The sequence below is a fragment of the Comamonas sp. HJ-2 genome, assembly GCF_053615495.1.
Window position 1 is genome coordinate 1 of record NZ_JBSIFD010000013.1, and the last position, 57,671, is coordinate 57,671.

Genomic DNA, 57,671 nt, shown 5'->3' on the forward strand with positions numbered 1-57,671 from the left:
GCTTTACCATTCAGTTCGGAGACCGCATCTCCGTCAATTGAAGTCCGAACCGTTTACACAAAAATTCGGACACGCCCTTTTCTAATAAACCTATAAATGCACGTTTGTGCAAATTTCTGGTGAATTTTTATAGTCTGTATAAGCTTAAATAGATGTTTGTCAATTAAGTTAAGTTACAGTTTAAATGCTAAAGTTTGATATATGCGATTTCTGGCTATATCAAATATCCATGTGCGTCAATAAATAACATTGACATCCTGAAAAAGATTGCTTAGTCTCCCGCGGTCGTAATAAGGGAGTATTTGATGCGTGTGGTCTTTATAAAAATAGTCTTGCTGAAAAAGTACACGTTCTGAAAAGCCGGGGGGGCCGTGAATCAGTTCAGTAAGTTTTTGCGAGATCTACGTATCAAGCGTGGGCTAATGCAAAAGGACGCCGCACACCTGCTTGGCTATGAGTCGAGCTATCTTTCGGCCTTGGAGCGTGGTTCCAGAGGCCTCCCCAAACAAGAATTCTTCACACGCCTGGTGCGTACATTAGAGCTGGATGAGGCAGAGCAGGTTGCACTCAATGAGGTGCTGCTGCAATCCCGACGGCAAATGCCCATACCGGAGACCACTAGCCGGGATGAGCAGGTCCTGTTGACCAAGCTACAGGCTAAGTTGGGTTGCTTGCAACCGCTTCAGATCCAAATCATCACCCTGGTTCTCTCAATGCCAGCTGCGTGCGCGCACACCACGGAGGAACTTTCATGACATAAACGAAAAGCGAGCCCGAAGGCCCGCCTCTCGAGGGTACCTATTGATACCACGTCCGCAAGCAAAGTATCGATTCCCTTCTGCCAGGCGTCAAGCCTTCCCCCCCACACCTTTACCGTTTTTCGCTAGTTTTTTAACTCGCGATGTTTTCCTGCGCCCAGATTTTTTGTGGTAAGGGAATAAAAGAATATATACGCGTGCTGGCGTAGGAGTAAGGCTATCCGGCCCGCGGAGGAAAGTAATGTATGCAAGATGCACTTAAAAATAATAATGAGTCTCCGGATGATTGGCACTTATCGAGTGCATGTCGCACGCGAAGTGGCGTAATTTTTGACGCAACTGCTGATCTTTGGGATTACCGTGATGGGTTAACTAACGTAAAAATAAACTTTGAGAAAATTAATGCTGCTGATGATTTCTTTAAAAGAGCCTTAAAAAGAGTAATGGCATCGGTTGCGATGGTCAACGGACCGGAAACTGTTGTGCTCTATTTTGACGCTGCTGTTGGATTTTTGTGCTCTATATATCAGTTCAGAGAGAGAATTAATGAAGTCAGTGGTGAAGATTTCTTGAGGTATAAGCTCTCACAGACGAATAACAGGGTTTCTTTGACTGTAAGGTCTGTTCTAAAAAAATGGGGGGAATTGAGTATAGGTGGTTTCTCAAAAAATTTGCTGCCGACATTGAATAACATAAGAATAAATTCCCCAAATTCTGGGGTGGCTGTTGCTACAAAGGATCCTTTAACTGGTCCATTTACAGACTTCGAGTTTGAGTCGATAAATAATGCAATGGCTAGAGAGTACGCAGATGGGGGAGTTTCGGTCACAACATACACAATGGCGCTGATTTTTATCGCGACAGGAGCTAGGCCTGTCCAGATAGCTGCAATGAAAGTTAAAGACGTGAAGGTTGTAGATTTGGGGACTGGGATAGATTACAGCATTGATGTACCACGAGCAAAGCAGAGGCGTGAACCGCGTTCGGAGTTTAGAAATAGGCCGTTAATAAAATCTGTCGGGAAACTAGTAAGTTTATACGCGGAAGCGGTTCGGTCTAAGTTCTCAAAGATTATGGATGATCCTCTTGAAGCACCACTGTTTCCTGGATATCAATGCAAAACTTCGGCTAAAGCTGGGTTTGCTCATCATCGTTTGTCGTCGTCAATTAGCCAAACTTTCAACAGAATAATGAGAAGATTAAAGGTCATATCAGAACGAACTGGAGGGCCGATTAATATAACCGCCATTCGATTCCGAAGAACCTTCGCGACGCGTGCTGCTCAGGAAGGGCACGGTTTGCTAGTAATTGCAGAGCTGCTAGATCACTCGAGTACAAGACATGCAGGCATCTATATTGACACACGCCCGGACATCGCGGAACGTATTGATAAGGCGGTCGCTTTAGAGTTGGCTCCCATTGCGCAAGCATTCGAAGGAAAAATTATTGTTGGCGATATGTATGCAGCAAGGAAAGAAGATAAATCCAGTCATATCCGCGACCTTCGGATTAGCAACTCACCTTTAGCGTCATGTGGGCAGTACGAATATTGCAATATGTGTGCCCCGGTTGCATGCTACACCTGTAATAGCTTTGAGCCTTGGTTGGATGGTGACCATGAGGCTGTATTAGATTACTTGCTGAAGAAACGTGGCACACAACTTAAAGAAATAGATGCTCGTATTGCAACCGTTAATGATAGAACAATTATTGCTGTGGCTCAAGTAGTTAATTTGTGCAGGCACCAACGCAGTATTTGAATCGTTTCTCAAAGGTCAGAGTAAAAATGAATAGTAATGTCATCCCATTCGTTCCAAAATCGGAGAAGGCAACGCTTGAAAATCTGGAGCAATTTGTGGCTTACTGCAAAGAGCAACTGTCCTCTCTGGGAGGAGATGTCGATTTTTATAGCAATATTTGGGATATATCAACATGGTTGAAAAAGAAAGGTGACAGCCATCGCGTAAGTATCCATTTCTGGAACTGGGAAAATAGGAATTTGAGAAATGATGGTTTGGTTTCTATGGCGGAGCCACTTTTATCTTTCGTTAAATCTTACTTTATATATAAATTTTTCTTAGGCGCCACGAGGAAATCGAATGCGATGTTGGCGGCTTTTCGGGTTCTGGAATTATCTTTGCTCGACGTTACCGGAAGTGCGAATCCAAATGATATTAATCAAACTGTGTTGAATCACGCTGCACAAATACTGAAGTCTAACTATTCCGAGGGCTCTGCATACGATTGCGGGAGGATCCTTTGCGCAATTAATAAGCTTGCATCCGATTACAGATTGCTCAAGGCGCCTAGCTTGTGGCGTAATCCGTTATCGCCTGATAAGGGATACTTGATTAGAGTGGGGAAGGAATATGAGAGAAGACGAAAGAGGAAAATACCTTCTCCTGCCGCTTTCAACGCACTAGGGGAAATTTTTCAAATCGGAAAGGCTCCAGATGACATCCTAGTCTCCTCAGTGTGTGCTCTTCTTTGCAGTGCTCCAAGTCGGATTGTCGAGATAACATTATTGCCATCCATATGTGAAGTTTATGATGTAGATCCTAAGACGGGAGATAAGGTATATGGAATACGTTTCTTGCCGGCTAAAGGTGGATCACCAATGGTTAAGTACATTGCCCGACCTATGTATAACGTGGTGAGAGAAGCAATAAAAAGGATACGTAATTTGAGTGAGCCTGCTATTGAAATTGCAAGATGGTATGAAAAAAATCCGTCGAAGCTTTTCTTGCCTCCTGAGCTTGAGCATCTCAGAGGTAAAAGAGACTTGAGCATGAGTGAAGTTGATAAAATAGTTTTTTTTGAAGCAACAAGGAATGTTAATAGAGGTAATCAATGGGTGAAACTAAATTTCGTACCTAGGTTTAAGAAGGATTCCGACAATAAGTTTTATGCGGATTTCTCCGATGTGGAGAAGGCTATTATAAAGATGTTGCCAAAAAACTTTCCATTTTTGAACAAATTAAGTAAGTTGAAATATAGTGAAGTTCTTATGTTGGTTAGAAAGAATGAGCTCAGTTCTAGGAAGTCTACCTACCGCTGCATGATTCATCAAATTATTGCGCAGGATATAGGGAATAGAATTTCTCGAGAATCCGAAAACAATCTGTTTAAGAAATATAGTTTCACCGAGGATGATGGGAGTGAAATTCTGGTGACTACACATGAATTTCGTCACTATCTAAATACAATTGCTCAGATTAATTTTATGGATCAGCTAGATATTGCACGCTGGTCAGGTCGAAAAAATGTTTACCAAAATGGCTACTATGACCATGTTTCAAGTAGAGAAATAACTGAAAAAATCCGTTTGGCTTATCTTGGGGAGGCTGCTGCGATTGGACCTATCACTAGTCTACATAAGGTTTCCTTAATTCGACGTGATGAATTCGCTTTGCAGAGAATTCCAACAGCTCATACCACAGCTTATGGATATTGCGTACATGATTACTCAATGTTGCCATGTCAGCTACACCAAGACTGCATGAACTGTGATGAGCAGGTATGTATAAAAGGGGAGGGGGATTGTAAGGAGGAAAATATTCGGGCCTTGAGAAGCGAGACTGAATTATTGCTAGCAAATGCTAAAGAGTCCCTCGGTAACGATGTATATGGTGCGGACAAGTGGGTAAGACATCAGCAATTGACACTTGACCGATTGAACAGCCTCTGCTCAATTCTAGATGACCCTAATGTCCCTGATCAGGCCGTTATTCGCCTCGACGATTCTCTGACTCAAGGTGTGATTGAACAAGCCATGGAGCGTCGTGCAATTGATCTGATGCATGATGAAGATTATGAGAGATAAGTCGTGGTCGCGTGCGCGGAATCTGAGTGATCTGGATATTAAAGAAATTGTTGATATTCTTGACGGTTGGGAGGGGAAGTTGAGTTGGGATTTGCTAGTTGAATCAATCAACAAGCGCTTAAATCAAAGGTACACTCGTCAAGCATTAAATAATCATAGCCGAATTGCTGATGCCTTTAAGCTAAGGAAGAGGAGCTTGTCTGCTCAGCCAATCAGGCAACGCTTGCCCATTGCCGCGGCTAAAATCGTCGATCAAGAAATCGATGTTATTCTTCAGCATAATCACTATCTTGAAGCCAAAGTACAAAGACTTGAAGCGGAAAACAATAGGATTCAGCAGCGACACGTACGTTGGGCCTACAACGCTGCTCTTAGGGGCCTGAATATGCATTTTCTGGACAGACCACTGCCGGTCATTGATCGTCAACAGACAGAGGTGACAATGGAGTCCCTTTCGAAGAAAACCCGATGAGTTTCTTCCGTGCTCGTTGTCTTTCGGGCGCATGATCCGTGCTAGCTATCACAGTTAGCTAGCTCAGTTCGTGGTGACAGTTACTCCAGATTGTCCCTCGGACTTGTTCACGTTTTGCTGGAGCGGCTATGTGGCAGATCGCAAAGCCCGAAACCGATCACCATGCCTTATGTTGCCAGCAGAGCAACGGCATGGCGTAAAGCATCGTCAACACCTTCAAGCGCGACTACATATGTCGCATCGATCTAGGTGATGCGCCGATGGCGCTGGCTCAATCGCCGCGTTCGTTCGAGTACTTTAACGAGATCTAGCCGCATTCGATTTTGAAGATGATGTCGCCCAGGGAGTTCTGATGAGTGCAGAGTCGCCCCGCACATGAGGGCCAACTTAGTGATTGAACTGTGTCCGAAACTACGGGAGCAAGATCAGCTACTTGCAAAGGCCGTGAAGTTCAAAGCTGTCACTTGACCTTTCTTGTCTTTCTGCAACAGGTTCTTGTCATCGAATCTGGTTCAGCGCAACGACTGGTGGCAGTTTGCTCGGAAATGCCAAAGGGTTCGGGGTAATGACTTTGCTGGTCAATCAGGGCCACCGACGATGGCGAGGCTCGTAATTCCTTGTCTATGGGGGAGTGCTTGGCTGGAGCGATAGCAGCTCCCCTACGTTAAAGCGAAAAGGAGCCAAGCCTGCTTCTAGGACCGCTCAGCATCATAGATATTTGTCACGGGGCCCGTTCGGAGCCGATAACTGTCACATCGCCTCCAACCGCGAGCGACATTTTCTTTTTGTAAACAAGTCCGCTGTAGTCGTCCAGTTGTTGACATAGGTGTTGGCGTGGGGCGTGCTATCGATAGTTCTCTCTAGACAAGTCGGCCTTGTTTACATAAATTTATGAACATAAGAACTTCTCGGCATCTTCCGGACTCAGCTCGAGGGTGACGGCGCTCACCACCTTGGGTTTGGTTTCGTCACGATCGGCTTCCTGGGCCACGGCCAGAACCAGCACGTTCTCCAACACGGTTTTGCTGATCTGGCGCGACTCTTCTGTCTTGCCGTTCTGCTCCTGCTGGGCATTGACCACCACATCCACGTAGTTGCCGGGCAGGGCGAAGCCCGCAACACCGACCACATCGTTGACGCGTACTGTCATGGCCCGCTTGCCCGGAGCGATGACGGCAGCCAGTCCGCCTTTGGTGCCTACGGGGGCCAGCTTGCCTTCGAGCACGGCTTCGCCGCGCAGCACTCCGACCTTGACGACGCGATCTTGCAGCTGTTGCATGTCATGGAAAGCGCCATCGGGTATCGAGCCCCGAGGCCAGTCCACCGTGTTCAGCATGTTCGGCAGAATCTTGCCGCCCAGTGGAATGTCGGTGGCAGCGACAACCACCTTGTCGGCGTCCAGGCTGCCGCGTTGGGCCACCCAGTTGGCGGCGTAGACAGCCGCTGCCAGACTGGCCAGTGCTGCGAGGATAAACAGACCCAAAGCTTTGAGGTTTTTCATGGGAGGCTCCCGCTATGCCGTTGTGTAAATGGCTAGACCCAGGTGAACTGCCGAGCGACCAGGAACGCCAGGGTTCCCAGGGCGATGCTGACGCCGTAAGGCAAGGTGCCTACCGAATGCGCCGAGTTGGAGCGGGCATCGGGACGGATCCCCGCAGCGACATTGACGTAGAGCAACTGCACTGCCTCGGCCGAGTTGCGCACCAGCTTGCCGGCCATGCGATGCCAGAGTGCGTAGCTGATGGCTGCCAAGCCGCCGGTGATAAAGACAAAGATCACGACCTGACAGGTGGCGGCGGGGCCGAGAAAGCTGCCGACCATGGCCATCAGCTTGACGTCGCCAGCTCCCATGGCATGCAGCACATAGAGAGGCAGCATCAAGGCCAGACCTACCGCCAGGCCGCCCAGCGCCCAGAAAAAGCCGCCGGTATGGGGATGAGGGGCTAGCAGGCCGTAGAGCAGGGCCAGAGTGGCGCCGCCGAAGGTCAGGCGATTGGGAATGCGACGTGTGCGCAGGTCACAGATGCTGGCTGCCAGCAAAAGCAGCAACAGGATCAGCGAACGCGGCTCGGTGAAAACGGCGGCCACGAGTTCGGATGCTGCGCTGAGTTCGGAAGATGTCATGGTCAACCTCCAGGCCGGTGTTCAGCGAATCCTGTTCGGGCCTCGGAGTTGACGCTGGCTGTCTGCTGCGTTCAGCTCGTCTGACTGGTGTTCACAGGATTCGGGCTATATGTGACTAAATACAATTTTTCTATCAACTTCATTCTTTTGTTTAATTTTGTGGAGATGCTATCCCTATAGAAATCGCTTATCAATATGGGAGTTCGTAAGGATTTTTCTAATCTGCATGAGATGCAAATGTGACGCCGTTGTAGGTTGCGTAAGCAGTGGTCTCATGCGCTGGCTGACGCAGATCGGTTCACGCCGCATGGTGGGTCTGGGTCGTGAGCGAGAGACCTGTAAGGCGTGGGCTTGGGGCTCGGAGCCTGAGTGTCTGGGCTCTTTGATAGCTTCTGAGCAAGTCGCGCAGGCCTCCGAAGGCCAGCTTCCTGCCTGGCGGTTGCCATCGGCGCAGGCTTGGGAGCACGCTGAAGTGCGTTTCAAGCGTTACCTATTTTTAGAGGCTTGCAGTGTCTGCCGGTGTATGGCCTGGCTGCCTCGGTATGGTGGCTCCGTGACTCTGGACAAGGCCGGAGCCGGGGTTGAGTAGCCGCTTTGAGGGATGGGGCCGAGGTAATCTTTGACAGCCCGCAGTCATGTGCCGAGGCAGTTTGTTCGCCAGGCGCCAAGGCGGCAGTCTGGTTGCCTGTCTGCTGTGGGTGCAGGCTCAGTCTATCCGATGCCGGATGAGCGCATTCGCATCGGATACGGGTTTATCGAAAAATAGCGCCTGGCGATTGATATGCAATGACTTCGATGCAGAAAGACCCGGATGCGCTCATCCAGCAATCGCCAGCAGCTCTGATGTTGATAGCAATCGTCTTGCAGGCTTCAGGCCTTTGCCCTGCGCTGGCTGTGCAGGCCGAGCAGCACCAGCACGACAGCCACCAGCGGCAGCATGCCGATATTGATGCCGTTCCAGCCGGCGCTGTGCAGCAGCTGCCCCGACCCGAACGAGGCCACGGCCACCGTGCCGAAGACCAGGAAATCGTTGAGTGCCTGCACCTTGGCGCGTTCCGAGGGGCGGTAGCACTCGGTCAGCAGCGCCGTGGCACCGATGAAGCCGAAGTTCCAGCCCACGCCCAGCAAAATCAGCGAGCCCCAGAAGTGGAAGATATCCAGCCCCATCAAGGCCAGCACGCCGGCCGCGCCTATCATTAGCAGGCCCAGAGCGGTCACGGGCCGCTTGCCATAACGTGCAATCAGCTTGCCGGTAAAGAAGCTGGGCACGAACATGGCCAGCACATGCCATTGAATGCCCATGGCGGCTTCGCCCACGCTATGGCCACAGCCCACCATGGCCATGGGGGCGGCGGTCATCAGGAACGCCATCAGTCCGTAGCTGACCACACCGGCAGCGCAGGCCACGACGAACTGGGGCGTGCGGGCAATTTCGCCCAGAGGCCTGGCGTCGTCGACGACAGCCTTCTTGCTCTGAGGCGGCGGCAGACGCAGGCCCATGAGCAGAGGCAGGGCCAGCAGGGCCAGCACCGCCTGGCTGTAGAAGCTGCCGGCAAACGGTGTGGCGGGCAGGGCGTCGCGCGTCCAGATCACCACCTGCGGCCCGATGATGGCGGCAATCAGCCCCCCGATCATCACGCGCGAAATGGCCTTGGCCTGTTGCGCTGGCTCGCTCACCATATCGGTGGCGGCGAAGCGGTAGCTCTGCACGCAGGCCGCATAAAAGCCGGCCAGCGCCGTGCCGATGCAGAAGGTGACGAAGTCGCTGTGGGCAATGCCTTGCGCGGCGACCACGCCGGAGATCACGCCCAGAACGGCGCCCAGCACATAGGCTGCGCGGCGGCCCATGCGGTTCATGATCCAGGCGGCCGGCAGTGTGGACAGCGCTAGCCCGAGCTGGTAGATGCTGACCGGCAAGGTGGACGCAGCGGGGTTGGACGACAGTTGCTGCCCGACCAGACCGCCCAGTGAGATGATGATGGGCGGAGAGGCACCTCCCAGGGACTGGGCTGCGACCAGCAGGCCCGTATTGCGGCTTTGTTGTGTGTTGTTGTCTGATTGCATAAATCGCTTCGGCTGTCCATGCTTGTACGCAGATTTGTCACATCTTGCAGCATTCATATTGGCCGCACATTAAAAGGTTTGCTGTGGGCATGGTGCAGTCGCGAGCCTGGTGATCAAAGTGAATGGGAGTGATATGACGCTGAAATGCCTTATTGGCCGGGCTGCAGGCCTGAGCATTGCTCTGGCGCTCATGAGCTGGGCGCCGATGGCGCATGCCGAGACGGTAGACGCCCTGCATGAAGCGGTGGTCTGGTCGGCGAGCTATCGCGGCGAGATCGCCGGCAAGGCGGTCAAGCTGGAGCTGTGGCGGCTCGACGGCGCCGTCGGAGGCAGCTATTGCTACGAGCCCTGCAATCGGCCCGGCGCAACACTTGATCTGGAAGGCTCGGCAAGCGGACAGCTGACCGAGACACCGATGGCGGGTGCAAGCGATCCCAAGCCTTCGGGCCGCTGGTCGCTAGCGGCCTTGCCGGGCATGGCGCCACCGCGTCTGCAGGGCCAGTGGCAGTCCACGGATGGCAAAAAGCGCTGGCCGGTCAATCTGCTGCGCCAGCCCCCGGATTTCTCCCATGCAGTGCATTACGAGTTGCGTCTGCTGATGGATCAGAAGCTGCGCTCTCTGGCTGACTGCGGCGAACATACGGATCTCCTGGTTTCCGCCATTCAGGTTTATGAGCAGGGGCGTCTTAAGCAAAGCCTGCCGACCGCCGCCGTGGGCAGTTGCTGGCTGGTGCAGCCACGCTGGGTGGATGCGAATTTTGATGGCTGGCCTGACCTGACCCAGGCGCTGGATCTGCCTGCGGGGCCGAATATTCAGCACCGCACCTGGCTTTACGACCCGGGCACGCAGAAGCTGGTGCTGGGGCCGCAGTCCCTGCAGGACATCAGCTCGCCCGCCTTCGATGGCAAGGCCAGGCGCATCTACAGCGAATGGCGTGCCAGCTGTTGCAGCCATGGTGTAAACATCTATGCCTGGAAGCCCGCAGGGCTGGAACTGGTCGAGCAGGCTGAAAGCTATATGCTGCCAGTGCGCAAGGGCGGCAAGCTCATGGCCTGCTATCAGGTGCCGGACTATGCGCAAGGCCATGTGCGCTGGCCTGCCGGCCTCTACCAGCGGGGCGGCGAGCTGAGTCTGGGACAGGAGCCCGCTGCCGACTGGTGCGATGCCGATCCTGCTGCGAGCATGGGCCAGAACCAGGTGACGGTGCTGGCCGAGCCCAGACCCGGACAGCCACCCCAGATCCTCAAGGCCTATGGCGCAAGCTACCGCAAGGTCGATACGCCCAAAGGTGCCCGTTACTGCCCCGATATCGCAGTCTTCGATGCCGATGCCCACAAGGTGGTGCGTGTGCTGATGAGTGAGAACGCCGAGCAGAACTGCGAAACGGAAAATCCCGCGGGGGGGCAGCCCTGAAAGCGGTTTATCGCCATGCATGGAAATCGCTTGCTGCTATCGTTTTGAGAAGGTTTGCTTGTTATACAATTTAAATAATTGAGATTCATTCTCAACAAGCCTTAGCCACGCACTTCGTTTTAGCCATAGGAGATCGATCAAAAACGAGGTCTACATGGCAACCCCAGTTCGTGGCGGCGCAGGCAAGGCGCCGTCGGCTTCAGCGCTCGCATCCACGCAGTTCGCTCCATTCGCGCATTGGCTGTCTTCTGCTGTGTGCTGCAGCCCCCGCTCAGCCGTAGGGCTGGCTGTGTTGGTGGTTTTGAGTGCCGGCGCCCAGGCACAGACCCAGATACCGGACCAGCAGGAAAAACGCCTGAGCGAAGTCACGGTTTCCGGCAAGCTGGACGGCAACGCTCTGCCTGCGCTGGCCTCTGGTGCTCAGGTCGCCAAGGGCGCAGGCCTGGGGCTGCTGGGCAATGTGGATGTGATGGATGCCGCCTTCAACATCACGGCCTATTCCGAAGAGCTGATCCGCGACCAGAATGCGGCCACGGTGGCTGCCGTGCTGGAAAACGACTCTTCAGTGCGCTTCACCACCAATACCGGCCATGTCAACGAGAACTATGTGATTCGGGGCTTCGACGTCAACGCCAGCGAAGTGGCGTTCAACGGCCTGTATGGCCTGGCGCCCGACAGCCATATACCGACCGAGATGATAGAGCGCGTGGAGCTGCTCAAGGGCCCGGGTGCGCTGCTCGGCGGCATGGCTCCCAGTGGGGCGGTTGGCGGCGTGGTGAATGTGGTCAGCAAGAAGCCACTGGCCGATGATCTGACGCGGCTGACCACCACTTTCACCTCGGGTTCGCAGCTGCAGGAGCATGTGGATGTGTCGCGGCGCTTCGGCCCCGAGCGCCGCCTGGGCATACGCTTTAACGGCGCGCTGTCCAGCGGGGAGACCGAGGTTGACGACCAGAAGCGCCGCCGCCGTCTGGGCGCAGTGGCGCTCGACTATCAGGGCGATCGCTTCACGCTGGGGCTGGATGCCTATCACTACATGGTGAACCTGGACAACGGCAGCCCGGTGATGGTGAGCTTTGGCAAGATGAAGAATCTGATCGGCGCACCGGATGCCAGCAACAATCTGTTCCGCGGCGTCAACACCGAAGTGGAGAACAAGTCGGTGGCGCTGCGCGGCAGTTTCGAGCTCAGCGACAGCTGGCAGCTCTACGGCAGCCTGGGCAAGGCCTGGCATGACTATGTTGGCCAGCCCGTGGGCACACGCGTGGTGCTCAATGCCGTGGGCGACGGCTCCGCCGTGGGGCAGACCTATAACCTGCAGGGCTATACCAACAGCACGGCGCTGGACGCGGGTTTGCGCGGCCGCTTCAAGACCGGCGATGTGGGCCATCAACTGGTGTTCTCGTTCAACGAGCTGCAGCAGCAAGGCGGGCGCGCGCTGCCCATCGTGGTCAGCAGCAACTACACCACCAATATCTACGACCCGGTGCTGCCGGTTCTGGCAGGCCCGCGCAATGCCGTGCGCCAGGAAAACGACAATGTGATTCGCAGTTTCGCCGTGGCCGATACCCTGAGCCTGCTGCAGGACAGGCTGCTGCTGACGCTGGGCGCACGCCACCAGCGCGTGAATCAGAAAATGAAGGGCTACGACGAGAGCGCCGTCACTCCCATGCTGGGCCTGGTGGCCAAGCCCTGGGGCGAGGATCTGTCCTTCTACGCCAACTACATCGAGGGGCTGAGCCCCGGTCTCGAGGTGGGTCCCACCTATGCCAATGCAGGCGAGACATTCGCACCCTACAAATCCAAGCAGATGGAGGCGGGCGTGAAGTGGCGCCGCGCAGGCTGGACGAATACGCTGTCGCTGTTCCAGATCGAGAAGCCTTCGACCACCATCGATACGGCGGCCAATACCCTCAAGCTCAATGGCGAGCAGCGCAATCGCGGTGTGGAGTGGAATACCTTTGGTGCCGTGAGCTCCAGCTTGCGTGTATTGGGCGGCGTCACCTATCTGCAGCCCAAGCTGACCAGCACCCAGGGCGGCAACAACGACGGCCATGATGCTTTCGGCGCGGCGCGCTGGGCGGCCAATCTGGCGGCAGACTGGGATGTGCCGGGCGTGGCCGGTCTGGCGCTGAACGCACGCCTGGTGCATACGGGCAAGCAGTGGGTCAACTCGGCCAACACCTTGCGTGCACCGAGCTGGACGCGCTTTGATGTCGGCGCCCGCTATACCACGCGCGTTGCCGACAAGAAGGTGGTGCTGCGCGGTACGGTGGACAACGTCTTTGGTCGCAGTTACTGGGCCGGCGCCTTTACCGACAACTTCCTGACCGTGGGCGCACCGCGCACCGTGCGCATCAGCGCTGCCGTGGACTTCTGAGGCGAGGGAAGCATCAATGCATGAAGATCTTCAAGGTTTGTGCCTGCCGATGATGGGCCACAGGCCATCGGGCAAAGGGCTGCGCTCCTTGCTTGTTCCTGGTCTGCTTGCGGCCAGCGTCGGCATCGGCGGCTCGGCCGGTGCGGCCCGGCCCTTGCCTGGCGGCACTGTTCAGAGCGCGGGCAAGGCGGCCTCCTTGCTTTCGGTGCGGGAGCCGTTCTCCGGCAGGCTGGCGTCGGGACAGAAGCTGAGCCTGCAGCTGGAGGCTCCGGCCGGCGCAGTGGTTCGCGGCAATCTGCAGGCACTGGGCGTTGTGCTGGATGTGGAAACGCCTGACGGGCGCCATCTGCGGCGGCTGAGCCAGGGCGCAGGCGTCGATCACGCATTTACCTGGCAAAGCCGGGGCATGGCGAAGGAGCGTCTGGTGCTGCGCGCCGAGAAGGTCCAGCCCTATGCGTCGGCGGCAAACGGCGTGTTGGCGGCGCAGGACGGACACATCGGTGCTCCGACCTATGCTGCGCCCATTCCTGGCGCCTACGAGCTGACGATCACCCAGGTGCTGGCGCCGTTGGCGGCCGGCCATGCGCCTGCGGCAGAGATCGAACCCGAGCCGCTGCGCAGCCCCAGGCTCAAGGCCTTGCAGGCGCGGCTGGCGCAGGGCGGCGACAGCCGCAGCTTCTGGCAGGAAATGGAACGCCAGGGCACGCCGCTGATCGAGCCCTGGGATGCGGAGCACCAGTTGGTGAGCTTTGTCTGGCGCGGCGCCGGACAGTCCGTGCGGCTGTTCGGAAGTCCATCGGGCAACCATGAGCCTCTGCAGCGCCTCGGAAGCAGCGATGTCTGGTGGGCCAGCTTCGTCATGCCCAGGGATGCGCGGCTCAGCTATGGTTTTGCGCCCGATGTGCCTGCGGTTTCGGCCGATGCCATGATTCAGCGCCGATCCATTCTGTCCACCTTGCAGCGCGATCCGCTCAATCGCCAGAGCTGGGGGCGGTCTGCGGATCTGCAGGCGGTGCAGGATCGCTACGACGGACGCTCCGTGCTGACGCTGGCCAAGGCGCCGCCCCAACCCTGGAGCCAGTCCCGCGCCAGCGTGGCAGCTGGCCAGTTGCAGCGTCACTGGCTGGGCAGCCAGGCACTGGGCAATGGGCGCGATATCTGGATCTACAAGCCGCAGGGCTGGCAGCAGGCGGATGCGGCTCAGCGTTCCATGCTGGTGCTGTTCGACGCCCAGGCCTATTTGCGCCAGGTTCCCACGCCCGCCATCATCGACAACCTCATGGCCGACGGCCTGCTGCCTGCAACAGCCGTCGTGCTGGTGGCCAATGGCGCAGGCGACGCGCGCAGCCGCGAGCTGCCGCCCAACCCGGTGTTTGCCGACTTCATGGGCAAGCAGCTCATGCCCTGGCTCAAGGTTCAGGGCATAGCGGCCGGACCTGAGCGCACGGTGATCGCAGGATCGAGCTATGGCGGCCTGGCTTCAAGCTATGTGGCGCTGCGCTATCCGCAGTGGTTTGGCAATGTGCTCAGTCTCTCGGGCTCCTATTGGTGGGCACCCAAGGGCGAGTCGCCCAATTGGCTGGCTCGCCAGTATGAGCAAGCACCGCAACTGCCCATTCGCTTTTACTTTGATGCCGGCCTATACGAAGGGGCTCGCGGTGGTCAGGCAGGCATACGCGAAACCAGCCAGGAGCTGGGTGATGTGCTGCGTAGCAAGGGCAACAAGGTCGTGCAGCGTGTGCACAGCACCGGTCATGACTATGTGCACTGGCAGGGTTCGCTGGCCTGCGGGCTGCTGGCGCTGACGGGGCGCGAGCCATCGACCGAGGGGCTCAAGGAGCAGGTCGCACAGGCTTGCGGGCTCTGAGTCCGGGGAGCACAAAAAAAGGGGCTGAAAGCCCCTTTTTTGCTTTTGGCCTGCAGCGCTCGTTCGCAAGCGCTGCAGGCTTTTCCATGCAAGCTTCTACTTGAGCTTGTTGCCGCATTCGCCGCAGAACAGGTCATTGGCGGCTACCGGGGCGCTGCAGGCTGGGCAGCTCGGCGCAGCCTGAGCCTGGCGGGCTTTCTCGGCGGCCTCTGCTTCGGCGCGGGCGCGGGATGCTTCACGCTCAGCAGCCTGCTGCCTGGCCAGTTGCTCGGCCTGGGCTTTCAAGCGCTCTGCTTCTGCTTGCTGACGTGCTTCTTCGGCAGCCTGGGCTGCGGCGTGCTCCTCAGCGGCCTTTTGTTGTGCAGCGCGCTCTGCAGCCTGGGCTTCGGCCCGCTGACGTGCGGCCAGTTCCTCAGCTTCGGCAGCCGCACGTTCGCGTGTCGCACGTTCCCGTGCAGCTTGCTCGGCGGCCTCGGCTTCAGCCTTCAGGCGGGCTGCTTCGGCCTCGGCGCGCAGGCGTGCCGCCTCGGCTTCGCTACGCTGGCGGGCGGCTGCCTCTTCAGCGCTTTGACGTGCTTTTTCCGCCGCATCGGCGGCAGCGCGCTCGCGCGCCTGCTGCTCGGCAAATGCCTGTTCGGTGGATGCCGCTGTGGCGGCAGTCAGGCCTGCGGCAGCCGCTGCTGCGCCAGTCGCTGCTGCGCCAGCCGTGGCTGCGCCAGCGCTGGCATTGCTGTCGTTGCCGGGCGGGGTGTCGGTGGCGGCGGGCTTGGCTGTGGCTTCCTGCAGGCGCTCGCTGGCAGCCTGCTTGGCGCGCTCGGCCGCAGCCATGGTGCGTTCTGCGGCAGCCATGGTCTGGGCCTTGGCTTCCTCGGCTTTTTTGCGCACATCGCCAATCAGGCTGTCCAGTGCACCCTCGGCCTCGGCCGGGTCCACGCTTTCACGAGCCTGCAGATAGATCAGATTCATGCCCATGATGGCCACCTGGGCCAGCAGTGCGCCCACCACGCAGTAGAGAACGCCCAGGCCGGCGATGAGGCCGGTGCTGCCGCCCCCCATCATGCCCATGGGGTTGAAGCCACCACCGTAGCCACGGCCGTAGCCGCCGCCCATGAACATGCCGGCCATGGAGCCGGCATCTCCGGTAATGCTCATGGCCATCCCGGTCAGGGAGACGGTGGCAGGCACCAGTCCGGCAAACAGCATGAAGCAGACCAGGCCCAAAATGACATAGAGCACGACTTCCATCAGCACCACTTCGACCAGACGCTTGCGAGCGATGCTCAGCACATTGGCCAGCGCAGCCTTGACGGACAGGCCACTCCACAGCGCAGGGCCCATCAAGGGGCCGACGACCCAGATCATGGCGATCAGCAAGGCTGCAGCGACCAGCACCAGAATCGGGTGGGCCACAAAGGCCAGAATGCCGCCGAGCACGGGAATCTTGCAGATGAAGTAAATGACAGCAGCCAGCAGGTAGTAGGCCAGTGTGGCAACAAATATCGCGAGTCCGACCAGCAGGAATTTGGGCAGGCACAGCAGACCGGCCGATGCCGCTGCCGAGAAGGAGCGTACGGGTTCGTTCCTGGCCTTGTCCATGAGCATGATGCCAACGCCCGAAGAGCCGGCCAGCAGTGCGACGACAGCCGCCAGCATGAAGATCAGGTACATGAAGAAGCCGGCCTTGACCAGCATCCAGGCCGCGCCTGCTATCAGTGCACCGGTCAGCAGCAGTGTCAGAAAGCACAGCAGCAGCGGTCGCCATTGCGTCAGTCCTTCGGCGGCTCTGGCGAGGGTGGCAAAACGTATTTCTCCCAGGGGTTGCTCTCTCATTTTTCGTCCTGTCTGGTTGTTGAGGCTGGCTGGTGTGGCGCGATGAGCCGCTGGCTGGCCGGGGGTCAAAGCTTGCCGCGGATCTCGCCGGCTTCGATGGTGTAACGCTCCACGCCGGCGGGCAGACCAGTATCGATCTTCTTGATGACAGTCACGGGTTTGCCGCCCTTGGACTGGGTGGTGCCAGTGGCGGTATTCACACGCCCGGCCCTGACATCCTCGTCGGACTGATCGACCACGATGCTCGACGAGCCGCGGTTGTCGGCCAGTTCATTGGCCAGTTCCTTGAGCACATTCATGGCCTGGGTATATTCCTTGCGACCCTTGGCGGCCAGCGGCATCTCCACGGTCAGTGCTGAGAAACTGCGCATCTGGTGTGTCTGTCCCGACTGCCCGTCGGCAATGCTGACGGTCCTGGTCTGTAACGGCCCTGCCACGGCGCGTTGTTTGGCCGGCAGCTTCTGCATGGCTTGCACGGCCTGGGCCTGCATGCTCTGCGCATGCTGCGTCTCCTGATCCAGAGCGGCCTGCAAGCGGGCAAAGCGCTCGTTCTGCCCGCCCGAAACAGCGGTTGCGGGCGCGCCGCCGCCAGGGCCGCAGCTAGGGTCTGCGGAGTTGGTGACGCGCGAGAGCATGCAGCTCAGCGATGTGGAGGCATCTTGCAAGCTGGCGCAGCCGCCGAGCAGGGTTGCGGCGCAGGCGAGCACAGTGAGTTTGAGTTTTTTCATGGCTTTCAATCCAGCAGGTCATCCAGGGATGGCGCGGCATTCTTCTTGACTGCAGGTGTTCTTGCAGGGGGCGGCACGGGCGGTTTGCCAGATGCCGGGGCTGAGGACGGCTCCGGGCTGGCCGCAGGCGCGGGTGCGTCGCTGGCAGTGTTTGCTGTCGTTGCTGCGGGGGTGACTGCCGTGGCGGGCGCGTTGTCTACGGCGCCGGCAATCGGGGCATTTTCGGCAGGTGTCGTTTGCGCTGCGGTACTGCCGCCCAGCGGGCCGACCAGGGCGTCGGCCTTGGCCTTGTCTTCGGGCGAAATCCCATCCTTGCCGGCTTGGGACGAGCTGGATGCGCTATTGCCCGAGCTGGTCAGGCCCTTCATATTGCTTGCCATCATCACACCGCCTGCAATGGCTGCGACCAGCAGTGCCAGCGCCACCCATTTGATCCAGGCATTGCTGCCGCGCACCGGTTCCTGGGGAAAGGCCGGCGTGCGGTCATTGCGCTGCGCAAAGCTTGCGGCAGGCTCCGACTGTGGCGGCCTTGGCGCGGGTGTATCCATGGGCTCGATCAGGGGAGGGGCCAGGCTTGCGCTGTCAATAGTCTGCGAGGCACCTGAAGGCATGGGCGGCGCAGCTGCCACTGCGGCATGGCTATCGCCGGGGCGCTCGAACACCAGGCCGCATCGTGTGCAGAAGCGGGCCTCGGGCTTGCAGACAGCCTGGCATTGGCTGCAGGTTTTTTCAACAGCAGTGATTGCCGCTTCCGGTGCTTGTCTGGCGCCGCAGTTCTTGCAGAACTTGGCATTCGGAGAGAGCGGATTGCCGCATTGGGAACAATTCATGGTCTGCAATCGAGAAAAGAGTCCGCTGGAATGGCCGCTCGGCGGCATTGCTGCCTGGGCAATGCGTGGAATATGGGCCGGTTTTTGCGCATTGGCATGAACCGGTACGGACCCTGAAAAATGATTTGTATCTTAGCGGCGCATTTGCCGCAGCCTGTCGGATCGCTTTACGGGAATGTAAGCACGTTCGGTTTTGACAGCTTTTTGTCAGGCATGGCAATCCATGAATGGGGTTTGGATTAATGGAGCTGCGCGGAGTTTCAAGGGATTTATGGCGTAAGTGACTGATTTGAAAAGAAGGCAATAAATCAGGTGCTTTATGGAAGCCGGGATTGCCGGGAAAAGCTCGGATCTCGAAATCTGTTTGATTTTTGCAAATGCTTCAAATGGTTGAGAGTGTTTTGCGCTGTAAAGATTTCAACGAAATACAAGCCTTGCTGAACCCCGGGAGTCAGCAAGGCCGGTAATCACTGCTGCGCAACCAGCGTCAGCAGCTCGATTCGCGGCGCCACACCAAGGCGTATGGCAAAACCGGCCCACAGGCCTGCTCCGCTGCTGACCAGCAGCTTCATATTGCCGACGTCATATTCGCCGCGCACAAAACCGTTGTTGACGGGAGCCACCAGCCAGCGGTCCATGCCCAGGATCAGTCCGCCGTGGGTATGGCCCGATATCTGCAGATTCACGCCCTTGTCCGCGTTGTCGCGCGCGAATTTGGGCTGGTGCGCCAGCAGGATATGAAACGCTGCCCCGGCCTTGCGGGCCTGGGCGGCAACCGCATCCACATCGGGGGGAACGCCTTCGGCGACCTCGGGGTCGGCGTTGTTGGGCGAGGTCCGGCCGAACACCGGGTCGCCGATGCCGGACAGGGCCAGCTTGCTGCCCTTGATGTTCAGCAGCTGCATGCGGTTTTCCAGCAGATTCAGGCCCAGGCGGCGGAACTCGGCCATCCAGGCGTTGTAGCCGCTGTAGTACTCGTGGTTGCCCGGCGCCGCCCAGACGCCGTAGCGCGCGCTCAAGGCGGCCAGCGGCGCCACATGGGCGCGGCTGGTGGCGACATCGCCGTCCACCATGTCGCCGGGCAGCACGATCAGGTCGGGCGTGGTGGCCAGGGTGCGCTGCACGATGGTCTGCACATAGCTTGCATCATTGACCGGGCTGGCGTGGATATCGGCCAGCACGGCAATGCGCAGGCCCTGCAGGGCGGTGGGCAGGTTTCTGACCGCGATCTGTTGCTCATGCACCCTGGGCGGCTGAAGGGCGTTGAAGACGCCGATGGCGCTCAGGCAGCCGGTCGCCACCACGGCGGCTGCGGTAAGTGCGGGAAGGTGCAGCAGCTGCGCCAGGCTGGTTCGCCCCATGAGTCGGGCGATCAGCCACAGCAGATCGCGCAGCAGCACGAACAGCGCCAGCATCAGCAGCATGGCCAGAATCCAGCCGCCGGGAACCTGCAGGCGCGCCACCACGGCGTAGGGCAGGGCATTCGTCTGCACGGCCTTGAGCAGCAAGGCCGGCGCAATGCCCAGCAAGGCCGTGATCAGCGTGGCCAGCAGGCGGGCAAGACGAGAAGTACCGTTGAGGCTGGAGACAGGCCACCAGAGCCAGAGAGCCAGAAGAGGAATGACGAAAGCAGCAGTCGAAACCATGGGCAGGAGGGAAACCGAAAATTGCCGCGAGCATAGCAAGCGTTGGCGTCCCCGCGATGAACGCTGCTGCAGCCGTTGTCACCGGCGCAACGCAGTGCGTTGAAAATGGCGCGGCACGGCTGCTTTTGCCATTGCTGCGCAAGACTGGTCAAGGACGGGGATAATCCCAGCCCTTATGTCTTTGAAGATCAACTTCCCCGAGTCGCTCCCCGTATCCAGCCGTCGCCAGGAAATCATGGAGGCCATGGATCGCCATCAGGTCATCATCGTCTGTGGCGAGACCGGCTCGGGCAAGACCACGCAGCTGCCCAAGATCGCACTGGCGCTGGGCCGGGGCAGGCTCAATGCCGCCCCCGATGCCAACGGCCAGGTGCGCGGCCATCTGATCGGCCACACCCAGCCGCGCCGCATTGCCGCCAGCTCGGTGGCCAAGCGCATTGCCGAGGAGCTGAACACCCCGCTGGGCGAAGTGGTGGGCTACAAGGTGCGCTTTCAGGACATGCTGCAGAAGAACGCCTCCGTCAAGCTGATGACCGACGGCATCTTGCTGGCCGAGACCCAGACCGATCCGCTGCTCAAGGCCTACGACACGCTGATCATCGACGAGGCGCATGAGCGCAGCCTGAACATCGACTTTCTGCTCGGCTATCTCAAGCAGATCCTGCCCAAGCGCCCCGATCTGAAGGTGGTGGTCACGTCAGCCACCATCGATGCCGACCGCTTTGCCAAGCACTTCGAATCGAAGAACGGTCCTGCACCCGTGATCATGGTCTCGGGTCGTACCTATCCGGTGGAGATGCGCTATCGCCCGTTCGAGGGTGAAAAGGACAGGGATCTGAACGACGCCATTGCCGATGGCGTCGATGAGCTCTGGGCTGGCGGCAAGGGCGGCGATATCCTGATCTTCCTGCCCGGCGAGCGCGAGATCCGCGAAGCCGCCGACCATCTGCGCAAGCATTTGCAGCACTCGCCCACACTGCGCAGCGCCGAGGTGCTGCCGCTGTTCTCGCGCCTGTCGCAGGCCGAGCAGGACCGTATCTTTGACGGCCATACGGGCCGGCGCATCGTGCTGGCCACCAATGTGGCCGAAACCTCGCTCACGGTGCCGGGCATTCGTTATGTGATCGACGCCGGTACGGCACGTGTGAAGCGCTACTCCTTCCGCAGCAAGGTGGAGCAGTTGCTGGTCGAGCCGATCTCGCAGGCCGCGGCCAACCAGCGCGCGGGCCGTTGCGGTCGTGTGGCCAACGGCATCTGCATTCGCCTGTATGACGAAGAGAGCTTTGTCAGCCGCGACCGCTTCACCGACCCCGAAATCCTGCGCTCCTCGCTGGCCGGCGTGATCCTGCGCATGAAGTCGCTGGGTCTGGGCGATGTGGTGAATTTCCCCTTCCTCGAAGCCCCCTCGGGCCGTGCCATTGCCGACGGCTATCAACTGCTGGCCGAGCTGGGCGCGGTGGACGATCACGGCCATCTGCTGCCCATGGGCAAGGAGCTGTCGCGCCTGCCGCTGGACCCGCGCGTGGGCCGCATGATTCTGGAAGCGCGCGAGCGCCGCGCCCTGGCCGAGGTGCTGATCATTGCCTCGGCCCTCAGCGTGCAGGATGTGCGCGACCGCCCCATGGAAGCGCAGCAGCAGGCCGACCAGGCACATGCCAAGTTCGACGACGAGAAAAGCGAATTCAGCGGCTATCTGCGGCTGTGGAAGTGGCTGTCGGATGCGCGCGGCGGCAAGGTCGTGGCCAAGAGCCGCAAGGAAATGGCGGCTCAGCACGCGCCGGCCGCCAAGCCGAATGCGCGCAACCAGGCCTTCCTGCCCGTCAGTCAGCGTGCCAGCGGCGCGCAGCTCGAAGGCACGGTGCAAGAGCGGCTGGCGCTGTTCAACCCTGCCGATCAGGCCCAACATGCCGACGAGGCCACGCACAAGATCAGCAACCGCCAATGGGAGCAACTGCTGCGCCAGAACTTCATCAATATCCGCCGCGTGCGCGAGTGGCGCGACATTCACTCTCAGCTGCTGACCGTGGTCAAGGAGCAGAAATGGCTGCTCAACAACGAGGCGGCGGGCTATGAGGCCGTGCACCTGTCCATGCTGTCGGGGCTGCTCGGCAATATTGGCTATCGTGCAGAGGAAAGCGAGAGCTATCTGGGCGCGCACGGCATCAAGTTCCACCCGCACCCCGGCGCTCACCTGAGCAAGAAGCCCGGCCGCTGGATCGTGGCGGCCGAGCAGGTCGAGACCTCGCGCCTCTACGGCCGCGGCATTGCGGCCATAGAGCCGCAGTGGCTGGAGGAGGTGGGCGGCCATCTGCTCAAGAAGCAGCTGCTGGACCCGCACTGGAGCAAGAAGCAGGCCGATGTGGTGGCGCTGGAGCGCGCCACGCTCTACGGTCTGGTGGTCTACAACGGCCGCCGCGTGAGCTACGGCCGCGTCGATCCGCATGAGGCGCGCAATCTCTTCATCCGCCAGGCCCTGGTGGAGGGCGAGTGGGAAACGAAGTGGCATTTCCTGCCCGCCAACCTCAAGCTCATGCGCAAGGTCGAGGAGCTGGAGCACAAGAGCCGTCGCCAGGACGTGCTGGTCGACGACGAGCTGATCTTTGCCTTCTACGACCAGCATCTGCCCAAGGATGTGTACAGCGGCGCGAGCTTCGACAAGTGGTTCCGCGCCGAGAGCAGGAACCAGCCCGAGCTGCTGCGCCTGTCCAAGGACGAGCTGATGCGGCACGAGGCCGCCGGCATCACCACGGACAAATTTCCCAAGACCGTGAAGCTGGGCGGTGCCGATTGCAGCGCCAGCTATCTGCACAGCCCCGGCGACGCGCGCGACGGCATCACGGTCACCGTGCCGCTGTTCGTGCTCAACCAGGTGTCGGAGGAGCGCGCCGAGTGGCTGGTGCCGGGCATGCTCAAGGACAAGATCCAGGCACTGCTGAAGAGCCTGCCCCAGCGCCCGCGCAGCCGTTTCGTGCCGCTGCCCGAGAGCGCGGCGCGGCTGGCCGAGCTGTTCACCGAGAGCGAGCGCTGGGCCCAGGGCGGACTTATCGACGCCTTGCTCAAGCAGGTGCGCGACGAGACTTCGCTGGATGTGAAGCGCGCCGACTTCAAGCTGGACATGCTGAGCCCGCATCTGTTCATGAACTTCCGCATCACCGACGAGCATGGCCGCCAACTGGGCCAGGGCCGCAATCTGGGCGCGCTCAAGGCCGAGTGGGGCGCCAAGGCACGCGGTGCATTCCAGGCGCTTGCTTCATTAAAGGTAGCTGCTAGCGATGGTGAGCCGGTCAATTCCGAGCAAAAAGCATCTGAAAATGATAAGGGTAAGGCGCAAGCAGCTCCTAAAAATGATAAGTCTGCGGCGGGCATGCCAGCCCAGTCTCATGATGCGCGCTACAAGGACTGGAGCTTTGGCGAGCTGCCCGAGCTCATGGAAATCAAGAAGGGCGGCACCACGCTGATCGGCTTTCCGGCCCTGATCGACCATGGCGACGCCGTCGGCATCGAAGTCTTCGATGAACCCGAAGCCGCTGCCGCAAAGCATCGCGTGGGCCTGCGCCGGCTGTTCGCGCTGCAGATTCGCGATGCGCTCAAGTATCTGGAAAAGAACATTCCCGATCTGCAGAAGATGGCCGTGGCCTATATGCCGCTGGGCACGCAGGAAGAGCTGCGCGGCCAGATCATCGATGTGGCCATAGACCGCGCCTTTTTGCAGGAGCCGCTGCCGAGCAACGAGGCCGACTTCAAGCAGCGCGTGCAGGACGGCCGTGGGCGCCTGACGCTGATTGCCAACGAGGTGGCACGCATGTCGGCCACCATCCTTATCGAGTACGCAGCCGCCGCGCGCAAGATCAAGGACACCAAGAACGCGCCGGAGGCTACCAAGGACGCGAGCGAGCAGCTGCAAAAGCTGATGCCCAAGAACTTCATCGCCGTGGCCCCCTGGGCGCAGCTCGGTCATTACGCGCGCTACCTCAAGGCCATTAGCTCGCGTCTGGACAAGTACCGGGCCGACAGGGCGCGCGATGCCGCCAAGCTCAAGGAGCTGCTGCCGCTGGAGCAGCGCTACTGGCGGCTGGTGGCCGAGCGCAAAGGGCAGATCGATGCCCGAATGCAGGAGTACCGCTGGATGCTGGAGGAGCTGCGCGTGAGCTTTTTTGCCCAGGAGCTGCGCACGCCGTATCCGGTCAGCGCCAAGCGGTTGGACAAGGTCTGGGCGCAGCTGCAGCAGTGATGCCGGCCTGACGGCCTGACGAATGGGGCTCTGCCTGATTAGGCGGGCCGGCTTTCGCCCTGCAGCAGCGGATTGCGCGAAAACAGCTCCACCACCCAGTCCACAAAGGCGCGCACCTTGGCGCTGAGGTGGGAGTTGGGCGGATAGACCACATAGATCGGCAGCAAAGGGTGTTTCCAGTCCTCCAGCACCCGCTGCAGCTGGCCGCTTTCGAGGTACTTGTGAATCTGGAAGCGGCTGAGCTGTCCTATGCCCTGGCCGGCAAGGATGGCGCTGATATAGGCATTGCCTTCGTTGACACCAAGATGTGCAGGACTGGCGATCTCAATCACTTCGCCGCCCTTGTGAAACTCCAGCGGATAGCGCCGCGCCGAGACCGGAGAGAAATAGATCACGTTGCGATGGCCGGACTCCAGATCGCGCGGATGCTGGGGCACGCCGTGGCGCTGCAGATAGTCGGGAGCGGCAACCGTGATGAATTCCAGATTGCCGATGCGGCGCGCCACCAGGGACTGGTCGGCCAGCTCGCCGCCGCGGATCACGCAGTCCACGTTGTCGCTGATCAGGTCCACGGTGCGGTCGCTCACGCCCAGGTCGATCTGTATCTCGGGATAGCGAGACTGGAACTCGCTCAGATGGGGAATGATGAGCAGACGCGCCACGGTGGTTCCCACATCCACGCGCAGGCGCCCGCGCGGCGTGGTGCGGGCCTGGCTGACGCTGGCCTCGAGGTCGTCGAAGTCGGCGAGCAGGCGCACGGCGCGGTCGTAATAGGCCGCACCATCGGCGGTCACGGTGACGCGACGCGTGGTACGGTTGAGCAGCTTCACGCGCAGGCGCTCTTCCAGAGCCTGAACGTTCTTGGTCACACTGGCTTTTGGCATTTGCAGCGAATCGGCTGCACGCGTGAAAGTGCCGGCTTCCACAACCCGCGCGAAAATACGCATGGCCTGTATCTGATCCATGGGATCTCCTTGTCCTCGCGAAAACCCGGACTCGCCGAGGATGCGGGATTCTCACACACAGCTCACACCGTCATTGTTCGAGAATTGGAAACAGTGTGGCCGCGTTTGCGGGGTTTATGCCGTCACTTGCTGTTGCTACATTTCTGTTCCATCACCCGGTCCTGTCCGGAAAATCCATGTCAAACACCAAAGCCACCGCATCGCAGCCGATTCCTCATACCGACACCACGATCTCCGTGGCCGACGGTGTGCAGGCAGATGTGCGCATATACGGCGGCAAGCGGCGCGGCGAAGTGGTCCCGCTGGTGCTGCATTTCCATGGAGGTGCCTTTGTGACCGGCGGTCTGGACAACGGCTGCACCGTCGGCAGCTCGCTGGCGGCGGCCGGGGCCTGTGTGGTGTCGCTGGCCTATCCGCTGGCGCCCGAGCATCCGTTTCCGCGTCCGCTGGAGCTGGGCTACGAGGTGCTGCTGTGGGCCTACAAGCAACGCAGCAAGCTGGCCGGAAAGGGCGCTCCGCTCTATCTGGCCGGTGAAGAGGCTGGAGCCAATCTGGCGGCCGGCGTCTGCATGATGGCGCGCGATCAGCAGCAGCCGCCGCTGGCCGGGCAGATTCTGATCTCTCCCATGCTGGACCCTTGCTCGGCCACGCCTTCGCAGCGTGCCGCTCAGGGCGAGTCCGTCGAATGCAAATGGGCTTCGGGCTGGTGCCAGTACCTGGGCGAGCCGCATGATGCTGAGCACCCCTATGCGGTGCCGGCGCGAGCCCGCCGTCTCGCGGGACTGCCGCCGACGCTGATTCTGGTCGGCGAGGCCGACCCCATGCGTGACGAGGCACTGAACTATGGCGCGCGCCTGGAAGCTGCCGGCCTGAGCGTGCATCGCCATGTGTTTGCCGAAGCCGGGCAATGGCCGCAGGCGCTGCTGGAGCAGCCGCCCGAGTCCTGCCCTTGCGCCGCGCAGCTGCAGGAGCAACTGCGCCAGTTTTTCGAAACCACCCGATGTCGGCTCTGAGCTGATTTTGCCCTGCTGATACCGCTGACCTGACCCGGCCCCGTGGGCCGGAAGCAGCACGGCTGCGCCTTTTTCTTCTCTTTCTCATTCGATTCCTGGCCTGAGCGCTGGAAGGGATGAGTCTTGCCCGCCGCCGAAAGAGCCGCTACCGCTTTCAACCCTTGAACCAAAGACATTGCCATGAACGAGCACTCCAAACTCTCCAACCGCCGCCGGTGGGCCGCCGCCGGCGTCGCCGCTGCCGTGATCGCCACGACTGCCGCCATGCTGGGCCTGTCATCGCATGCCGAAGCGCCCGCTGCGCAAGCCGCCGCGCCGGCTGTGCCAGTTTCGGCAGCCCAGGTCCTGCAGCAGGACGTAACGCTGTGGAATGAATTCTCCGGCCGCCTCGAAGCCGTGCAGCGTGTGGATGTGCAGCCGCGCGTCTCGGGAGCGGTGCAGGCCGTGCATTTCAAGGAAGGCGCGCTGGTCAAGGCCGGTGATCTGCTGTTCACCGTGGACCCGGCGCCCTATGCGGCAGAAGTCGATCGCGCCGAAGCCCAGGTCGTTGCCGCCAAGGCGCGCATGGCCTATACCCAGAGCGAGTCCGAGCGCGCCACGCGTCTGTGGGACGAGCGGGCGATCGCGCAAAAGGAATACGACGAGCGCGTGAATGCCCGGCGCGAAGCCGATGCGAATCTGCGCGCCGCCCAGGCTGCGCTGCAGACCGCCAAGCTGAACCTGGGCTACACCCAGGTCAAGGCTCCGGTGAGCGGGCGCGTGGGTCGCATCGAGGTCACGGTGGGCAATCTTGTGAGCTCGGGAGCCGGTGCTCCGGTGCTGACCACCCTGGTATCGGTGGACCCGATGTATGCCAGTTTCGACGCGGACGAGCAGATCGTGGCCCAGGCGCTGCAGGGTCTGCAGAGCGCAAGCCAGGTACGCAGCACGCGTGCGCTGATTGAAACCATTCCCGTTCAGATGGGGGTGGGTACCAGCGGCGGCACGCCCTATGCCGGTCATCTGCAGCTCATAGACAACCAGGTCGATGCCAAGAGCGGCACGGTGCGCGTGCGGGCCGTGTTCGGCAATGCGGACGGCACGCTCATGGCCGGCCAGTTCGCGCGCATTCGCATGGGCCAGCCCCAGACCACCCAGGCCGTGCTCATCAACGAGCGCGCCGTGGGCACGGACCAGAGCAAGAAATTCGTGCTGGTGATTGGCGCTGACAACAAGGCCGAGTACCGGGAGGTGCAACTGGGCGCACCGGTGGACGGCCTGCGCGTGGTCACTTCGGGCCTCAAGGCCGGCGAGCGCATCGTCGTCAACGGACTGCAGCGTGTGCGCCCCGGCGTAGTGGTTGCGCCTCAGGACGTGCCCATGGATGTCAAGGCCGAGCTGGCCGATGGCCGCGGCGCCGCCAAGCAACCCACGGTCTGAGAACCATTAATCCTCCGACACCATGAACCTTTCCCGATTTTTCATCGACCGCCCGATCTTTGCGGGTGTGCTGTCGGTGCTTATTTTTCTCGCAGGCCTGATCGCCATGCGAACGCTGCCGATCTCGGAATACCCCGAGGTCGCTCCACCCTCGGTGGTGGTGCGCGCCCATTACCCGGGCGCCAATCCCAAGGTGATTGCCGAAACCGTGGCCACGCCGCTGGAGGAATCCATCAACGGCGTGGAAGGCATGCTCTACATGGGTAGCCAGGCCACGACCGACGGCGTGATGACGCTGACCGTGACCTTCGCCCTGGGCACCGACCCCGACAAGGCGCAGCAGCTGGTGCAGAACCGCGTCTCCCAGGCCGAGCCGCGCCTGCCCGAGGAAGTGCGCCGCCTGGGCATCACCACGGTCAAGAGCGCGCCCGACCTGACCATGGTCGTGCACATGGTCTCGCCCAACGGCCGCTATGACATCGACTATCTGCGCAACTATGCCGTGCTCAACGTCAAGGACCGCCTGGCGCGCATCCAGGGCGTGGGCCAGGTGCAGATCTTCGGCGGCGGCGACTATTCGATGCGCGCCTGGCTGGATCCGCAGAAGGTGGCGCAGCGCGGTCTCTCGGCCGCCGATGTGGTGGCTGCCATCCGTGGCCAGAACGTGCAGGCCGCGGCCGGCGTGGTCGGTGCCTCGCCCGGCCTGCCTGGCGTTGACATGCAGCTGTCCATCAATGCCCAGGGCCGTCTGCAGACCGAGGAGGAGTTCGGCGACATCATCGTCAAGACCGGTGCCGACGGCGCGGTGACGCGCTTGCGCGACGTAGCGAGGCTGGAGCTGGGCGCGGCCGATTATTCGCTGCGCTCCCTGCTCAACAACGACCCCGCCGTGGGCATGGGCGTGTTCCAGGCCCCGGGCTCGAACGCCCTGGAGATCTCGGCCAATGTGCGCTCCACCATGGCCGAGCTGCAAAAGCACATGCCCGAGGGCGTGGAGTTCCGCATCGCCTACGACCCCACGCAGTTCGTGCGGGCTTCGATCAAGTCCGTGATCCAGACCCTGCTTGAAGCCGTGGCCCTGGTCGTGGTGGTGGTGATCCTGTTCCTGCAGACCTGGCGCGCATCCATCATTCCGCTGCTGGCCGTGCCGGTGTCGGTGGTGGGTACCTTTGCCGTGCTGCACCTGCTGGGCTTTTCCATCAATGCCCTGAGCCTGTTCGGCCTGGTGCTGGCCATCGGCATCGTGGTGGACGACGCCATCGTGGTGGTGGAGAACGTGGAGCGCAACATCGAGGCCGGGCTGTCGCCGCGCCAGGCCACCTACCGCGCCATGCAGGAGGTCAGCGGGCCCATCATCGCCATCGCCCTGGTGCTGGTGGCCGTGTTCGTGCCGCTGGCCTTCATCAGCGGCCTCACGGGCCAGTTCTATCGCCAGTTCGCGGTGACCATCGCCATCTCGACGGTGATCTCGGCCATCAACTCGCTGACCCTGTCACCTGCGCTGTCCGCGCTGCTGCTGCGCGGCCACGATGCTCCCAAGGACGCGCTGACGCGCGGCATGGAGCGCGTGCTGGGCGGCTTTTTCCGCCGCTTCAACGCCTTGTTCCGCCGTGGCTCCGATGCCTATAGCGGCGGCGTGCAGCGCGTCATCGGCCGCAAGGCGCTGATGCTGGTGATCTACGCCGTGCTGGTGGGTGCGACCTGGGGTCTGTTCAAGCTGGTGCCCGGCGGCTTTGTGCCGGCCCAGGACAAGCAGTACCTGGTCGGCTTTGCCCAGTTGCCCGATGGCGCCACACTGGACCGCACCGAAGACGTGATCCGCCGCATGGGCGAGATCGTCAAGAACAATCCCAATGTGGAAGACGCCATCGCCTTCCCCGGACTGTCCATCAACGGCTTTACCAACAGCTCCAACTCGGGCATCGTCTTTGTCACGCTCAAGCCCTTTGCCGAGCGCACGCATGCCGACCAGAGCGGCGGTGCTGTGGCGGGTCAGCTCAACCAGGCCTTTGGCAGCATCCAGGAAGCCTTTATCGCGATGTTCCCGCCACCGCCCGTGGCCGGCCTCGGAACCACCGGCGGCTTCAAGCTGCAGATCGAGGATCGCGCCTCGCTGGGTTACGACGCCATGGACGCGGCCGTGAAGGCCTTCATGGCCAAGGCCTACCAGACGCCCGAGCTGGCCGGCCTGTTCACGAGCTGGCAGGTCAACGTGCCCCAGCTCTATGCCGCCATCGACCGCACCAAGGCGCGCCAGCTCGGCGTGCCCGTGACGGATATCTTCGAGACGCTGCAGATCTACCTGGGCAGTCTGTATGCGAACGACTTCAACCAGTTCGGCCGCACCTATAGCGTGCGCGTCCAGGCCGATGCCGCCTACCGGGCGCGCGCCGAAGACGTGGGTCTGCTCAAGGTGCGTTCCACCACAGGCGAGATGGTGCCGCTGTCGGCGCTGATGAAGCTCGAACCCAGCTTCGGGCCCGAACGCGCCATGCGCTACAACGGCTTTCTGGCCGCCGACGTGAATGGCGGGCCCGCGCCCGGCTTCTCCTCGGGCCAGGCTCAGGCCGCCGTCGAGCGCATTGCTGCCGAAACCCTGCCGCCCGGCATAGGCTTCGAGTGGACCGAGCTGACCTACCAGGAAATCCTGGCCGGCAATTCCACCGTGCTGGTGTTCCCCATCGCCATCCTGCTGGTCTTTCTGGTGCTGGCGGCGCAATACGAAAGCCTGACCCTGCCGATTGCCATCATCCTCATCGTGCCCATGGGCCTGCTGGCTGCCATGACGGGCGTGTGGCTGAGCGGTGGCGACAACAATGTGTTCACGCAGATCGGGCTCATCGTGCTTGTGGGGCTGTCGGCCAAGAACGCCATCCTGATCGTGGAGTTCGCCCGCGAGCTGGAATTTGCCGGCCGCACTCCCGTGCAGGCCGCGATCGAAGCCAGTCGCCTGCGCCTGCGCCCCATCCTCATGACCTCGCTGGCCTTTGTCATGGGCGTGCTGCCGCTGGTGCTGTCCACGGGGGCGGGCGCCGAGATGCGCAGTGCCATGGGCGTGGCGGTGTTCGCCGGCATGATCGGTGTGACGGCCTTCGGCCTGTTCCTCACGCCGGTGTTCTATGTGGTGCTGCGCCGTCTGGCCGGCAACCGTCCGCTGCAGCAGCACGGCAGCCATGTGGCGCCGATCAGCGAGCCGGGTCACGGCGCCTCGGCCCTGCCCATGCCTGCCGCGCCGCGCGGCCATGACGAATAAGCCCCAATCAACCATGGATTCCGATATGAAAACGATGCAAGGCATTCGATCCCTGATGCCGTCCCTGAGCGCGCTGACGGCAGCCCTGGTGCTGGCGGGTTGCGCCAGCGCACCGCCCACGGTGGACCAGCATGCCGGCGTTGCAGTGCCCGCAAGCTTCAGCGCCCAGGCCGCAGCCGCGGGCTGGACGCAGGCCGCCCCGGCCGAGGCCCAGTCGCGCGGTGCCTGGTGGCGGGTATTTGCAGACACCGAGCTCAGCGCTCTGGTGGAGCGTGCGGGTGAAGCCAATACCGATGTGCAGACTGCTGCGGCACGCCTGGCCGAAGCGCGGGCACTGCTGCGCTCGGCCGATGCCCAGCGGCAGCCGCAGATCGGGGCCTCGGGCGGCGCTGTGCGCCAGGCCGGACTGAACACCGCGAACGGCCTGCAGCCCGCCACCCTGGTCACGGCCGGCCTGAACTTCTCCTACGAAGCGGATCTGTTCGGCAGGCTGTCGCGGGCCAGCGAAGCAGCGCGCGAGGATGCCAATGCACGCGAAGCCCTGCTGCAGAGCACGCGCCTGATGGTGCAGGCCGATGTGGCGCAGACTTATCTGCAACTGCGTTCGCTGCAGACCGAGCGCCAACTGGTCGAGCAGAGTCTGGCGGCCTATCGCGAGACGCTGACGCTGATCGAGAAGCGCTTCCGGGCCGGCGATGCGGCCGAGCTGGACGTGGCGCGCATGCAGACCGAGGTTTCGGCCACCGAGGCCGAGACGCTGGCGCTGGAGCGCCAGCAGGCGGCCCTCACGCATGCGCTGGCCGTGCTGGTCGGCGATATCGCCACTGGCTTCACGCTGGCCGCGCAGCCGGTGCTGGCAGCGCTGCCCGTGATTCCGGCAGGCGTGCCCGCGACGGTGCTGGCGCGCCGCCCCGATGTGTCGGCGGCCCAGGCATCGGTGCTGGCGGCCCAGGCGCGCGTGGGCGTGGCCCAGGCCGCATGGTTTCCGGCCATCACGCTCACGGGTAATGGCGGCTATGCCTCGCCGGAGCTTGGCGATCTGTTCAAGTGGTCGGCGCGCTCCTGGGGCATAGGCGCTTTGCTGTCCCTGCCCATCTTCGACGGCGGCCAGCGCGCCGCGCAGGAAGAGGGCGCCCGTGCGCGCCTGGAGGCCGCAGTGGCCACCCAGCGCGGTCAGGTGCTCGCGGCCTTTAGGGAGGTCGAGGATCAGCTCAGTGCCTTGCGCCTGCTCTCGGGCCAGGCCCATGTGCTGGGGCAGGCCGTGCAATCCTCGGAGCGTGCCACGCACCTCTCGGACGTGCGCTATCGCAACGGTCTGGTGAGCCAGCTGGAGCTGCTCGATGCGCGCCGCAACGAGCTGCGCAACCGGCGTCAGGCCTTGCAGGTGCGTACCGCGCAGTACACGGCCACGGTGGCGCTGATCCGTGCGCTGGGCGGCGGCTGGGACAGCGGAGAGCCTGTGGCGGCAAGCAGCTGAGGCGAGAGCAGTCCCGTCCGCCCTGGCGGCCGATTTGCCGGCTGGTGACTCCTGCTGCACAGCCAGCCGGTGCTTACGGCGCCCGGACAGGCTCAGCGGTTTGATGGGCATCAAGGCAAGACTTGAGGCTCTGGAAACGCAGGCGCCAGTGGTGCTAGATTCATTGACGGTCCATGTGGATCGTCAATGGATGCTTCATGAACATCACTTTTCACGGTGCGGCGCAGTCGGTCACGGGGTCCTGTTTCCTGGTCGAGGCGCATGGCTGCCGATTTCTGATCGACTGCGGCATGGCTCAGGGCGGCCGCGAGGCTGACGAGCACAACCAGCAAGCCTTTGCCTTTGATGCCGCAGGTCTGGATTTCGTCGTTCTGACCCATGCGCACATCGATCACAGCGGCCTGCTGCCCAAGGTCGTGGCCAAGGGCTTCAAGGGCCCTATCTATGCCACGCTGGCCACCAAGGACTTGCTCGAGGTCTTGCTCAAGGACAGCGCCCATATCCAGATGATGGATGCCGAACGGGCGGCGCGGCGCCGGCGTGAAGGCCGGGGGCACGAGCGTGAGCCGACGGTTCCTCTGTATTCGCTGGCCCATGTGGCGAGCACGCTGGAGCAGGTCCAGGCCGTGCCTTATGGCCACAGCTTCGAACCCCATCCTGCGGTGACGGTACGTTTTCAGGATGCCGGGCATATTCTGGGCTCGGCCATTGCGGAGCTATGGCTGGCAGATGGCCATGGCGGCACGCGCAAGCTGGTGGCCAGCGGCGATCTGGGCCAGCCGGGGCGGGTGATTCTGCGCGATCCCACGCCGATCCTGGAAGCCGATCTGCTGCTCATCGAGTCCACCTATGGCGACCGGCAGCACAAGAGCACGGGCGATACCCTGGAAGAGCTGGTCGATGTGGTCACGCGCACGGTTCCTCATGGCAATGTGGTCATCCCGGCATTTGCCGTGGGGCGCACGCAGGAGCTGCTCTATCACTTTCTGCAGCTGATCCAGCAGCAGCGCTTGCCGCCGGTAGAGATATTTGTGGATTCGCCGATGGCGGTGGCGGCCACGGACATCACGCTGCGGCACTTCGGCGTGTTCGACGAGGAGGCAAGGCAGTTGCTGGGCAGTGTCAGGAGACTCAAGGAATCGCCGCACATTCATTTCATCAGCGATGTGGAGGACTCCATCAAGCTCAACCGCATCAAGAGCGGCGCGGTCATCATCTCGGCCAGCGGCATGTGCGATGCGGGACGGGTGCTGCATCATCTGAAGAACAATCTGTCCAGGCCCGAGTGTGCGGTGGTGATCTGCGGCTTTCAGGCTGAAGGTTCGCTGGGCCGCAGGTTGGTCGACGGTGCCAGGCAGGTGCGCCTGTTTGGAGATGACGTCGAGGTCCGTGCCGGTATCCATACCCTGGGTGGCTTTTCGGCCCATGCGGACCAGCAAGCCTTGCTGGACTGGGCGGCCGCTTTTAGCCGCCCGCCGCAGCAGACCTTTGTGGTGCATGGGGAGTCGCATGCCTCCCGGGCCCTGGCCACGCTGCTGCACGAGCGCCTGCATTTCACGGTGCAGGTTCCGCAGCCGGCTCAGGTCTTCGAGTTCTAGAGCTCGCAGGAAGTCTCCGAGATGCAGAATCCGTCTTGCGCACGGCCTGTTGCATGATGTTCTGGCGGCGAAGCCTGATGCCGGTCGAGGTCGGTTTCGCGCAGCGGCTTTTCGGCACTACGCTGGATGAGCTGCTGCCCGGCATGCGTCTGCATGTGCGGCGTCTGGGCGATACCAGGCGCGCGCTGTCCCTGGGCGGCGGGCGCATCTATCTGCCGCGCAGCTTTTTTGAGCACCGGGACCCGCATAAGCCGCTGCGGCTTGCCCACCCTGTGGTGGCTGGCGTCTTCGCCCATGAGCTGCTGCATCAGTGGCAGCGCCTGCAAGGCAGGGCGGTGACCTGGGAGGCCTTGGGCCTGCATTTGCGCGCGGCATGCCTGCGGCGCAATCCTTATCACTATCAGACCTGTGCAGATCCGCAGCAGATGCTGCAGTGCTTTCTGGACGCAAACGTGGAGCAGCAGGGTCAGATCTGGCAGGACCATGTTCAGGCCCTGATGCAGGGCCAGCCGCTGCCCTGCATGTGCCTGATTGCCGAGCATGTGCTCAAGGCTCAAGCTGGCCAATCCAGGTCGGGCCGGGCCAGCAAAGGCTAGGCAGCCGGGTTGAGTGCGGCGATGAGATCGTGCTCGTCCACATCGCGCGCTGCGCCGAAGCCGGCGACATGCCTGCCGCCTTGCGGCGTGATGCAGACAAAGCGAAAGTCTCCCAGCGCCGTCATGGGCTCGGCTTCGGGAAAGCGCGCCAGATAGCTGGCACGGGCGCCTTGCCACAGGCCGCTGTCGCCTGGGGGAGTGGAGGCCACGCCCTGAATGCTGATGCGCTCCAGCGCATGCACGGCTTCGCCAGCGGACTCTGGCCTGCTCATCAGCAGACTGACGGCAGGATGCAGCTCCATGGCCTGTGTGTGGCTGGCCAGCGCACTGACATGCAGTATCAGACAGCTGAATTTGCCACTCCAGGCCCAGGGCACCAGCGACAGGCCTGGGGCGGGGAGATATCCGGGGGCTGATGAACCGGCCTGTGGCTGAACGGCCAGGGCGGCAGTACGCTGACTGGCGAGTAGCTGGCGCAGCGACTGCTGCAGGCGTGATTCATGAGGCATTTGCGCATGGTAAGCCAGAGCGCGGGGCAGGACCAGCTTGAGCCGCGTCAGGCCGCCTCGACCGTCACCTGCGTGACCGACTGTTGGGGCCATCCCGGATGCCGGGCCGAGGTTGCAGGCCTAGTCTTGCGGACTGATTAGTCCACCCGGACTATGTATACGCTTTTCTGATTGCCTGACTCATGCCCGCTCACCACAAGTTTTGGCCCAATCGGCTGCCATATTCCATCACCGTTCCAGCAACCAGTGTCTGGGAAAACCTCGCTATCAATGCCAGGCGTTATCCGGACAAAGCCGCGCTGGTGTTTCTGGGACGCACCACGACCTATCGGCAACTCTGCGAGGGAACGGAGCGCATGGCCGCCTATCTGCATGGCCTGGGCGTGCAAAAAGGCGACCGCGTCATCGTGCTGATGCAAAACAGCTCGCAACTGGTGCTGGCGCATTACGCCATCTTTCGAGCCAATGCGGTGGTGGTGCCGGTCAACCCCATGAATACGGCGGAGGAGCTCAAGCACTACATCACGGATTCGGGCGCCAAGGTGGCCATTACCACGGCCGATCTGGCGCCGGAGCTGGCCAAGGCCAGCAATGCCTTGCCGCAGTCCGAAGCATTGCAGCACTTGCTGGTCACCCGATTCACCGACGGTTTTGATGCCGATGTGCAAGGGCCGGATGCACCGCCCGAAGCCTGGCGCAACTGGCTGCTCGGCGAGCGCGAACCCGCAAGCCTGAGCCATGGCAAGGTCCATGCCTGGACGCAGGCACTGGCCTGCAGCGAGCTGCCGCCGCCGCATACCGCGGGTCGTGACGACCTGGCATTGCTGCCCTATACCAGCGGCACCACGGGCCAGCCCAAGGGCTGCATGCACCTGCACCGCAGCATCAACCACAACGCCGTTTCCGGCGCGATGTGGGGCACGGGCAGCAGCGAGAACGTGGTGCTCGCCGTCGTGCCCATGTTTCACATCACAGGCATGGTTTCCGTGCTGCACAGTGCCATCTACATGGGGGCGACGCTGATCATCATGCCGCGCTGGGAGCGTGAGCTGGCAGGGCGCCTGATCTCGCACTATCAGGTCACCAGCTGGACCAATATCCCGACCATGGTGATCGATCTGCTGGCCAGTCCCAACTTTGCGTCCTTCGATCTGTCCAGCCTCAAATACATCGGCGGCGGCGGCGCCGCCATGCCCCAGGCCGTGGCCCAGCGACTGCTGGAACAGTACGGGCTGCGTTTTTGCGAGGGCTATGGCCTGACCGAAACCGCCGCACCCTCGCACAGCAATCCGCCCGACCATCCCAAGCAGCAATGTCTGGGCATCCCCTTCATGAGCACCGATGCGCGCGTGATCAGCCCCGACACGCTGGAAGAGGTGGCCCAGGGAGAGCAGGGCGAGATCGTGGTCAACGGCCCCGAGGTGTTCGAGGGCTACTGGCAACGCCCCGAGGCGACCGAGCAAAGCTTTATGGAGCTCGATGGCAAACGCTTTTTCCGCACCGGGGATCTGGGGCGCGTGGATGAGGATGGCTACTTTTTCATCACCGACCGGCTCAAGCGCATGATCAATGCCAGCGGCTTCAAGGTATGGCCCGCCGAGGTGGAGTCGCTGATGTTCCGCCATCCGGCGATTCAGGAGGCCTGCGTGATCTCCGCCAAGGATGCCTATCGCGGCGAGACCGTCAAGGCTGTGGTCGTGCTGCGTGCCGGCCATGAGGCGACGACGGCAGAGCAGATCATCCAGTGGTGCCATGACAATATGGCAGTCTACAAGTCCCCACGTCGGGTGCAATTCGTGACGGCTTTGCCCAAGAGCGGCAGCGGCAAGGTGATGTGGCGAATGCTGCAGGAGCAGGAAGCCGCGGTCTGAAATGCAAAGAGGGGGAAGTGGCGGAAAGCAGCTGGAGTCGAACCAACCCGGGAGCGGCTGACGCCCCCCACCGGGTTTGAAGCCCGGCCGCGCCACCGGGCACGATTGCCTTCCTTTGAGTCAAGAGTGGAAGTTGCCACTCTTGTAGAAGATAAGACGGTGATTGTAGCCAGCAATCCGGCACCTGATGACAAACAGAACGTCAAGACCGCATATCCGGCTCTACTCTGATTTGATAGCTTGTTGCCCAAGCGGGATAAGGAACCTGGACTGGTTTCCGCTGGTTTCCCTTGCAGGCTCAGCGTGGCGTGCTATTCCACTGCACGTCAGGGCGCAGCAGATGGGCGTCGCGCACGCGGCGTGTGTAGCCGGTGCGGTCGAAGAATTCGAGAATCTGGATGGCGCGCTTGCGGCCCAGACCAGTGGCGTCGCGGAATGCGCTGGCTTCCACCTCTCCCCTGGCGTGCTGGCTGGCGATGTCGGCAACCAGGGCGGCGAGTTCATCCATGCGCACCGGTGCATAGAACAAGTCCTTGACGACCTGGAACAGCTGGCCCTGGCGCGAAAGCTTTTTGAGCAGCTGGCGCACCGGCTCTTCGCCAGCGGCATGGTCGCGCGCCAGATCGCGCACCCAGGGCGGGTCATAGCGGCCTGCAGCAATGGCGGGCAGCAGTTTTTCGGCCAGCGTCTGCTCGGCGCTGCTCAGCTGCACGCTGTGTTGCGGCAAATGCAGCCAGGCGCCGGTGCTGGCCAGCAACTGGCTGTTGAGCAGGGCATCGACCAGGCCCTGATAGAGCGCGTCGTAGCTGCCTTGCTGCAGGCCGGGCAAGGCCATGCGCCTCAGTCTGGCCGCGTTGACGCCGGGCTCGTCGGGCGATTTTTCATGAAAGCGCGCCAGGCTGTCGATGACCTGGGTCTGCAGCTGCTGCCAGCGCTGCAGGCCAAGCACCAGGGCATCGCCGCCGGCGATGGGCAACTGGATGGTGTCGGCAAGGCTGGCCTCGGGGAAGGCATGGCCGCCCAGACACACCAGCTGCGAACGCGCAATGCCGTGCGGGGCCTGTGCGATCAGCGGTCTGAAGTCGTTGCGGGCGATTAGCTGCTCCATGGCGTCGAGGTAGGCCATGCGCTCTGCGCTGCGGCGCTTGCGGCTCGGAGCATAGGGGTCGAGCACCATGCCGCCGGCGATGGTGCGGCTGGCCTGGGCGTTGCGCAGAATCAGGCGGTCGCCGGGCAGGGCGAAGACCGCCGCATCGAGCACCAACTGCACCCGAGCCTCGGTACCGGGCTCTATGGCCTCGTCCTGCAGCAGCGCCACATGGCCCGTGGTGCGCTTGGTGCCCAGGTGCACATGGACGGGCGTCCACTGGGCCAGCAAGGGCGCTTCGCCGAGCAGGTGCAGATGAATGTCGAGGCGGTCCGTGGCCTGCAGCAGGCGTGGGTCCATGATCCAGTCGCCGCGTTCGATCTCGTCCTTGCCTATGCCCGCCAGATTGAGTGCGCAGCGCTGGCCGGCGACGCCGCTGTCGCTGCTCTGGTTCTGTGCATGAATGCTGCGCACACGCACGGCCTGACCACTGGCCGAGTGCGCCAGCGTGTCGCCCACCCGCACCTGGCCATTGAAGACCGTGCCCGTGACCACCGTGCCCTGGCCCGGCAGCGTGAAGACGCGGTCCACGGCGAGCCGGAACAATCCGTCTCGGGGACGCGCCTGCATCATCTGGGCCTGCACCTGCAGATGTTCGCGCAGGGCCTGTACGCCGGCATTGCCGGGTTCTGCGGCATTGGTCTCGAAGATGGGACTGTCCGCCAGTGCAGTGACGCCGAGAATGGCGTTGATTTCGCGGTGCACGTCGGCAATGCGCTGCGGCAGCACGCGATCGACCTTGGTCAGCGCCACGCTGCCACGCCTGACACCCAGCAGCTGCAGAATTTCCAGGTGCTCCAGGGTCTGGGGCATGACGCCGTCGTCGGCAGCCACGACCAGCAGGGCATGGTCAATGCCCACGGCTCCGGCGGCCATGGTGTGGACGAATTTCTCGTGGCCCGGCACGTCGATGATGCCCAGCACATCGCCGTTGGGCAACGGGCTGTAGGCATAACCGAGTTCTATGGAGATGCCGCGGGCTTTCTCTTCCTTGAGACGGTCGGTTTCCACGCCCGTGAGCGCACGCACCAGCGTGGTTTTGCCGTGGTCGATATGGCCTGCGGTTCCGATGATCATGGTGTGCTTGTAGTTTTGTTGGCTGCTGGCGCTTGTGTATCAAGCGATGCAAGGTGTTTTTGTATAAATTCCAGGGGCCGGGGCCATGGGACTGCCTCAGGCCAGCTGCGGCAGCTGCGCGGCAAACAGGGCCTGCGCCGGGTGTTCGAGGCAGCGCAGATCCAGCCACAGCGCATCGTCATGCAGCCGCCCGATCACGGGCCGGGGCAGGGCGCGAAAGCGCGCTTCGAGCCGGGTCAGCTGGCGACCCGCATGCTTGCCACTGGCGGGATAAATCCTGAGGCCGAAGCTGGGCAGATTTTCCACGGGCAGGGCGCCGCTGCCGATCTGGCTGCTCATGGCCGCGGTTTCCACCACATAGTCCTGGCCCAGTGCCTGCTGCAGCAGAGGCTGCAGCTGCTCGGCCTGGATCTGCATGTCGGCGGCCTGGCGCGTGAACAGGCGCAGCGTGGTCAACTCCTGGGCGAGCTTTTCGGGGTTCAGATACAGGCGCAGCGTGGGCTCCAGTGCCGCCAGCGTGATCTTGCCCACGCGCAGCGCGCGCTTGAGCGGGTTCTTCTTGATCTGGGTGATCAGCTCCTTTTTGCCGACGATGATGCCGGCCTGCGGGCCGCCCAGGAGCTTGTCGCCGCTGAAGGTGACGATGTCGGCACCGGACTCGACCGTCTCGCGCACCGTGACCTCATAGGGCAGTCCCCAGTCGCGCATGTCGATCAGCGTGCCGCTGCCCAGGTCGACAATCATCGGCAGATTGCTGTCGTGCGCAATGCGGGCGACATCGGCGTCGCTCACCGCCTTGGTAAAGCCGGTGATGGCGTAGTTGCTGCAGTGCACCTTCATGAGCGCGGCCGTATTCTCGTCTATGGCCTCTGCATAGTCTTTCTCATGCGTGCGGTTGGTGGTGCCGACCTCGACGAGCCTGGCGCCGGCGCGGGTCATGACATCGGGAATGCGGAAGGCGCCGCCGATTTCCACCAGCTCGCCGCGCGAGACCACGACTTCCCTGCCCATGGCCATGGTGGACAGCACCAGCAGCACGGCTGCGGCGTTGTTGTTGACAACGGTGGCGGCCTCGGCACCGGTCAGCTCGCAGATCAGCGACTCGACCAGATCGTCGCGATCGCCGCGACCGCCGTCTTCAAGGTCATATTCCAGATTGGCCGGGGAGTTCATGGCCTGTACCACGGCATCGATCGCGGCCTGCGGCAGCAATGCGCGGCCCAGGTTGGTGTGCAGCACCGTGCCGGTGAGATTGAAGACGGCTTGCAGGCGTGGCGCAAACCGGGCCTGAAGCTGGCGCTGCGCAGCTTGCACGATGCTGGCGATGTCGGCCTGCACGCTCTGGCCAGGCTGATCGGCAAAACCCAGGAGCTGCTGGCGCAACCCCGTCAGCACATCGCGGACTGCCTTGGTGCAGGCATCGAGGCCGTAGGACTCGCGCAGCACCTGCATCTCGATCGCGAGCAAGACCTTGTCCACGGCGGGAAGCTGAGATGGGTGCGAAATTTCAGGGGCGGTCGCTGCGGTATTGCTCATGGCCAAGGTGTGTCGGGTCGTCAAAAAATGAAAAAGGCGGCAGGAGTTCCTGCCGCCTTCATTATGGTGGCGGTTGGAGCCGGCAGGTTTACGCCGCAGGGTCCACCAGTTCGTGATCGGCCTCGCCTTGCTGCTCTTCGGCCACGGCCACAAACAACAGAGGATTGGCGCTGGCGCGCTGGAACTGGGTCTCGCTCATCAGCAGATCCAGCATCAGGCTGGCCAGATCGTCGACGAGAGGTTCGACCATGGGGTTCTTTTCCTGATTCACGATCTTGCGGTAGCTGCCGCATTCGTCGCATGTCTCGGCCAGAACTTCTTCGCCCGAACCGTCAATGCCCTGGTAGTGGATGCCCATGGTCGATTCGCAGTGCGTGCACTTGACGCGAACCATATGCCATTCGCAGGCACAGGTGCCGCAATGAGCGTAACGGTGACCGGCCACTTTGCCGCCAATGCGGATGACGCTGGCCACAGGCTCGCTGGCGCAGACGGGGCAGATGCTGGCGGGGTCGGTATAGGGAACGTCGCGGGCACTGAGACTGGCCGAGCGCTTGGCAAAGGTCACTTGCAGCGCAGCCATGATGAAGGGTGCCATGCCCACGTGGCGGGCGGCGACTTCCTTTTGCAGCAGCTTTTTGGCAATGTCTGCACGGGTCTCGGGAGTCAGTGCACGCAGCTCCTTGAGCAGGGGCTGCAGCGGTGCAGGCAGGCCTTCGCTGCCCTGCAGCGTGTCGAGCATATTGTCCAGTACGGCCTGCCAGGCGGGATCGATGGTGTCCACTGCGGGCAGCAGGGGCATGGAGTGCTCCTGAGCACGCGCCATGAGTTCGGCATCGGGTGCAGATATCTCGATGGTGGCGGCAGCCTTGTGCTGCGCATCCATGATCTGGGCCACAAACAGCAGATAGTCTGCAATGGGATTGCCGTTGGCCAGCTGGCGCAGGCGTGCAGCGCGTTCGGCGAACAGACTGCTTACCTGGGGCAGCAAGATGCGGGGAAAGCTGGTGTGATCCAGTGCTTCGATTTCACCGGGTTGAAGAATGCGTTGCATTGACAGGGTTTCCAAATGAATCAGCCGCCGAGCGCCGATAAACGCTTGGCGGCTGGGTTGTTAGGGGAGAGGACTAAAAACCTTAGTCGTTGTCACCCGTCATCTTGCGGTACCAGCCGCGGTGGTGTTGCTTGGCCCAGGCTCGCGTTACTGTGCCATAAAGCATGGCGCGAATGGTGCCACGAGTCCAGATGGCGGCATACACGTGCATGATGATCAGGCCGATCATCCACACGGCAGCGATGGCGTGAACCACCGAAGCCGCTCGCACCACGTTGACCGGCAATGTCCACCAAGCGCGCCACATCAGAAAGCCGGTGATCACGATCAGCAGCATGCCGATGACCAGGCCCCAGAACAACAGCTTCTGACCGCCGTTGTATTTGCCCTGTTCGGGCATGTCGTGGTCGTCGCCATCGATCATCTTGTTGACGTTCTTGAGCCATTCGATGTCGCGCGGCTCAACGATGTTGAGCTTGGCAAAACGGCAGGCCATGATGACGAAGAATGCGCCCATGACAACCCCGATGTAGGGGTGCAGGATGCGGGTCCAGGGACCGCCGCCGAACAGATTGGTCAACCAGAAGAAGGCCGGGTGAAAGAACGCCAGACCGGACAGGGCCAGCAAGATGAAGCAAATGCCTACCACCCAGTGGTTGGCGCGCTCCGATGCGTTGTAGCGCACGAGGTCGCGAGGATTGCGTTTCATTTGCCGTTCTCCTTGTTCAGCGCTTCGGCGTCCTTGCGTTCCATTTCATCCTCAAGGTCCTTGGATACGTCGTTGGGTCCCTTGGTGATGTAGTGGAACAGGCTGCCGATTGCGGCTGCACCCAGTGCGGCCATGGCCAGAGGCTTGGCTACACCCTTCCACAGCGACACCATGGGGCTGATGGACGGATCGTCCGGCAGGCCCTTGTACAGCGAAGGTTTGTCCGCGTGATGCAGAACGTACATCACGTGCGTGCCGCCCACGCCTTGCGGGTCGTAGAGGCCTGCCTTTTCGTAGCCGCGTTCCTTGAGGTCCACGACACGGCGGGACGCTTGCTCCTGCATGGCTTCCTTGGTGCCAAACTGGATGGCGCCCGTGGGGCAGGTCTTGACGCAGGCGGGCTCCTGGCCAACAGCCACGCGATCCGAACACAAGGTGCACTTGTACGCCTTGTTGTCCTTCTTGGAGATGCGCGGAATGTTGAAGGGGCAGCCCGTGACGCAGTAGCCGCAGCCCACGCACTGGTCTTGCTGGAAGTCCACGATGCCGTTGGCATATTGGACGATGGCGCCAGGCGAGGGGCAGGCCTTCAGGCAGCCCGGGTCTTCGCAGTGCATGCAGCCGTCCTTGCGGATCAGCCACTCCAGATTGCCTGTGGCTTCGTTTTCGTACTCGGCAAAGCGCATCACGGTCCAAGACTCCGACGTCAGATCCGTCGGGTTGTCGTAGACGCCTGCGGCAACCGTGCCGATTTCGTCGCGAAGGTCGTTCCACTCCATGCAGGCGGTCTGGCAAGCCTTGCAGCCAATGCATTTGGAGACGTCGATCAGCTTGGCGACTTCCCCCGCGTGCGCACCGCGTGCGCTGGGTGCGGGGGTTGTCGTGGCCGAACGGCGTTTGATATCGAGAGACATGGTTGAGGACATCAGCGTGGCTCCTTAGATCTTTTCCACCTTCACGAGGAAGGTCTTGGATTCAGGGGTCAAGCTGTTACCGTCACCCACGGAGGCTGTCAGGTTGTTCGCCAGATAGCCCTTGCGTCCCGTCGTGGAGAAGCCCCAGTGAATCGGCACGCCCACGTGATGGATGGTCTTGCCATCGATCTTCATTGGCTTGATGCGCTTGGTCACCACGGCCACGGCCTTCACGAAACCGCGCTTGGACGAAACCTTGACCTTCTGGCCGGTCTCTATGCCCAGTTCCTTGCCCAGTGCCTCGCCGATTTCCACGAACTGCTCGGGCTGAACGATGTTGTTCAGCTGAACATGCTTGGTCCAGTAATGGAAGTGCTCGGTCAGGCGGTAGGTCGTGCCTACATGCGGGTAGTCCTTGGGGTCGCCCTGCGTGTCCTTGGCAGTTGCCAGGATGCGCATCACGGGGCTGATGACGGCCTGCTTGTTGTTGGGGTACATGGGGTTGTAGCCCAGCGGGTTGTCAAACGCCTCGTAGTGCGTGGGGAACGGACCTTCTGCCATGCCCTTGCGGGCAAACAGACGGGCCACCCCTTCGGGGTTCATGATGAAGGGATTGATCACCTCGGGATCCAGGCCCACGGCCACGTCCGGCACGTCCGCTCCACCCCACTGCTTGCCGTTCCACTTGATCAGCACGCGTTCGGGGTTGAAGGGCTTGCCCTGGCGGTCGCAAGACGCGCGGTTGTAAAGCACGCGGCGATTCGCAGGCCAGGCCCAGGCCCAGTTCAGCGTGTTGCCTATGCCTGTCGGGTCGCTGTTGTCACGACGAGCCATCTGGTTGCCGGAAGAGGTCCAGCTACCAGCCCAGATCCAGCATCCACCCAGGGTGGTGCCGTCATCGCGCATTTCGCCAAAGCCCGCCAACTGCTCGCCGGCCTTGCGGATGAGCTTGGTGGGGTCCTTGGGATCGAACAGATCCACCAGCGCACGGCCGTTGTATTCCTTGGCCACTTCCTCGGAAGAGGGGTGGTCGGCTTCGGCGTAAGGCCAGTACAGGTTGGTGATGGGCTCGGAGAATTTGCCGCCTTCCTTCTGATAGAGAGCCTTCAGGCGCAGGTGCAGACCGGACATGATGGCAATGTCGGTCTTGGCCTCTCCTGGGGGCTCGGCAGCCTTCCAGTGCCACTGCAGCACGCGCGAGGAACTGACCACGGCACCGTCTTCTTCAGCGAAGCAAGTGGTTGGCAGGCGGAACACCTCGGTTTGAATCGAAGCCGAGTCCACGTCGTTGAATTCGCCGTGGTTCTTCCAGAATTCCGAAGTTTCCGTAACCAGCGGATCCATGATGACCAGGAACTTCAGCTTCTTGAGACCGTCGCGCACGCTGTTGCTGTTGGCCAGAGCCGCCAAGGGGTTGAAGCCTTGAGCGATATAGCCGTTGACCTTGCCCTGCGTCATCATCTCGAAGATCTGCAGCATGTCGTACTGCTTGTCCAACTTGGGCAGATAGTCGAACGCCCAGTTGTTTTCAGCAGTTGCCGCCGGGCCCCACCACGCCTTCATCAGGCTGACATGGAACTTGGGCGTGTTCGACCAGTAATTCATCTGGCCGGGACGCAGCAGCTTGGGCGTGCGAGTGGCGATGTACTGGTTGTAGTCCTGTTCGGCTTCGTTCGGCAGCGTCAGGTACCCGGGAAGCGAAGCAGACAGGATGCCCAGGTCCGTCAGGCCCTGGATGTTGGAGTGGCCGCGCAGCGCGTTCATGCCGCCGCCAGCGATACCGATATTGCCCAGCAGCAGCTGGATCATGGCACCGGTACGCAGAATCTGCGCACCCGTGGTGTGCTGGGTCCAGCCCAGTGCGTACAGGATGGTGGCAACACGGCCGGCTTCGGCGGTCGAAGCAAGCTTCTCGCACACGTGCAGGAATTTTTCCTTGGGTGTGCCGCAGATGGATTCCACCTTCTCGGGGGTATAGCCGGCGTAGTGCTTCTTGAGCCACTGATAGACGCAGCGAGGGTGTTCCAGAGTGGGATCCACCTTCACGAAGCCGTCTTCGCCCAGTTCGTAGTCCCACGACGCCTTGTCATAGGTACGCTTTTCAGGGTTGTAGCCGGAGAAAATACCTTCGTCGAACGCAAAGTCCTCGCGCACGATGAATGAGAAGTCCGTGTAGTTCTTCACATACTCGTGGTGGATCCTGTCGTTGGTCAGCAGGTAATTGATCACGCCGCCGAGGAAGACGATGTCCGAGCCGGAGCGGATCGGCGCATAGAAGTCAGCCACGGATGCCGAGCGGTTAAAGCGCGGATCGACCACCATGAAGTGAGCCTTGTTGTGCTCCTTCGCTTCGGTCACCCACTTGAAGCCGCAGGGGTGTGCTTCGGCGGCATTGCCGCCCATGATCAAAATAACGTCCGCGTTCTTGATGTCGACCCAATGGTTCGTCATCGCTCCACGGCCAAACGTCGGGGCAAGACCTGCCACCGTCGGGCCGTGTCAGACACGTGCTTGGTTATCGAGTGCAAGAAGGCCCCAGGAGCGGGCCACTTTGTGCGTGATGTAGCCGGCTTCGTTGCTGGAGGCCGAAGCGGCCAGCATGCCGGTGGTCAGCCAGCGGTTGACCTTCTGGCCTTTTTCGTTGGTTTCAACGAAATTGGCGTCGCGGTCTTCCTTGAGCAGCTTGGCGATGCGGTTCAGTGCCTCGTCCCAGGACATGCGCTTCCACTCGGACGAACCGGGGGCGCGGTATTCGGGGTACTTGAGGCGGCTGGGGCTGTGGACAAAGTCCAGCAGCGATGCACCCTTGGGACACAGCGTGCCGCGATTGACCGGATGATCCGGGTCGCCTTCCACGTGCATCACGGACAGACGGGAGTTTTTCCCGCCGTCGCCCAGGGAGTACATGAGGATGCCGCAGCCTACGGAGCAGTAGGTGCAGGTTTGACGGGTTACGGTGGTGGCTGACAGTTTGTACTGTCGCACCTCAGCAAGGGCGGCTGTGGGTGAGAAGCCCATCAGCGCCAAGCTTGAACCCGCCAGAGTCGAACCAGTCACTTTCATGAACTGGCGTCTGGAGAATTGGTCCATTGTGGGGTACCTTTTCGTATGAACGCTTATGTGAAAGCAAATTTTACGACCCCCCCCATTTTTGATAGCAGTTACAAACCCTTAATTCTTGAGTAACGTTGAGCGACTTTGAGTTTTATGTTTCGTTTTTGTTTTTCTTAATGACGGCGATAGTTTTCAACCTGCACCTCTAAACCTATCAACTTTCTGCTCGAAAAGCCATCGGCCAGCAGGCCGGGTTGAACAGGAAATCCCTAGTCTGTGTCGCTTTTGCGTGTTTCGGCAGGAGGGGGAGCGACGGTGGGGGCAGGGCTTTCTACAGGCTGTTGCGGATCGGTTGTTGTGCGCTTTTGCGCGATTTCCCGGTTCAGCAGCTTTTCCTCCTGCTCCTGCATGGTGGCAAACAACTCCCAGGCCGCCATGAACAGGGCGGCAATGGCGGGGCCGAGCACAAAGCCCGAAAGACCGAACAAGGCCATGCCCCCCAGGGTGGAGATCAGAACCACATAGTCGGGCATCTTGGTGTCCTTGCCGACCAGCAGGGGGCGCAACACGTTGTCCACCAGGCCGATGACCAGCACACCATAAGCGGCAAGGATCAGCCCCTTGGTGACGGCGCCCGTGGCCAGAAAGTAGATAGCCACCGGCCCCCAGACAAGGCCTGCCCCCACTGCTGGCAGCAGCGACAGAAAGGCCATGACTACTGCCCAGAGTACTGCGCCCTGAATGCCCAGAAGCCAGAAAATCAGCCCCCCCAGCGCGCCCTGGGCGGCTGCAACGGCCAGATTTCCCTTGACTGTGGCCCGGATGACGGTAATGAACTTGATGGCCAGTTCGCGCTTGTGTTCGGGCGCGAGCGGCGTGGCTGCCCAGATGCGTGCGACCAACTCCTTGCCGTCACGCAGCAGAAAAAAGATCAGATAGAGCATGACGCCAAAGCCCACCACAAAGCCCAGGGTGTTCTGACCCAGCCCCACAGCCTTGGTGGCGGCGAGCTTGCTGGCCTGCAGGGCGATGTTGGAGAGCTTGGTCTGGATTTCCTCCAGAGTGCCCAGGTGCAGTTTTTCCATCCATGGCGTCAGCCAGGAGGGAAGTGCATTGAAGACTTGCTCCACGTAGCTGCCGGCGGACAGGTTGCCGCTGCTGATTCGATCGTAGATGGCGGCAGTCTCCTTGATGAGCGAGAGGCCTATCAGAGACAGCGGCAAAATGACCATTACCAGACTAATTAGCAAGGTTGCCAACGCGGCCAGCGTGGGCTTGTTGGGCATGCGCATCAGCAGCTTGCGGTGCAGGGGGGCGAAGACGATGGCAAACACCACACCCCAGAAGATGGCTACGGCATATTCCTCTAGAACCAAGCCGAATCCTGCGGTCACTGCTATTAAAAGAAGAATGAATGCACGTTTGTGAAGCGGCAAAAGCGGCATGCGAGTCCTTGTTTATGGAGTTCCCGCAATGTAAGCGACTCCCAGGGGTGTAAACATCTTGTCTTTTATAAGACCAAGACTTTGAACAGTGGCACAATGGCTGCCGCAACTCAAGGCCCTTCCCCAGCCACAGTCGCATCCGCCAATCGGTACAGCCGTGTCGCGGGAGGTTCTACAAACCAGCTAATGCTTTCCGAAGGAAAGCGGAGGTCAGCGAGATATGAGCGATCAGTCAACGATCTATCAAGCCTATCAAGGCAACACCTATCTGTTCGGCGGCAATGCGCCCTATGTCGAAGAGATGTATGAGAACTACCTGGCCAACCCCGGCAGCGTTCCCGATTCCTGGCGTGAATACTTCGATGCCCTGCAGCATGTGCCTGCAGTCGACGGCACCGACAACAAGGACGTTCCCCACCTGCCCGTGATCAATGCTTTCGCAGAGCGCGCAAAGCAGGGCGGTACCAAGGTGGTGGTGGCTTCCGGCGCTGACTCCGAGCTGGGTCGCAAGCGCACGGCCGTGCAGCAGCTGATTGCAGCCTACCGCAACGTGGGTCAACGCTGGGCTGATCTGGATCCTCTGAAGCGCACCGAGCGCCCCGAAATTCCCGAGCTGGAGCCTTCCTTCTACGGCTTCACCGACGCCGACCAGGAAGTGGTGTTCAACACCAGCAACACTTTCTTCGGCAAGGAAACCATGACTTTGCGCGAGCTGATGAATGCTCTGCGCGAAACCTACTGCGGCACCCTGGGTGCCGAGTACATGTATGCCACCAATCAGAATCAGAAGCGCTGGTGGCAGCAACGCCTGGAATCGATCCGTTCCAAGCCTGTCTTCAACGCCGACGAGAAAAAGCGCATCCTGGAGCGCCTGACCGCTGCCGAAGGTCTGGAGCGTTATCTGCATACCAAGTATGTGGGCCAGAAGCGCTTCTCGCTGGAAGGTGGCGAGTCCTTCATCGCCGCCATGGACGAGCTGATCAACTCCGCCAGCGCCAAGGGCGTGCAGGAAGTCGTGATCGGCATGGCTCACCGTGGCCGTCTGAACGTGCTGGTCAATACCCTGGGCAAGGCGCCCAAGGATCTGTTTGCCGAGTTCGATCACACCGCTCCCGAAGATCTGCCTGCCGGTGACGTGAAGTATCACCAGGGCTTCAGCTCCGACGTGTCTGCCAAGGGCGGCCCCGTTCACCTGTCGCTGGCCTTCAACCCCTCGCACCTGGAAATCGTCAACCCCGTGGTGGAAGGTTCGGTGCGCTCGCGCATGGACCGTCGCGACGACCCCATGGGCAAGCAAGTGCTGCCCGTGCTGGTGCACGGTGACGCAGCCTTCGCCGGCCAGGGCGTGAACCAGGAAACCCTGGCACTGTCCGAAACCCGTGGCTACACCACCGGCGGTACGGTTCACATCATCATCAACAACCAGATCGGTTTCACGACCTCTGACCCTCGCGACCTGCGTTCCACGCTGTATTGCACCGACATCGTCAAGATGATCGAGTCGCCCGTGCTGCACGTGAATGGCGATGATCCCGAAGCCGTGTGCCTGGCCATGCAGCTGGCCCTGGAATTCCGTATGGAGTTCTCCAAGGACGTGGTGGTCGACATCATCTGCTTCCGCAAGCTGGGTCACAACGAGCAGGACACGCCTGCACTGACACAGCCTCTGATGTACAAGAAGATCGCTGCCCACCCCGGCACGCGCAAGCTGTACGCTGACAAGCTGGCGACCCAGGGCCTGGGCGACACGCTGGGCGACGACATGGTCAAGGCCTATCGCGCTGCCATGGACGAAGGCCGTCACACCCAGGACGTGGTGCTGACCAACTTCAAGAGCAAGTACGCTGTGGACTGGAGCCCCTTCGTGGGCAAGACCTGGACCGACGCCGGCGACACTGCCATCCCTCTGACCGAGTGGAAGCGTCTGGCCGAGAAGCTCACCACCCTGCCTGCCAGCGTGAACCCTCACGCTCTGGTCAAGAAGGTGTACGACGACCGCGCAGCCATGGGCCGCGGCGATGTGAACGTGGACTGGGGCATGGGTGAAACCATGGCCTTCGGCTCCCTGGTCGCTTCGGGCTATCCCGTGCGCCTGTCGGGTGAAGACTCGGGTCGCGGCACCTTCACGCACCGTCACGCTGTGATTCACGATCAAAAGCGCGAAAAGTGGGACGAAGGCACCTACATCCCGCTGCAGAGCGTGGCCGAGAATCAGGCTCCGTTCGTCGTGATCGACTCCATCCTGTCCGAAGAGGCGGTGCTGGGCTTTGAATACGGCTATGCATCGAACGATCCCAACACCCTGGTGGTGTGGGAAGCCCAGTTCGGCGACTTCGCCAACGGCGCCCAGGTGGTGATCGACCAGTTCATCGCATCGGGTGAAGTGAAGTGGGGTCGTGTCAACGGCCTGACACTGATGCTGCCTCACGGCTATGAAGGCCAGGGCCCCGAGCACAGCTCGGCGCGTCTGGAGCGCTTCATGCAGCTGGCTGCCGACACCAATATGCAGATCGTGCAGCCCACAACGGCCAGCCAGATCTTCCACGTGCTGCGTCGCCAGATGGTTCGTGGCCTGCGCAAGCCGCTGGTCATCATGACTCCCAAGTCGCTGCTGCGTAACAAGGACGCCACGTCGCCCCTGTCCGAATTCACCTCTGGTGGTTTCCAGACCGTGATCCCCGAGCAGGACGAAACCATCGTCAAGAACGCTGCCAAGGTCAAGCGCATCATCGCCTGCTCGGGCAAGGTGTACTACGATCTGGTCAAGAAGCGTGCCGAGAAGGAATCCAAGGACGTCGCCATCATCCGCGTCGAGCAGCTGTATCCCTTCCCCCACAAGGCGTTCGCCGCCGAAGTGAAGAAGTACGCCAACGCTACTGACATCGTGTGGTGCCAGGATGAGCCTCAGAACCAGGGTGCCTGGTTCTTCATCCAGCACAACATCCACGAGAACATGCGTGAAGGCCAGAAGCTGGGCTACTCCGGTCGCGCTGCGTCCGCTTCGCCCGCAGTTGGCTACGCACATCTGCACCAAGAGCAACAAAAGGCACTGGTGGAAGGCGCATTCGCCAAGCTCAAGGGCTTTGTCCTGACCAAGTAATACAGGCGACACCCCCTGTCCGAGGACAGGGGGCACAAGAAACATCTTTGGAAAGAATTCAAAATGGCAATCGTTGAAGTTAAAGTCCCCCAGCTGTCCGAATCCATCACTGAAGCCACCATGCTGACCTGGAAGAAAAAGGTCGGCGAGGCCGTGGCCGTCGATGAAATCCTCATCGAAATCGAAACCGACAAGGTCGTGCTGGAAGTGCCCGCTCCTTCGGCTGGCGTGATCACCGAAATCCTGCAAGGCGACGGCGCAACCGTGGCTGCCGAGCAAGTGATCGCCAAGATCGACTCCGAAGCCGTCGCAGGCGCCGCTGCTCCTGCTGCCGCCCCCGCTGCTGCTGCGACTCCTGCTGCTGCCCCCGTGGCCGCCGCTCCTGCCGGCGCCGACAAGAGCGGCGTGGCCATGCCTGCTGCTGCCAAGATCCTGGCCGACAACAACCTGTCCGCTGCCAACGTGGCCGGCACAGGCAAGGACGGCCGCGTGACCAAGGGTGACGCTCTGGGTGCGATCAAGGCTGGCGCAGCCATCCCCACCGGCGCTCCCAAGGCGGCTCTGCCTCAGGTGGCAGCTCCCGTGACCAAGGAAAACCTGGGCGACCGTCCCGAGCAGCGCGTGCCCATGACACGTCTGCGCGCCCGTATTGCCGAGCGTCTGCTGCAATCCCAGGCTACCAACGCCATCCTGACCACGTTCAACGAAGTGAACATGGCTCCCGTGATGGAACTGCGCAAGAAGTTCCAGGACCAGTTCACCAAGGAACATGGCGTGAAGCTGGGCTTCATGTCCTTCTTCGTCAAGGCTGCAGTGCATGCCCTGAAGAAGTTCCCCGCAGTCAATGCCTCCATCGATGGCAACGACATCGTCTACCACGGCTACTTCGACATCGGTATCGCCGTGAGCTCGCCTCGCGGCCTGGTGGTGCCCATCCTGCGCAATGCCGACCAGATGAGCTTTGCCGACATCGAAAAGAAGATTGTCGAATTCGGTCAGAAGGCCAAGGAAGGCAAGCTGGGCATTGAAGAAATGACCGGCGGCACCTTCTCCATCTCCAATGGCGGTACCTTCGGCTCGATGATGTCCACCCCCATCATCAACCCCCCTCAGTCCGCCATTCTGGGCGTGCACGCCACCAAGGATCGCGCCGTGGTCGAGAACGGTCAGATCGTGATCCGTCCCATGAACTACCTGGCCATGTCCTATGACCACCGCATCATCGACGGCCGCGAAGCCGTGCTGAGCCTGGTGGCCATGAAGGACGCACTGGAAGATCCTTCTCGCCTCCTGTTTGATCTGTAATTCAGCAGATCGAGCTTCTACAAAGCCCACCACCAAAAGCGGTGGGCTTTTTTCGAGTTAAACAGAGAAAAGATTCAAATCATGAGCAAGCAATTTGACGTCGTCGTGATCGGCGCAGGCCCCGGCGGCTACATCGCTGCCATCCGCGCTGCACAACTGGGTTTCAACGTCGCCTGTATCGACGAGTGGAAGAACGCCGCTGGCGGCGCTGCTCCCGGCGGCACCTGCACCAACGTGGGCTGCATTCCCTCCAAGGCGCTGCTGCAGTCTTCCGAGCATTTCGAGCATGCCAAGCTGCACTTTGCTGATCACGGCATCTCCACCGGCAAGGTCGAGATGGACGTGGCCAAAATGATCGCCCGCAAGGAAGCGATCGTGAAGCAGAACAACGACGGCATCCTGTACCTGTTCAAGAAGAACAAGGTTACTTTCTTCCACGGCCGCGGCTCCTTCGTCAAGGCTGTCGAAGGCGGCTATGAAATCAAGGTTGCCGGCAAGGAAGAGGAAGTCATCACCGGCAAGCAGATCGTGGTGGCCACTGGCTCCAACGCCCGTGCCCTGCCCGGCGTGGCTTTCGACGAAGAGAACATCCTGTCCAACGACGGCGCTCTGAGCCTGGGCAAGGCTCCCAAGAAGCTGGGCCTGATCGGTGCCGGTGTGATCGGTCTGGAAATGGGCTCGGTCTGGCGCCGTCTGGGTACGGAAGTGACCGTGCTCGAAGGCATGGACAAGTTCCTGCCCGTGGTCGACGAGCAGATCGCCAAGGAAGCCAAGAAGGCTTTCGACAAGCAAGGTCTGAAGATCGAGCTGGGCGTGAAGATCGGTGAAGTCAAGTCCGGCAAGAAGGGCGTGACCGTTGCCTACACCAACGCCAAGGGCGAAGCCCAGACCCTGGAAGTGGACAAGCTGATCGTGTCGATCGGCCGTACCGCCAACACCATCGGCCTGAACGCAGAAGCCGTGGGCCTGGCTCTGGACGAGCGCGGCGCCATCGTGGTGGACGATCTGTGCAAGACCAATCTGCCTGGCGTGTGGGCTGTGGGCGACGTGGTGCGTGGCCCCATGCTGGCGCACAAGGCCGAGGAAGAAGCCGTGGCCGTGGCCGAGCGCATTGCCGGCCAGCACGGCCATGTGAACTTCGCCACTCTGCCTTCGGTGATCTACACCAGCCCCGAAGTGGCATGGGTGGGTCGTACCGAGCAGCAGCTCAAGGCTGAAGGCGTCAAGTACAAGGCTGGCTCCTTCCCCTTCCTGGCCAACGGCCGCGCGCGTGCACTGGGCGACACGACCGGCATGGTCAAGTTCCTGGCCGACGCCGAGACTGACGAAATCCTGGGCGTGCACATGGTGGGTCCCATGGTGTCCGAGCTGATTTCCGAAGCCGTGGTGGCCATGGAGTTCAAGGCATCGAGCGAAGACATCGCCCGTATCTGCCACGCTCACCCCTCGCTGTCCGAATCCACCAAGGAAGCGGCTCTGGCTGTGGACAAGCGTACCCTGAACTTCTAAGTTTTTTCAGTCTTGCGCGCAGGTTTTGACATGGCTGTGAAGTGCCCGCGCGCAGGCTGAGTTTCTTTTAGAATTCAGAACAAAATGGCTGCTAACGCTTAGTGCATAAGCGGTAGCAGCTATTGTTTTTTGAGCATCTGGAGACAAGACGGTGAATGTAAGACAAGCCTACGAGGCGGAACTGGCCGCCAAGGGTTTCAAAAGCGATCCCGCGCAGTTGCGTGCAGTCGATGCGTTGCAGCGCTGTGCCGACGAGTGGGCCGTGTACAAGGGCAAGCGCTCCAATGCTCTCAAGAAACTGATCAATCACCCCGATCTGCCCAAGGGCGTCTATATGTACGGCGGGGTGGGGCGCGGCAAGAGCTTTCTGATGGAATGCTTCTTCAATGCCGTGCCCCTCAAGCGCAAGGTGCGACTGCACTTTCACGAATTCATGCGCGAGGTGCACCGCGAGATGCATCTCATGCAAGGCACGCAGAATCCGCTCGATGCCCTTGGCGCCAAGATCGCCAAGAAGTACAAGCTGATCTGTTTTGACGAGTTTCATGTCGCCGACATCACCGATGCCATGATTCTCTACAAGCTGCTCGAGTCGCTGTTTGCCAACGGCGTGGGCTTTGTGACGACCTCCAACTTCGAGCCTGACGGTCTCTATCCTGGTGGTTTGCACCGCGACCGGATCCTGCCTGCGATTGCCCTGCTCAAAGAGCGCATGGAAGTGGTGAATGTGGATAACGGCACCGACTATCGCCGCCGCACTCTCGAAGACGCCAAGCTCTATCATTGCCCGTTGGGCCCGGACGCCGATGCTGCGATGCAGGAGACCTTCGATCGCCTGGCCGAAGTCCATGACGAAGAGCCGGTGATGCAGATCGAAACCCGCAAGATTGCAGCCAAGCGCCGTGCCGGCGGCGTCGTGTGGTTTGACTTCCGCGAACTCTGCGGCGGCCCGCGCTCGCAAAATGACTATCTGGAAATTGCCACGCAGTTTCACACCATCTTGCTGTCCGATGTGCCCGAGCTGCATGTGAACATGGCTTCGGCCGCACGGCGCTTTACGCTGCTGGTGGACGTGCTCTACGATCGCCATGTCAAGCTCATTCTGTCGGCTGCCGTGCCGCCCGAGAAGATCTATACCGAAGGTCCTCTGTCCCACGAGTTCCCGCGCACCGTCTCGCGCCTGAATGAGATGCGCTCCAAGGAATATCTGGCGCTTGAGCGCCGCGTGGTGGACACCAGCTTGACCTGATCGCCTGCGGGCAACTGCCTGCGGCCTTAAGATGCCAGCCTGTACTTCGAGTTCTGAGTTGATGACGATGCCCACTATCCTTGCCCAGCCGATCCGCCACCGCATTGCAGGCTTTGCACTGGCGCCCCTGGCCGCCATCTGGCTGGCTTGTGTGCCGGCCATGGCCCAGGTAAAGGTGGATTCGGCGCAGCAGACCGACAAGCAGGCGCAGAAGGAAGTTGCCGACAAGGCGCGCCAGCAATTGCACCAGCAGCGCGAAGCCGAGCGCGACGAGATTCTCGGCAAGCGCGCCGTTATCGAGCAGCAGCGGGTGGCTGATGAAAAGCTCTGCTACCAGAAATTTGCCGTGGAGGGCTGTCTGGCCGATGCCCGCAGGGCGGCACGTGAAAAAGATGCGCCGCTGCGTGCGCGTGAGCTGGAAATCAACGACGCGGAGCGCAAGGAAAAGGCGGCAGCCAAGCTGCAGGCCATTGAAGAGAAAAAAGCCGAAAACGCTGCCGTTCCCATGAAGTCTCAGCAACGTGAGAAGAATGGCAAGAGCCAGCCCCTGCCCACCGGCCCGGGTGCCAAACCTGCGGTTGACGAGCAGGCGGCGCAGGCACAGCGCCAGACCGAGGCTCAGCAGCGTGCCAGCAAGCAGGCCGACTATGTGCGCCGCCACGAGCAAAACCGTGCACAAGCCGATCAGGGGCGAGCCGAGCGTGAAGCCAAGGCCCGGGCAGATCATGAGGCCAAGCTAAAGGCTGCAGCCGAACACAAAGCCAGGGCTTTGCAGCAGGCCAAGGAGCGCGGTCAGACGGCGGCGCCGCTGCCAGCACCTGCTCCCTGATACATTGAGGATAGACATTGCTTTACAGCAGGGTGCTACCGAAAGCATTGCTGCAAGCGCCCGTTTCCAAGGCGCTCAAGCAGTCTTGTCTGGATTGTCTGGACTGAATAGCTCTTCAAGCGTTTGCCGCTGCGGCTGAGGTGTCCAGCTTGAGTATTGCCAGCGAGAGGTTGTCACCACCCCCGGCCGCGCGCCGCCTGGCTTTTTCAATCAGAAATTGCGAGGCTTCGCGTGGCGAGAGTCCGTCGAGCACAGTGCCCAGCTCCTGTGCGGTGAAGTAATGCCACAGGCCGTCCGAGCAGGCCATCAAGCTGTCGCCCGGCAGCAGTTTCTCAATCATGTGGTGGCTCATGGGCGGCGGCGGCTCGGCACCCAGGCAGCCCAGCAAGATATTGGACTGTGGGTGGTGCTGAGCCTCGGTTTCGGTGAGCTCGCCGCGGTCGACCAGTGCCTGTACATAGGAGTGATCAAGCGAACGATGCACGAGGGAAGAGCCGCGAAAATGGTAGAGCCGCGAATCGCCGGAGTGCATGAAGTGGCAGCGACTGTCGGGCAGGACCACAAAGACCGCGATGGTGCTGTGGGGCTCCTGTTCCGCTGCTATGGCGGTAAGGCGAATGACGGTGTGGGCATCCTGCACAATGGTGCGCAGCATGCGTGTGCAGTCTTCCTTGGCGGGCTCAAAGCGCTCGAAAACCTGGCGGGCCGTCAGCATGACCTGATCGGATGCCTTTCTCCCGCCGCTGCGCCCGCCCATGCCATCGGCTACCACGCCGAGAATGCAGCCCTTGGCATAGGGATGCGCCATGAGCAGAACCTGGTCCTGCTGGTATTCTCGGTCACCGCGATGAATGCCGGTGGCCGCCTGAATGCGGTAGCTGGATGACATGAGTGTGTGCGAATGCGCTCGCGGAGCGAGATTTAACGTTGCGTTACATTTTATCGGGCAGAGGCTGGGCCTCGGCGAATATTTGCGATCTTATGTGAGCTTGCGCTGACTTGGCTTGTTGGAAGGTGAAACGGTTTTGACTCATTTGCAGGAGGCGGTCGCGCAGGTGTTTGCACAGCAAGGTGCGCTCTCGCTGGCTGAGCCCGCATTCACGCCGCGCCCAGGCCAGACCCGCATGGCGCTGGCGGTGGCTCAGGCCATAGAGGAGGGCGGGGTGCTGGTGGTGGAGGCCGGCACGGGTGTTGGCAAGACCTACGCTTATCTGGTGCCTGCCTTGCTCAGCGGTCAGCGCGTGCTGGTGTCCACGGCCACCAAGGCGCTGCAGGACCAGTTGTTTGCCCGTGATCTTCCGCGCCTGGTTCATGGTCTGGGCCTGCCTCTGCGCATGGCCAGGCTCAAGGGGCGTTCTTCCTATCTATGTACGGAGCGGCTGGAGCGTGTGCGCCAGGGTCGCACGGCTCCCCAGGATCCGCAGGTGCTGCGCGCCGTGGCCGATGTGGAACGCTGGGCCAAGGTCACGCGTACCGGCGATCTTGCCGAGCTGACGGCGCTGGATGAGCGCTCCCCTGTGATGCCCTTGGTGAGCTCCACCAAGGACAATTGCATGGGGTCTGACTGCCCGCACTGGCAGGGCTGTCATGTCAATCAGGCGCGTCAGCAGGCGTTGGAGGCCGACGTGGTGGTGGTCAATCATCACCTGCTGTTTGCCGACCTCGATGTGCGCGACAGCGGCATGGCTCATCTTTTGCCCAACACCGGCGTGGTGGTGATCGATGAAGCCCATCGGCTCAACGACATCGGCGTGCAGTTTGCCGGAGAGGCTCTGTCCAGTCAGCAGTTGGTGGGGTATGCACGCGATGCCCTCAGGCTGACGCAGGAACATGCACGCGGCATGGCCGACTGGCTGGTGCTCTGTGCCACGCTGG

The 57,671-nt window shown here is 61.1% G+C and carries 37 protein-coding genes, 1 tRNA gene and 2 pseudogenes (1 of these 40 running past the window's edge); 22 read left to right on the forward strand and 18 right to left on the reverse strand.

Annotated elements, in window-relative coordinates; genetic code table 11:
• Positions 1–371: 371 nt before the first annotated feature.
• The 5 genes and pseudogenes from ACWGXF_RS12095 to ACWGXF_RS12115 form a co-directional block, all read left to right on the forward strand.
• The gene (locus ACWGXF_RS12095) at positions 372–755 is read left to right on the forward strand and encodes a helix-turn-helix domain-containing protein (RefSeq protein ID WP_182286854.1); all 384 of its coding nucleotides are present in this window, start codon (positions 372–374) and stop codon (positions 753–755) included.
• Positions 756–1,003: 248 nt separating this feature from the next.
• Positions 1,004–2,518 (forward strand): site-specific integrase, encoded by a 1,515-nt coding sequence (locus ACWGXF_RS12100; protein ID WP_182286855.1) that lies wholly within the window; start codon positions 1,004–1,006, stop codon positions 2,516–2,518.
• A gap of 26 nt (positions 2,519–2,544) precedes the next feature.
• Entirely contained in the window at positions 2,545–4,581 is a 2,037-nt protein-coding gene (locus ACWGXF_RS12105) for an integrase (protein WP_182286856.1), read from the forward strand.
• Positions 4,559–5,053, forward strand: coding sequence for a hypothetical protein (locus ACWGXF_RS12110; RefSeq protein WP_232538214.1), 495 nt, complete (start codon positions 4,559–4,561; stop codon positions 5,051–5,053). Before ACWGXF_RS12105 ends, ACWGXF_RS12110 begins: the two co-directional genes overlap by 23 nt.
• 144 nt (positions 5,054–5,197) lie before the next feature.
• A pseudogene (locus tag ACWGXF_RS12115) lies at positions 5,198–5,361 on the forward strand (IS3 family transposase); the annotation flags it as partial.
• Positions 5,362–5,957: 596 nt separating this feature from the next.
• Here ACWGXF_RS12115 and cpaB read toward each other — a convergent pair.
• From cpaB to ACWGXF_RS12130, 3 genes and pseudogenes are all read right to left on the reverse strand, one after another.
• A pseudogene (cpaB, locus tag ACWGXF_RS12120) lies at positions 5,958–6,554 on the reverse strand (Flp pilus assembly protein CpaB); the annotation flags it as partial.
• A 32-nt stretch (positions 6,555–6,586) separates the two neighbouring features.
• Complete coding sequence (locus tag ACWGXF_RS12125) at positions 6,587–7,177, reverse strand: A24 family peptidase (RefSeq protein ID WP_452101965.1); 591 nt, start codon at positions 7,175–7,177, stop codon at positions 6,587–6,589.
• Between the two features lie 870 nt (positions 7,178–8,047).
• Positions 8,048–9,241: an MFS transporter gene (locus tag ACWGXF_RS12130; RefSeq protein ID WP_452101966.1), complete on the reverse strand. Its 1,194-nt coding sequence runs from the start codon at positions 9,239–9,241 to the stop codon at positions 8,048–8,050.
• Between the two features lie 133 nt (positions 9,242–9,374).
• Between ACWGXF_RS12130 and ACWGXF_RS12135 the strand changes: the two genes are divergently transcribed.
• The 3 genes from ACWGXF_RS12135 to ACWGXF_RS12145 all read left to right on the forward strand — a co-directional run bounded on the left by ACWGXF_RS12135 (position 9,375) and on the right by ACWGXF_RS12145 (position 14,902).
• A complete protein-coding gene (locus tag ACWGXF_RS12135; protein WP_452101967.1) occupies positions 9,375–10,655 on the forward strand; it encodes an XAC2610-related protein in 1,281 nt (426 codons plus the stop codon).
• Positions 10,656–10,809: 154 nt separating this feature from the next.
• Entirely contained in the window at positions 10,810–13,035 is a 2,226-nt protein-coding gene (locus ACWGXF_RS12140) for a TonB-dependent receptor (protein ID WP_452101968.1), read from the forward strand.
• Positions 13,036–13,051: 16 nt separating this feature from the next.
• Positions 13,052–14,902, forward strand: coding sequence for an enterochelin esterase domain-containing protein (locus ACWGXF_RS12145; protein WP_256630353.1), 1,851 nt, complete (start codon positions 13,052–13,054; stop codon positions 14,900–14,902).
• 96 nt (positions 14,903–14,998) lie between these two features.
• Here ACWGXF_RS12145 and ACWGXF_RS12150 read toward each other — a convergent pair whose 3' ends face one another.
• The 4 genes from ACWGXF_RS12150 to ACWGXF_RS12165 all read right to left on the reverse strand — a co-directional run bounded on the left by ACWGXF_RS12150 (position 14,999) and on the right by ACWGXF_RS12165 (position 19,936).
• The gene (locus ACWGXF_RS12150; RefSeq protein ID WP_256630354.1) at positions 14,999–16,732 is read right to left on the reverse strand and encodes a zinc ribbon domain-containing protein; all 1,734 of its coding nucleotides are present in this window, start codon (positions 16,730–16,732) and stop codon (positions 14,999–15,001) included.
• Between the two features lie 65 nt (positions 16,733–16,797).
• Complete coding sequence (locus ACWGXF_RS12155; RefSeq protein WP_003067919.1) at positions 16,798–17,460, reverse strand: hypothetical protein; 663 nt, start codon at positions 17,458–17,460, stop codon at positions 16,798–16,800.
• 5 nt (positions 17,461–17,465) lie between these two features.
• Positions 17,466–18,290, reverse strand: a complete 825-nt coding sequence (locus tag ACWGXF_RS12160; RefSeq protein ID WP_256630355.1) for a zinc ribbon domain-containing protein — start codon at positions 18,288–18,290, stop codon at positions 17,466–17,468.
• Between the two features lie 467 nt (positions 18,291–18,757).
• Positions 18,758–19,936, reverse strand: coding sequence for a metallophosphoesterase (locus tag ACWGXF_RS12165; protein WP_452101969.1), 1,179 nt, complete (start codon positions 19,934–19,936; stop codon positions 18,758–18,760).
• A gap of 175 nt (positions 19,937–20,111) precedes the next feature.
• Here ACWGXF_RS12165 and hrpA point away from each other — a divergent pair, with 175 nt between their 5' ends.
• Positions 20,112–24,167, forward strand: a complete 4,056-nt coding sequence (gene hrpA / locus ACWGXF_RS12170) for an ATP-dependent RNA helicase HrpA (RefSeq protein WP_452101970.1) — start codon at positions 20,112–20,114, stop codon at positions 24,165–24,167.
• Positions 24,168–24,205: 38 nt separating this feature from the next.
• On the opposite strand, the gene ACWGXF_RS12175 is transcribed toward hrpA, so the two are convergent.
• Complete coding sequence (locus tag ACWGXF_RS12175; RefSeq protein WP_087865174.1) at positions 24,206–25,132, reverse strand: LysR family transcriptional regulator; 927 nt, start codon at positions 25,130–25,132, stop codon at positions 24,206–24,208.
• Between the two features lie 176 nt (positions 25,133–25,308).
• Here ACWGXF_RS12175 and ACWGXF_RS12180 point away from each other — a divergent pair, with 176 nt between their 5' ends.
• The 6 genes from ACWGXF_RS12180 to ACWGXF_RS12205 all read left to right on the forward strand — a co-directional run bounded on the left by ACWGXF_RS12180 (position 25,309) and on the right by ACWGXF_RS12205 (position 34,488).
• Entirely contained in the window at positions 25,309–26,145 is an 837-nt protein-coding gene (locus ACWGXF_RS12180; protein WP_452101971.1) for an alpha/beta hydrolase, read from the forward strand.
• Between the two features lie 180 nt (positions 26,146–26,325).
• The gene (locus ACWGXF_RS12185; protein ID WP_452101972.1) at positions 26,326–27,564 is read left to right on the forward strand and encodes an efflux RND transporter periplasmic adaptor subunit; all 1,239 of its coding nucleotides are present in this window, start codon (positions 26,326–26,328) and stop codon (positions 27,562–27,564) included.
• A 22-nt stretch (positions 27,565–27,586) separates the two neighbouring features.
• Positions 27,587–30,817 (forward strand): efflux RND transporter permease subunit, encoded by a 3,231-nt coding sequence (locus tag ACWGXF_RS12190; protein WP_452101973.1) that lies wholly within the window; start codon positions 27,587–27,589, stop codon positions 30,815–30,817.
• 13 nt (positions 30,818–30,830) lie between these two features.
• The gene (locus tag ACWGXF_RS12195) at positions 30,831–32,294 is read left to right on the forward strand and encodes an efflux transporter outer membrane subunit (RefSeq protein WP_256631239.1); all 1,464 of its coding nucleotides are present in this window, start codon (positions 30,831–30,833) and stop codon (positions 32,292–32,294) included.
• Between the two features lie 197 nt (positions 32,295–32,491).
• Complete coding sequence (locus ACWGXF_RS12200) at positions 32,492–33,892, forward strand: MBL fold metallo-hydrolase RNA specificity domain-containing protein (RefSeq protein ID WP_256630361.1); 1,401 nt, start codon at positions 32,492–32,494, stop codon at positions 33,890–33,892.
• A gap of 53 nt (positions 33,893–33,945) precedes the next feature.
• Entirely contained in the window at positions 33,946–34,488 is a 543-nt protein-coding gene (locus tag ACWGXF_RS12205; protein ID WP_256630362.1) for a hypothetical protein, read from the forward strand.
• Here ACWGXF_RS12205 and ACWGXF_RS12210 read toward each other — a convergent pair.
• The gene (locus ACWGXF_RS12210; protein ID WP_256631240.1) at positions 34,485–34,997 is read right to left on the reverse strand and encodes a pyridoxamine 5'-phosphate oxidase; all 513 of its coding nucleotides are present in this window, start codon (positions 34,995–34,997) and stop codon (positions 34,485–34,487) included. The genes ACWGXF_RS12205 and ACWGXF_RS12210 overlap by 4 nt on opposite strands.
• A 182-nt stretch (positions 34,998–35,179) precedes the next feature.
• Between ACWGXF_RS12210 and ACWGXF_RS12215 the strand changes: the two genes are divergently transcribed.
• Entirely contained in the window at positions 35,180–36,868 is a 1,689-nt protein-coding gene (locus tag ACWGXF_RS12215) for a long-chain fatty acid--CoA ligase (RefSeq protein WP_452101974.1), read from the forward strand.
• Positions 36,869–36,886: 18 nt separating this feature from the next.
• Here the strand turns inward: ACWGXF_RS12215 and ACWGXF_RS12220 are convergent.
• The 8 genes from ACWGXF_RS12220 to ACWGXF_RS12255 all read right to left on the reverse strand — a co-directional run bounded on the left by ACWGXF_RS12220 (position 36,887) and on the right by ACWGXF_RS12255 (position 47,804).
• Positions 36,887–36,982: transfer RNA gene (locus ACWGXF_RS12220), tRNA-Sec, on the reverse strand.
• A 184-nt stretch (positions 36,983–37,166) separates the two neighbouring features.
• Complete coding sequence (selB, locus tag ACWGXF_RS12225) at positions 37,167–39,092, reverse strand: selenocysteine-specific translation elongation factor (protein ID WP_452101975.1); 1,926 nt, start codon at positions 39,090–39,092, stop codon at positions 37,167–37,169.
• A 96-nt stretch (positions 39,093–39,188) separates the two neighbouring features.
• A complete protein-coding gene (gene selA / locus ACWGXF_RS12230; protein ID WP_256630384.1) occupies positions 39,189–40,628 on the reverse strand; it encodes an L-seryl-tRNA(Sec) selenium transferase in 1,440 nt (479 codons plus the stop codon).
• Between the two features lie 88 nt (positions 40,629–40,716).
• A complete protein-coding gene (gene fdhE, locus ACWGXF_RS12235; protein WP_256630385.1) occupies positions 40,717–41,682 on the reverse strand; it encodes a formate dehydrogenase accessory protein FdhE in 966 nt (321 codons plus the stop codon).
• Positions 41,683–41,764: 82 nt separating this feature from the next.
• Positions 41,765–42,391: a formate dehydrogenase subunit gamma gene (locus ACWGXF_RS12240; protein ID WP_003066500.1), complete on the reverse strand. Its 627-nt coding sequence runs from the start codon at positions 42,389–42,391 to the stop codon at positions 41,765–41,767.
• Entirely contained in the window at positions 42,388–43,317 is a 930-nt protein-coding gene (fdxH, locus tag ACWGXF_RS12245) for a formate dehydrogenase subunit beta (RefSeq protein WP_003079546.1), read from the reverse strand. The genes ACWGXF_RS12240 and fdxH overlap by 4 nt, the downstream gene beginning before the upstream one ends.
• 12 nt (positions 43,318–43,329) lie before the next feature.
• Positions 43,330–46,395 carry a formate dehydrogenase-N subunit alpha gene (gene fdnG, locus ACWGXF_RS12250; protein WP_148301939.1) on the reverse strand — a complete coding sequence of 1,022 codons (3,066 nt, stop codon included), beginning with the start codon at positions 46,393–46,395 and terminating at the stop codon, positions 43,330–43,332.
• 233 nt (positions 46,396–46,628) lie between these two features.
• Positions 46,629–47,804, reverse strand: coding sequence for an AI-2E family transporter (locus ACWGXF_RS12255; protein ID WP_256630386.1), 1,176 nt, complete (start codon positions 47,802–47,804; stop codon positions 46,629–46,631).
• Between the two features lie 220 nt (positions 47,805–48,024).
• Between ACWGXF_RS12255 and ACWGXF_RS12260 the strand changes: the two genes are divergently transcribed.
• The 5 genes from ACWGXF_RS12260 (at position 48,025) to ACWGXF_RS12280 (ending at position 55,796) form a co-directional block, all read left to right on the forward strand.
• Complete coding sequence (locus tag ACWGXF_RS12260) at positions 48,025–50,904, forward strand: 2-oxoglutarate dehydrogenase E1 component (RefSeq protein WP_012838210.1); 2,880 nt, start codon at positions 48,025–48,027, stop codon at positions 50,902–50,904.
• Positions 50,905–50,967: 63 nt separating this feature from the next.
• Positions 50,968–52,209, forward strand: coding sequence for a 2-oxoglutarate dehydrogenase complex dihydrolipoyllysine-residue succinyltransferase (gene odhB / locus ACWGXF_RS12265; RefSeq protein ID WP_034352343.1), 1,242 nt, complete (start codon positions 50,968–50,970; stop codon positions 52,207–52,209).
• Between the two features lie 81 nt (positions 52,210–52,290).
• Positions 52,291–53,718: a dihydrolipoyl dehydrogenase gene (gene lpdA / locus ACWGXF_RS12270; RefSeq protein WP_034352346.1), complete on the forward strand. Its 1,428-nt coding sequence runs from the start codon at positions 52,291–52,293 to the stop codon at positions 53,716–53,718.
• Positions 53,719–53,869: 151 nt separating this feature from the next.
• Positions 53,870–54,967 carry a cell division protein ZapE gene (gene zapE / locus ACWGXF_RS12275; protein ID WP_054074148.1) on the forward strand — a complete coding sequence of 366 codons (1,098 nt, stop codon included), beginning with the start codon at positions 53,870–53,872 and terminating at the stop codon, positions 54,965–54,967.
• 67 nt (positions 54,968–55,034) lie between these two features.
• The gene (locus ACWGXF_RS12280) at positions 55,035–55,796 is read left to right on the forward strand and encodes a hypothetical protein (RefSeq protein WP_202787365.1); all 762 of its coding nucleotides are present in this window, start codon (positions 55,035–55,037) and stop codon (positions 55,794–55,796) included.
• A 115-nt stretch (positions 55,797–55,911) separates the two neighbouring features.
• On the opposite strand, the gene ACWGXF_RS12285 is transcribed toward ACWGXF_RS12280, so the two are convergent.
• Positions 55,912–56,685 carry a PP2C family protein-serine/threonine phosphatase gene (locus tag ACWGXF_RS12285; RefSeq protein ID WP_012838214.1) on the reverse strand — a complete coding sequence of 258 codons (774 nt, stop codon included), beginning with the start codon at positions 56,683–56,685 and terminating at the stop codon, positions 55,912–55,914.
• A 136-nt stretch (positions 56,686–56,821) separates the two neighbouring features.
• On the opposite strand from ACWGXF_RS12285, the gene ACWGXF_RS12290 reads away from it, so the two are divergent.
• On the forward strand, positions 56,822–57,671 hold the 5' portion of the coding sequence (locus ACWGXF_RS12290) for an ATP-dependent DNA helicase (RefSeq protein ID WP_256630388.1). It continues 1,229 nt past the right edge of the window; only the first 850 of its 2,079 coding nucleotides appear in the window; the start codon lies at positions 56,822–56,824; its stop codon lies off the right edge, out of view.

Bases quoted from the DNA above. Each gene is read 5' to 3' on its own strand.
- ACWGXF_RS12100 (WP_182286855.1), top strand. From the start codon at position 1,004: ATGCAAGATGCACTTAAAAATAATAATGAGTCTCCGGATGATTGGCAC.
- ACWGXF_RS12105 (WP_182286856.1), top strand. From the start codon at position 2,545: ATGAATAGTAATGTCATCCCATTCGTTCCAAAATCGGAGAAGGCAACG.
- ACWGXF_RS12110 (WP_232538214.1), top strand. From the start codon at position 4,559: ATGATGAAGATTATGAGAGATAAGTCGTGGTCGCGTGCGCGGAATCTG.
- ACWGXF_RS12125 (WP_452101965.1), bottom strand. From the start codon at position 7,177: ATGACATCTTCCGAACTCAGCGCAGCATCCGAACTCGTGGCCGCCGTT.
- ACWGXF_RS12130 (WP_452101966.1), bottom strand. From the start codon at position 9,241: ATGCAATCAGACAACAACACACAACAAAGCCGCAATACGGGCCTGCTG.
- ACWGXF_RS12135 (WP_452101967.1), top strand. From the start codon at position 9,375: ATGACGCTGAAATGCCTTATTGGCCGGGCTGCAGGCCTGAGCATTGCT.
- ACWGXF_RS12140 (WP_452101968.1), top strand. From the start codon at position 10,810: ATGGCAACCCCAGTTCGTGGCGGCGCAGGCAAGGCGCCGTCGGCTTCA.
- ACWGXF_RS12145 (WP_256630353.1), top strand. From the start codon at position 13,052: ATGCATGAAGATCTTCAAGGTTTGTGCCTGCCGATGATGGGCCACAGG.
- ACWGXF_RS12150 (WP_256630354.1), bottom strand. From the start codon at position 16,732: ATGAGAGAGCAACCCCTGGGAGAAATACGTTTTGCCACCCTCGCCAGA.
- ACWGXF_RS12155 (WP_003067919.1), bottom strand. From the start codon at position 17,460: ATGAAAAAACTCAAACTCACTGTGCTCGCCTGCGCCGCAACCCTGCTC.
- ACWGXF_RS12160 (WP_256630355.1), bottom strand. From the start codon at position 18,290: ATGAATTGTTCCCAATGCGGCAATCCGCTCTCTCCGAATGCCAAGTTC.
- ACWGXF_RS12165 (WP_452101969.1), bottom strand. From the start codon at position 19,936: ATGGTTTCGACTGCTGCTTTCGTCATTCCTCTTCTGGCTCTCTGGCTC.
- hrpA (WP_452101970.1), top strand. From the start codon at position 20,112: ATGTCTTTGAAGATCAACTTCCCCGAGTCGCTCCCCGTATCCAGCCGT.
- ACWGXF_RS12175 (WP_087865174.1), bottom strand. From the start codon at position 25,132: ATGGATCAGATACAGGCCATGCGTATTTTCGCGCGGGTTGTGGAAGCC.
- ACWGXF_RS12180 (WP_452101971.1), top strand. From the start codon at position 25,309: ATGTCAAACACCAAAGCCACCGCATCGCAGCCGATTCCTCATACCGAC.
- ACWGXF_RS12185 (WP_452101972.1), top strand. From the start codon at position 26,326: ATGAACGAGCACTCCAAACTCTCCAACCGCCGCCGGTGGGCCGCCGCC.
- ACWGXF_RS12190 (WP_452101973.1), top strand. From the start codon at position 27,587: ATGAACCTTTCCCGATTTTTCATCGACCGCCCGATCTTTGCGGGTGTG.
- ACWGXF_RS12195 (WP_256631239.1), top strand. From the start codon at position 30,831: ATGGATTCCGATATGAAAACGATGCAAGGCATTCGATCCCTGATGCCG.
- ACWGXF_RS12200 (WP_256630361.1), top strand. From the start codon at position 32,492: ATGAACATCACTTTTCACGGTGCGGCGCAGTCGGTCACGGGGTCCTGT.
- ACWGXF_RS12205 (WP_256630362.1), top strand. From the start codon at position 33,946: ATGATGTTCTGGCGGCGAAGCCTGATGCCGGTCGAGGTCGGTTTCGCG.
- ACWGXF_RS12210 (WP_256631240.1), bottom strand. From the start codon at position 34,997: ATGCCTCATGAATCACGCCTGCAGCAGTCGCTGCGCCAGCTACTCGCC.
- ACWGXF_RS12215 (WP_452101974.1), top strand. From the start codon at position 35,180: ATGCCCGCTCACCACAAGTTTTGGCCCAATCGGCTGCCATATTCCATC.
- selB (WP_452101975.1), bottom strand. From the start codon at position 39,092: ATGATCATCGGAACCGCAGGCCATATCGACCACGGCAAAACCACGCTG.
- selA (WP_256630384.1), bottom strand. From the start codon at position 40,628: ATGAGCAATACCGCAGCGACCGCCCCTGAAATTTCGCACCCATCTCAG.
- fdhE (WP_256630385.1), bottom strand. From the start codon at position 41,682: ATGCAACGCATTCTTCAACCCGGTGAAATCGAAGCACTGGATCACACC.
- ACWGXF_RS12240 (WP_003066500.1), bottom strand. From the start codon at position 42,391: ATGAAACGCAATCCTCGCGACCTCGTGCGCTACAACGCATCGGAGCGC.
- fdxH (WP_003079546.1), bottom strand. From the start codon at position 43,317: ATGTCCTCAACCATGTCTCTCGATATCAAACGCCGTTCGGCCACGACA.
- ACWGXF_RS12255 (WP_256630386.1), bottom strand. From the start codon at position 47,804: ATGCCGCTTTTGCCGCTTCACAAACGTGCATTCATTCTTCTTTTAATA.
- ACWGXF_RS12260 (WP_012838210.1), top strand. From the start codon at position 48,025: ATGAGCGATCAGTCAACGATCTATCAAGCCTATCAAGGCAACACCTAT.
- odhB (WP_034352343.1), top strand. From the start codon at position 50,968: ATGGCAATCGTTGAAGTTAAAGTCCCCCAGCTGTCCGAATCCATCACT.
- lpdA (WP_034352346.1), top strand. From the start codon at position 52,291: ATGAGCAAGCAATTTGACGTCGTCGTGATCGGCGCAGGCCCCGGCGGC.
- ACWGXF_RS12280 (WP_202787365.1), top strand. From the start codon at position 55,035: ATGCCCACTATCCTTGCCCAGCCGATCCGCCACCGCATTGCAGGCTTT.
- ACWGXF_RS12285 (WP_012838214.1), bottom strand. From the start codon at position 56,685: ATGTCATCCAGCTACCGCATTCAGGCGGCCACCGGCATTCATCGCGGT.